Source organism: Streptomyces sp. NPDC051684 (genome assembly GCF_044453445.1).
Lineage (GTDB): Bacteria > Actinomycetota > Actinomycetes > Streptomycetales > Streptomycetaceae > Streptomyces.
In genome coordinates this window covers 1-57,671 of the sequence record NZ_JBITCS010000007.1, presented here as the reverse complement: position 1 = coordinate 57,671, position 57,671 = coordinate 1, and the positions used below count along the sequence as shown (strand labels likewise).

46 protein-coding genes, 2 tRNA genes and 1 pseudogene (1 of these 49 running past the window's edge) are annotated in these 57,671 nt (G+C 71.2%); 41 read left to right on the top strand and 8 right to left on the bottom strand.

Annotation, left to right across the window (positions count from 1 at the left end):
* Window positions 1-90 carry the final stretch of an ATP-dependent Clp protease ATP-binding subunit ClpX gene (clpX, locus tag ACIA8D_RS10795; protein WP_399230750.1) on the top strand. 1,197 nt of this gene lie to the left of the window's left edge, so only the last 90 of its 1,287 coding nucleotides appear in the window; its start codon lies off the left edge, out of view; its stop codon occupies window positions 88-90.
* Window positions 91-191: 101 nt separating this feature from the next.
* Here the strand turns inward: clpX and ACIA8D_RS10790 are convergent, their stop codons facing one another.
* Window positions 192-1,235: a hypothetical protein gene (locus ACIA8D_RS10790; protein WP_399230749.1), complete on the bottom strand. Its 1,044-nt coding sequence runs from the start codon at window positions 1,233-1,235 to the stop codon at window positions 192-194.
* Window positions 1,236-1,350: 115 nt separating this feature from the next.
* On the opposite strand from ACIA8D_RS10790, the gene ACIA8D_RS10785 reads away from it, so the two are divergent.
* Complete coding sequence (locus tag ACIA8D_RS10785) at window positions 1,351-3,975, top strand: valine--tRNA ligase (protein ID WP_399230748.1); 2,625 nt, start codon at window positions 1,351-1,353, stop codon at window positions 3,973-3,975.
* A 123-nt stretch (window positions 3,976-4,098) separates the two neighbouring features.
* The gene (locus tag ACIA8D_RS10780; protein WP_399230746.1) at window positions 4,099-5,295 is read left to right on the top strand and encodes a sensor histidine kinase; all 1,197 of its coding nucleotides are present in this window, start codon (window positions 4,099-4,101) and stop codon (window positions 5,293-5,295) included.
* A gap of 87 nt (window positions 5,296-5,382) precedes the next feature.
* Here ACIA8D_RS10780 and ACIA8D_RS10775 read toward each other — a convergent pair whose 3' ends face one another.
* Window positions 5,383-6,426 carry a rod shape-determining protein gene (locus ACIA8D_RS10775; RefSeq protein ID WP_399230744.1) on the bottom strand — a complete coding sequence of 348 codons (1,044 nt, stop codon included), beginning with the start codon at window positions 6,424-6,426 and terminating at the stop codon, window positions 5,383-5,385.
* A 133-nt stretch (window positions 6,427-6,559) separates the two neighbouring features.
* Between ACIA8D_RS10775 and ACIA8D_RS10770 the strand changes: the two genes are divergently transcribed.
* The 10 genes from ACIA8D_RS10770 to ACIA8D_RS10725 all read left to right on the top strand — a co-directional run bounded on the left by ACIA8D_RS10770 (window position 6,560) and on the right by ACIA8D_RS10725 (window position 19,280).
* On the top strand, window positions 6,560-8,098 hold the full coding sequence (locus tag ACIA8D_RS10770) for a bifunctional folylpolyglutamate synthase/dihydrofolate synthase (protein WP_399230742.1): 1,539 nt from the start codon (window positions 6,560-6,562) through the stop codon (window positions 8,096-8,098).
* Window positions 8,099-8,103: 5 nt separating this feature from the next.
* Window positions 8,104-8,445 carry a DUF4233 domain-containing protein gene (locus tag ACIA8D_RS10765; RefSeq protein WP_399230740.1) on the top strand — a complete coding sequence of 114 codons (342 nt, stop codon included), beginning with the start codon at window positions 8,104-8,106 and terminating at the stop codon, window positions 8,443-8,445.
* A gap of 81 nt (window positions 8,446-8,526) precedes the next feature.
* A complete protein-coding gene (gene ndk / locus ACIA8D_RS10760; RefSeq protein WP_399230738.1) occupies window positions 8,527-8,940 on the top strand; it encodes a nucleoside-diphosphate kinase in 414 nt (137 codons plus the stop codon).
* 390 nt (window positions 8,941-9,330) lie between these two features.
* Complete coding sequence (locus ACIA8D_RS10755) at window positions 9,331-10,350, top strand: rod shape-determining protein (RefSeq protein ID WP_266719674.1); 1,020 nt, start codon at window positions 9,331-9,333, stop codon at window positions 10,348-10,350.
* A gap of 153 nt (window positions 10,351-10,503) precedes the next feature.
* Window positions 10,504-11,487 (top strand): rod shape-determining protein MreC, encoded by a 984-nt coding sequence (gene mreC / locus ACIA8D_RS10750; RefSeq protein ID WP_399230737.1) that lies wholly within the window; start codon window positions 10,504-10,506, stop codon window positions 11,485-11,487.
* 18 nt (window positions 11,488-11,505) lie between these two features.
* Window positions 11,506-12,186, top strand: a complete 681-nt coding sequence (gene mreD / locus ACIA8D_RS10745) for a rod shape-determining protein MreD (RefSeq protein WP_399230735.1) — start codon at window positions 11,506-11,508, stop codon at window positions 12,184-12,186.
* Between the two features lie 98 nt (window positions 12,187-12,284).
* Complete coding sequence (gene mrdA, locus ACIA8D_RS10740; RefSeq protein WP_399230734.1) at window positions 12,285-14,477, top strand: penicillin-binding protein 2; 2,193 nt, start codon at window positions 12,285-12,287, stop codon at window positions 14,475-14,477.
* Between the two features lie 3 nt (window positions 14,478-14,480).
* Window positions 14,481-15,677, top strand: coding sequence for a rod shape-determining protein RodA (gene rodA, locus ACIA8D_RS10735; RefSeq protein ID WP_399230732.1), 1,197 nt, complete (start codon window positions 14,481-14,483; stop codon window positions 15,675-15,677).
* 97 nt (window positions 15,678-15,774) lie between these two features.
* Window positions 15,775-17,295, top strand: coding sequence for a CHAD domain-containing protein (locus ACIA8D_RS10730; RefSeq protein ID WP_399230730.1), 1,521 nt, complete (start codon window positions 15,775-15,777; stop codon window positions 17,293-17,295).
* Window positions 17,296-17,336: 41 nt separating this feature from the next.
* Window positions 17,337-19,280, top strand: coding sequence for a TIGR03960 family B12-binding radical SAM protein (locus ACIA8D_RS10725; protein ID WP_399230727.1), 1,944 nt, complete (start codon window positions 17,337-17,339; stop codon window positions 19,278-19,280).
* Window positions 19,281-19,341: 61 nt separating this feature from the next.
* On the opposite strand, the gene ACIA8D_RS10720 is transcribed toward ACIA8D_RS10725, so the two are convergent.
* Window positions 19,342-19,926, bottom strand: coding sequence for a TerD family protein (locus tag ACIA8D_RS10720; RefSeq protein ID WP_399230724.1), 585 nt, complete (start codon window positions 19,924-19,926; stop codon window positions 19,342-19,344).
* 124 nt (window positions 19,927-20,050) lie between these two features.
* Between ACIA8D_RS10720 and ACIA8D_RS10715 the strand changes: the two genes are divergently transcribed.
* From ACIA8D_RS10715 to obgE, 8 genes and pseudogenes are all read left to right on the top strand, one after another.
* On the top strand, window positions 20,051-20,857 hold the full coding sequence (locus ACIA8D_RS10715; protein WP_399230723.1) for a hypothetical protein: 807 nt from the start codon (window positions 20,051-20,053) through the stop codon (window positions 20,855-20,857).
* Between the two features lie 46 nt (window positions 20,858-20,903).
* Entirely contained in the window at window positions 20,904-21,707 is an 804-nt protein-coding gene (locus tag ACIA8D_RS10710) for a TIGR03936 family radical SAM-associated protein (RefSeq protein ID WP_399230722.1), read from the top strand.
* Between the two features lie 248 nt (window positions 21,708-21,955).
* Window positions 21,956-25,954, top strand: a complete 3,999-nt coding sequence (locus tag ACIA8D_RS10705; RefSeq protein ID WP_399230721.1) for a ribonuclease E/G — start codon at window positions 21,956-21,958, stop codon at window positions 25,952-25,954.
* A 98-nt stretch (window positions 25,955-26,052) separates the two neighbouring features.
* Window positions 26,053-26,784 (top strand): annotated as a pseudogene (locus tag ACIA8D_RS10700) (phospholipase D-like domain-containing protein); the annotation flags it as partial.
* A 373-nt stretch (window positions 26,785-27,157) separates the two neighbouring features.
* The gene (locus ACIA8D_RS10695) at window positions 27,158-27,490 is read left to right on the top strand and encodes a phospholipase D-like domain-containing protein (protein ID WP_399231056.1); all 333 of its coding nucleotides are present in this window, start codon (window positions 27,158-27,160) and stop codon (window positions 27,488-27,490) included.
* Window positions 27,491-27,686: 196 nt separating this feature from the next.
* On the top strand, window positions 27,687-28,007 hold the full coding sequence (gene rplU / locus ACIA8D_RS10690) for a 50S ribosomal protein L21 (RefSeq protein ID WP_326024203.1): 321 nt from the start codon (window positions 27,687-27,689) through the stop codon (window positions 28,005-28,007).
* Between the two features lie 14 nt (window positions 28,008-28,021).
* On the top strand, window positions 28,022-28,276 hold the full coding sequence (gene rpmA, locus ACIA8D_RS10685) for a 50S ribosomal protein L27 (RefSeq protein ID WP_266719696.1): 255 nt from the start codon (window positions 28,022-28,024) through the stop codon (window positions 28,274-28,276).
* Window positions 28,277-28,403: 127 nt separating this feature from the next.
* Complete coding sequence (gene obgE, locus ACIA8D_RS10680) at window positions 28,404-29,852, top strand: GTPase ObgE (RefSeq protein WP_399230719.1); 1,449 nt, start codon at window positions 28,404-28,406, stop codon at window positions 29,850-29,852.
* Between the two features lie 1,229 nt (window positions 29,853-31,081).
* Here the strand turns inward: obgE and ACIA8D_RS10675 are convergent.
* Window positions 31,082-33,163: a hypothetical protein gene (locus ACIA8D_RS10675; RefSeq protein WP_399230717.1), complete on the bottom strand. Its 2,082-nt coding sequence runs from the start codon at window positions 33,161-33,163 to the stop codon at window positions 31,082-31,084.
* A 307-nt stretch (window positions 33,164-33,470) separates the two neighbouring features.
* On the opposite strand from ACIA8D_RS10675, the gene proB reads away from it, so the two are divergent.
* From proB to ACIA8D_RS10650, 5 genes are all read left to right on the top strand, one after another.
* The gene (gene proB, locus ACIA8D_RS10670; protein WP_399231054.1) at window positions 33,471-34,577 is read left to right on the top strand and encodes a glutamate 5-kinase; all 1,107 of its coding nucleotides are present in this window, start codon (window positions 33,471-33,473) and stop codon (window positions 34,575-34,577) included.
* A 167-nt stretch (window positions 34,578-34,744) separates the two neighbouring features.
* A complete protein-coding gene (locus ACIA8D_RS10665; RefSeq protein WP_399230715.1) occupies window positions 34,745-35,221 on the top strand; it encodes a hypothetical protein in 477 nt (158 codons plus the stop codon).
* A gap of 176 nt (window positions 35,222-35,397) precedes the next feature.
* The gene (locus tag ACIA8D_RS10660; RefSeq protein ID WP_399230713.1) at window positions 35,398-36,687 is read left to right on the top strand and encodes a glutamate-5-semialdehyde dehydrogenase; all 1,290 of its coding nucleotides are present in this window, start codon (window positions 35,398-35,400) and stop codon (window positions 36,685-36,687) included.
* 49 nt (window positions 36,688-36,736) lie between these two features.
* Window positions 36,737-37,318, top strand: a complete 582-nt coding sequence (locus ACIA8D_RS10655; RefSeq protein ID WP_399230711.1) for a hypothetical protein — start codon at window positions 36,737-36,739, stop codon at window positions 37,316-37,318.
* 90 nt (window positions 37,319-37,408) lie between these two features.
* The gene (locus tag ACIA8D_RS10650) at window positions 37,409-38,518 is read left to right on the top strand and encodes a hypothetical protein (protein WP_399230710.1); all 1,110 of its coding nucleotides are present in this window, start codon (window positions 37,409-37,411) and stop codon (window positions 38,516-38,518) included.
* Between the two features lie 4 nt (window positions 38,519-38,522).
* Here the strand turns inward: ACIA8D_RS10650 and ACIA8D_RS10645 are convergent, their stop codons facing one another.
* On the bottom strand, window positions 38,523-39,620 hold the full coding sequence (locus ACIA8D_RS10645) for a M48 family metallopeptidase (RefSeq protein ID WP_399230709.1): 1,098 nt from the start codon (window positions 39,618-39,620) through the stop codon (window positions 38,523-38,525).
* A gap of 122 nt (window positions 39,621-39,742) precedes the next feature.
* On the opposite strand from ACIA8D_RS10645, the gene ACIA8D_RS10640 reads away from it, so the two are divergent.
* From ACIA8D_RS10640 to ACIA8D_RS10600, 9 genes are all read left to right on the top strand, one after another.
* On the top strand, window positions 39,743-39,883 hold the full coding sequence (locus tag ACIA8D_RS10640) for a hypothetical protein (RefSeq protein WP_385770659.1): 141 nt from the start codon (window positions 39,743-39,745) through the stop codon (window positions 39,881-39,883).
* A gap of 65 nt (window positions 39,884-39,948) precedes the next feature.
* A complete protein-coding gene (locus ACIA8D_RS10635) occupies window positions 39,949-40,110 on the top strand; it encodes a hypothetical protein (protein WP_399230707.1) in 162 nt (53 codons plus the stop codon).
* 44 nt (window positions 40,111-40,154) lie between these two features.
* Window positions 40,155-40,817, top strand: coding sequence for a nicotinate-nucleotide adenylyltransferase (gene nadD / locus ACIA8D_RS10630; protein ID WP_399230705.1), 663 nt, complete (start codon window positions 40,155-40,157; stop codon window positions 40,815-40,817).
* Window positions 40,818-40,843: 26 nt separating this feature from the next.
* Window positions 40,844-42,454 carry an LCP family protein gene (locus ACIA8D_RS10625; RefSeq protein WP_399230703.1) on the top strand — a complete coding sequence of 537 codons (1,611 nt, stop codon included), beginning with the start codon at window positions 40,844-40,846 and terminating at the stop codon, window positions 42,452-42,454.
* 141 nt (window positions 42,455-42,595) lie between these two features.
* Window positions 42,596-43,036 (top strand): ribosome silencing factor, encoded by a 441-nt coding sequence (gene rsfS / locus ACIA8D_RS10620; protein ID WP_385770651.1) that lies wholly within the window; start codon window positions 42,596-42,598, stop codon window positions 43,034-43,036.
* Window positions 43,033-43,680, top strand: a complete 648-nt coding sequence (locus tag ACIA8D_RS10615; protein WP_399230702.1) for a histidine phosphatase family protein — start codon at window positions 43,033-43,035, stop codon at window positions 43,678-43,680. The genes rsfS and ACIA8D_RS10615 overlap by 4 nt, the downstream gene beginning before the upstream one ends.
* A 110-nt stretch (window positions 43,681-43,790) precedes the next feature.
* Window positions 43,791-43,863 (top strand) — tRNA-Ala (locus tag ACIA8D_RS10610).
* A gap of 225 nt (window positions 43,864-44,088) precedes the next feature.
* The gene (locus ACIA8D_RS10605; protein ID WP_399230701.1) at window positions 44,089-44,283 is read left to right on the top strand and encodes a hypothetical protein; all 195 of its coding nucleotides are present in this window, start codon (window positions 44,089-44,091) and stop codon (window positions 44,281-44,283) included.
* A 9-nt stretch (window positions 44,284-44,292) separates the two neighbouring features.
* The gene (locus ACIA8D_RS10600; protein WP_266719727.1) at window positions 44,293-44,526 is read left to right on the top strand and encodes a hypothetical protein; all 234 of its coding nucleotides are present in this window, start codon (window positions 44,293-44,295) and stop codon (window positions 44,524-44,526) included.
* Here the strand turns inward: ACIA8D_RS10600 and ACIA8D_RS10595 are convergent.
* Entirely contained in the window at window positions 44,495-45,691 is a 1,197-nt protein-coding gene (locus ACIA8D_RS10595) for a glycosyltransferase 87 family protein (RefSeq protein WP_399230699.1), read from the bottom strand. The two genes, ACIA8D_RS10600 and ACIA8D_RS10595, sit on opposite strands and share 32 nt — an antisense overlap.
* A 148-nt stretch (window positions 45,692-45,839) precedes the next feature.
* Here ACIA8D_RS10595 and ACIA8D_RS10590 point away from each other — a divergent pair.
* A tRNA-Ala gene (locus ACIA8D_RS10590) sits at window positions 45,840-45,912 on the top strand.
* A 71-nt stretch (window positions 45,913-45,983) separates the two neighbouring features.
* Here the strand turns inward: ACIA8D_RS10590 and ACIA8D_RS10585 are convergent.
* Together ACIA8D_RS10585 and ACIA8D_RS10580 are read right to left on the bottom strand one after the other, a co-directional pair.
* Window positions 45,984-47,561: an NADH-ubiquinone oxidoreductase-F iron-sulfur binding region domain-containing protein gene (locus ACIA8D_RS10585; RefSeq protein ID WP_399230698.1), complete on the bottom strand. Its 1,578-nt coding sequence runs from the start codon at window positions 47,559-47,561 to the stop codon at window positions 45,984-45,986.
* The gene (locus tag ACIA8D_RS10580) at window positions 47,558-48,751 is read right to left on the bottom strand and encodes a cytochrome b/b6 domain-containing protein (protein WP_399230697.1); all 1,194 of its coding nucleotides are present in this window, start codon (window positions 48,749-48,751) and stop codon (window positions 47,558-47,560) included. Before ACIA8D_RS10580 ends, ACIA8D_RS10585 begins: the two co-directional genes overlap by 4 nt.
* A gap of 446 nt (window positions 48,752-49,197) precedes the next feature.
* On the opposite strand from ACIA8D_RS10580, the gene leuS reads away from it, so the two are divergent.
* From leuS to ACIA8D_RS10555, 5 genes are all read left to right on the top strand, one after another.
* A complete protein-coding gene (leuS, locus tag ACIA8D_RS10575; protein WP_399230696.1) occupies window positions 49,198-52,110 on the top strand; it encodes a leucine--tRNA ligase in 2,913 nt (970 codons plus the stop codon).
* 143 nt (window positions 52,111-52,253) lie between these two features.
* Window positions 52,254-52,922 carry a hypothetical protein gene (locus ACIA8D_RS10570; protein ID WP_399230694.1) on the top strand — a complete coding sequence of 223 codons (669 nt, stop codon included), beginning with the start codon at window positions 52,254-52,256 and terminating at the stop codon, window positions 52,920-52,922.
* A gap of 72 nt (window positions 52,923-52,994) precedes the next feature.
* Window positions 52,995-53,843, top strand: a complete 849-nt coding sequence (locus ACIA8D_RS10565) for a DegV family protein (protein WP_399230692.1) — start codon at window positions 52,995-52,997, stop codon at window positions 53,841-53,843.
* A 431-nt stretch (window positions 53,844-54,274) separates the two neighbouring features.
* Entirely contained in the window at window positions 54,275-54,994 is a 720-nt protein-coding gene (locus ACIA8D_RS10560) for a helix-hairpin-helix domain-containing protein (RefSeq protein ID WP_399230690.1), read from the top strand.
* Window positions 54,991-57,582 carry a ComEC/Rec2 family competence protein gene (locus tag ACIA8D_RS10555; RefSeq protein ID WP_399230688.1) on the top strand — a complete coding sequence of 864 codons (2,592 nt, stop codon included), beginning with the start codon at window positions 54,991-54,993 and terminating at the stop codon, window positions 57,580-57,582. Before ACIA8D_RS10560 ends, ACIA8D_RS10555 begins: the two co-directional genes overlap by 4 nt.
* The last annotated feature ends 89 nt before the right edge of the window (window positions 57,583-57,671 follow it).

Sequence of the window (57,671 nt, the reverse complement as noted above, 5' to 3'; positions counted from 1 at the left end):
ACCGCGGACGCCGTTCACTCGAACGTGAACCCGACGCTGATCCCGCGCGACGCCCGTGGCGGCGGCAGCGGAGAGCAGAAGTCGGCGTAGCCGAACGCCAGTCGGCGCGAGAGCGCGAGAAGGGCCCCGGTCGGATCTCCGGCCGGGGCCCTTCTCGTGCGGTGCGCGCGGTGCGCGGTGCGATGCGGGCGTCAGGACTTGACGCGGACCTCGTCGCGCAGCTTCGCCGTCGTGTCGGCCGCCTCGCTCAGCGGCTGCTCCTTCTTCGCGATGATGGCGCCGCTGTCGGAGTACACGATGTACGTGACCGTGCTGTGGTCACCCCAGATGCACATCGGCATCTTGAAGCTCGACGGCACGCCCGCCGTGGACGAACTGCCGCCGGGCATCGCGTACTTGGCGTTCTGGCACTTCATGACGCCGTTCTTGAAGCCGGCCGGCTCGAACTTCTGCGGCGAGCCCTCGAAGGAGACCTTGGCGCCGCTCGCGCCACCGGCCTCTTCCTTGGACTTCTTCTCCATCTCGGTGAACATCGAGTCGACGACCTTCTCCGGGTCCTCGATCTTGCCGTAGACGCCACCGAAGTTGATCGCCTTGACCGAGGTGCCGGAGCCCGCCTTGTAGCTGGCGTTCACGCTCTTGGGGTCGGTCACGCCCCACTTCTTGGCCTCGGCGAGGTCACTGTCGCTGAAGGTGCCGCTGCTGGAGGTGTTCGAGCTGCTCTTCTGGTACTCGCCCAGGACCGTGGCCGGCGTCGTCAGCTTGTGCGCGCCGTCGTCCGCCACGGACGAGCCGCTGCCGCCGCTGTCCCCGCCGCCGAAGATGAAGTAGCCACCCACCCCGAGCGCCGCCACCACGGCGACCGCGCCGATCACGATGCCCAGCACCTTCTTGTTGCCGCCCCCGCCGGCGGGCGGCTGCTGCGGGTACTGGCCGTACGGAGCCTGCTGCGGCTGCCCGTACGGACCCGGCTGCTGGGGCTGGCCGTAACCGCCGGGCGCCTGGGGCTGGCCGTACGGGGCGCCCGGGGGCTGCTGCGGGGGAACGCCCTGCGGCGCCTGCTGCGGCGGCTGCTGCGGGTAACCGTAGCCGGGCTGCGGAGCCTGCTGCGGCTGCCCGTACGGACCCGGCTGCTGCGGCTGGCCGTAGGGGCCCGGCTGCTGGGGCTGCTGACCGTACGGACCCGGCTGCTGCGGCGGCTGGTTCCCGTACGGGCCCGGCTGGTTGTGGCTCATTACTGGCATTCCCTCCCGTTGCTTATGTGCTGCCGACATCCTGACGTACGTGGGTGCGATCCGTTCCACCGGATTCGGTTTCAGTACGAGCTTGTAACCCCTCTAAACTGGCCCCGTGACCGAGAACTCTCAGCAGCAGACGCCAGTGCCCACCTCCGAACTGCCGACCCAGTACGCGCCGGCCGAAGTAGAGGCGCCGCTGTACGAGCGCTGGGTAGAGCGCGGTTACTTCGATGCCGATCCCAAGAGCGAGAAGCCGCCGTACACGATCGTCATCCCGCCGCCCAACGTCACGGGCTCGCTGCACCTCGGCCACGCCTTCGAGCACACGCTGATCGACGCCCTGACCCGCCGCAAGCGCATGCAGGGCTACGAGACGCTGTGGCAGCCCGGCATGGACCACGCGGGCATCGCCACGCAGAACGTCGTGGAGCGCGAGCTCGCCAAGGAGGGCAAGTCCCGGCACGACCTGGGTCGCGAGGCGTTCGTCGAGCGGGTCTGGCAGTGGAAGGCCGAGTCCGGCGGCCAGATCGCCGGCCAGATGCGCCGCCTGGGCAACGGTGTGGCGTGGAGCCGCGACCGCTTCACCATGGACGAGGGCCTGTCCCGCGCCGTCCAGACCGTCTTCAAGAAGATGTTCGACGACGGCCTGATCTACCGCGCCGAGCGCATCAGCAACTGGTGCCCGCGCTGCCTGACGGCCATCTCGGACATCGAGGTGGACTACCAGGACGACGACGGCGAGCTCGTCTCCATGAAGTACGGCGAGGGCGAGGACACCATCGTCGTCGCGACCACGCGCGCCGAGACGATGCTGGGCGACACCGCGGTCGCCGTCCACCCGGACGACGAGCGGTACGCGCACCTCGTCGGCAAGCGGATCAAGCTGCCGCTGACCGGCCGCAGCATCCCCGTCGTCGCGGACACGCACGTCGACCCGGAGTTCGGCACGGGTGCCGTGAAGGTCACCCCCGCCCACGACCCGAACGACTTCGCGATCGGCCAGCGCCACGACCTGGAGGCCCTTGAGGTCCTGGACGAGCGCGGCATCATCACGGTCCACGGTCCCTTCGAGGGGCTCGACCGCTTCGAGGCGCGCTCCGCGATCGTCGCCGCGCTGCGGGCCGAGGGCCGGATCGTCGCCGAGAAGCGCCCGTACACGCACTCGGTCGGGCACTGCTCGCGGTGCAAGACGACGTTGGAGCCGCGGCTCTCGCTGCAGTGGTGGGTGAAGGTCGAGCCGCTCGCCAAGGCGGCCGGCGACGCGGTCCGCGACGGCCGGACGAACATCCACCCCGCCGATCTGACGCAGCGCTACTTCGACTGGGTCGACAACCTCAACGACTGGTGCATCTCTCGCCAGCTGTGGTGGGGCCACCGCATCCCTGTCTGGCACGGCCCGAACGGCGAGACCGTGGCCGTCGGCCCCGACGAGCAGCCGCCGAGCGGCGAGGGCTGGCACCAGGACACCGACGTCCTCGACACCTGGTTCTCCTCCGGTCTGTGGCCCTTCTCCACGCTGGGCTGGCCGGAGCAGACCGAGGACCTGGCCAAGTTCTATCCGAACTCGGCGCTGGTCACCGGGTACGACCTGATGTTCTTCTGGGTCGCCCGGATGATGATGTTCGGCCTGTACGCGATGGACGGCGAGGTCCCCTTCAAGACCATCGCCTTCCACGGCATGGTCCGCGACGAGCACGGCAAGAAGATGTCGAAGTCGTTCGGCAACGCGGTCAACCCGCTGGACTGGATGGACACCTACGGCTCCGACGCGCTGCGCTTCACGCTCGCCCGCGGTGCCAACCCCGGCATCGACGTCCCGATCGGCGAGGACTGGGTCCAGGCGTCCCGCAACTTCGCCAACAAGATCTGGAACGCGACGCGCTTCGCGCTCATGAACGGCGCGACCGTCGAGGGCCCGCTGCCGTCGCAGGACGAGATGACGGCGACGGACCGCTGGATCCTCTCCCGTCTCAACAAGACGGTCGCCGAGGTCGACGCGTTCTACGACGACTACCAGTTCGCGAAGCTCTCCGACTCGCTCTACCACTTCGCGTGGGACGAGGTCTTCGACTGGTACGTCGAGCTGTCGAAGACGACGTTCATGGCGGGCGGCGAGCCGGCCAAGGTCTCGGGCCGGGTCCTCGGTGAGGTCCTGGACGTCATGCTGCGCCTGCTCCACCCGGTCGTCCCGTTCGTCACGGAGACGCTGTGGACGACGCTCACGGGCGGCGAGTCCATCGTGATCACCGACTGGCCGGCCGACAGCGGCTTCCGCGACGAGGCCGCCGAGCAGGAGATCGCGACGCTCCAGCAGGTCGTCACCGAGGTCCGCCGCTTCAAGGGCGACCAGGGCCTCAAGGCGGGCCAGCGCGTCCCGGCCCGCCTCACCCTGGAGGGCACGGCGCTCGCCGCGCACGAGCCGGCCATCCGCCAGCTGCTCAAGCTCCAGCCGGAGGGCGAGGGCTTCGCGGCCACCGCCACGCTGCCGGTCGCGGGCGCCGAGGTGGCGCTCGACCTGTCCGGCGCGATCGACGTGGCGGCCGAGCGCAAGCGCCTGGCCAAGGACCTCGCCACCGCCGAGAAGGACAAGGCGCAGTCCGAGGGCAAGCTGGGCAACGAGGCGTTCCTCGCCAAGGCCCCGGACCACGTGGTCGACAAGATCAAGGGCCGGCTCGCCAAGGCGGACGAGGACATCGCCCGCATCCAGGCGCAGTTGGACCGGCTGCCGCAGGGCTGACCGACGCATGGCGAAGGCCCCGGAACCCGCTCGCGGGTCCGGGGCCTTCGTGCTGCCCGGCGCGCCGGATCAAGGTAAGAAAGGGGACGTACCGGGTACAGGCGCGCGGGGATAAGGGGCTCCATGCACGACGAGGCCGACGGGGCGGCGACGAACGGGGTGGCGGAGACCGTCGCGGGCCGTCGGCTCGGTCGCCTCTGGTCGGGCCTGGAGCGCTGGCGCGGCACCCCGCACGCCGTCGACCTCGTCACGGCCGTCGGCTGCTTCGCCCTGATGGGCCTGGACATCCCCGGCCTCGCCCGGGCCGACAACGCGCTGAGCGGGGCGTCCGCCACGCTCGTGCTCGCCCTCGGCGCCGCGACACTGCTGCTGCGCCGGCGCGATCCATGGGGGCCCTGGTTGTCGTTCGCCGTCGGGATGGTCCTCCTCGGCTGGCTGCACGACGTGACCCTGATCCAGTTCGCCCTGTACTCCGTGGCCCGCTACCGGGGCCGCAACTCCGGCGTCCTCGCCTGCTGCCTCTACCTCGTCTGGGCCTGCGCCGCGTACGCGCTCTTCGAATGGCCCGCGCACCGGGGCGGCGAGAGCGTCAGCCAGTTCCTCGCCCTCGCCGTGCCCATCGGTGTGCTCGCCACCGGCGTCGGCATCGCCGCGCGCCGCATCGACCTCGTCCGCGCCCTGGAGGCCAAGGGGGCCGAGACCGCGCTGCTCCAAGCCGTGCAGCAGGAGCGCTCCGACGTCGCGGGCGACGTGCACGACTTCGTGGGCCGCGAGCTGACGATGCTTTCGGTACGGGCGGAGGTGCTGTCGCGGCGGGCCCGCGGCGAGACCTGGGAGAGCGAATTCGACGAGCTGTCCGAGACGGCGCGGCGGGCGCACCTGCTGCTCAACGAGATCGTCGTGCGCCGCGGCAGCGGGGGCGGCACGCCCACCCCCGGCCTCGACGCGCTGCCCCGGCTCGCCGAGGAGAGCGCGGCGGCCGGCAACGAGGTCTCCGTCGACGTGGACGCCGCCGCCCGCGCCCAGTCCCCGCTGCGCCAGGCCGCGGTCTACCGCGTCGTCCAGGAGTGCCTCACGAACGCCGCGAAGCACGCCCCGGGCCGGCCGGTGACCGTCACGGTGACGGTCGCGGCCAACCGCCTCCACGTCACGGTCGCCAACCCCCTGCCGACGGCCACCCCGACGACCGTCCCGGTCTCGGCGGGCACCGGCACGGCCGGCATGGCGGAACGGGTCCTGTCGTTGGGCGGCACGTTCGAGGCGGGCCCGACGAAGCAGGCAACGTACGAGGTGCGAGCAGCCTTCCCGGCAAGAACGTAGGGGCTGCTTTTCAGGGGCGCGGGGAACTGCGCGAAAAGGGACCACAGCGGCACCGCACCCGCGAACCCGACTCGGCCCCCACGAAACTCACGCCGCGAGCATCCGCTGCAACCCGTCGAAGTCGTCCACACACTTCCCGCACCCCAGCGCCACGCTGTCCAGCGGGTCGTCCGCGACGAACACCGGGATCCCCGTGCCGGAGGCGATCCGCAGATCGAGCCCCGGCAGCAGCGCGCCCCCGCCCGTCAGCACGATCCCGTGCTCCATCACGTCCCCCGACAGCTCCGGAGGACACTCCTCCAGCGTCGCCTTCACCGCGGCGATGACCGCCTCCACGGGCTCGTCGAGTGCGGCCCGCACCTCGCGCACCGTCAGCTCGACCGTCTTCGGAAGCCCCGCCACCTTCTCGCGCCCCCGCACGGTGAACGACCGCGTCTCGAAGGCGTCCTCGCCGGGCACCGGCCACGCGGAGCCGATCGCGACCTTGATGTCCTCGGCCGTGCGCTCGCCGATCAGCAGCCCGTGCTCCTTGCGCACGTAGTCCGTGATCGCCTCGTCGAACCGGTCGCCGCCGACCCGCAGCGACTGCGAAGTGACCACGCCGCCAAGGGAGATGACGGCCACCTCGCTCGTGCCGCCGCCGATGTCGACGACCATCGAACCGCGCGGATCCGCGACCGGGAGCCCCGCCCCGATCGCCGCCGCCATCGGCTCCTCGATCAGGTGCACGGCCTTCGCCCCGGCCCGCTGCGCCGCGTGCTCGATGGCCCGCCGCTCCACCGGCGTGACCCCGCTCGGCACGCACACCACCATGCGGATCCGGGGCCGGCGCCCGGGGACCGCCTTGCGGACGAAGTGCCGGATCATCGCCTCGGCCGCCTCGTAGTCGCTGATCACGCCGTCCCGCAGCGGCCGGATCGCGGTGATCGACCCCGGCGTGCGCCCGATCGTCTCCTTCGCCTCGGTGCCCACCGCGAGGACGTCACCGTGCCCGCCCGACTTGCCGCTCGGCTTGCCACCGGGCTTCCCGGCCGCCTTCACGGCGACGACCGACGGTTCGTTCAGCACGATGCCCTGACCGCGCACGTACAGAAGGGTGTTGGCGGTGCCGAGATCGATGCCTATGTCCATGATCCGCAAGTTTGCCGGGCCGGAACGCGCAGCGGAGGGACCAAGGTCCCGAAACGGACAGGTCGAAAGTCCCGAACCGGGACGTCGGGTGGCGTCGGGCGCGCTGTCGGTGGACCTCCGTAGACTGGCGTGTGTGAGTGACCTCCCCCCGCGCGACAGCAGCGACCCCGGCTTCCCCGACAACCCCGACGACGCCGACCAGTTCGAAGAGATCGTCGGCGAAGAGACCACCCGCGACCCCGACCTCGCGGTGATCGAGGCGGGCAGCCGCACCCTGCGCACCCAGTCGGCCCCGCCGCAGGGCGACGGCATCCCGGCCCGCCCGCAGGACCCCGAGGTGGAGAAGGCGCTGCGGGTGGTGGAGGCGGAGCTCGCCACCCGCTGGGGCGAGACGAAGCTGGAGCCGTCCGTGTCGCGCATCGCGGCGCTGATGGACGTGCTGGGCGAGCCGCAGAAGGCGTACCCCTCGATCCACATCACGGGCACGAACGGCAAGACGTCCACGGCCCGCATGATCGAGGCCCTGCTCACGGCCTTCGACCTGCGCACCGGCCGGTACACCTCGCCGCACGTCCAGTCGATCACCGAGCGGATCAGCCTGGACGGCGCCCCGATCGACCACGAGCGCTTCATCGAGACGTACGACGACATCAAGCCGTACGTCGAGATGGTCGACGCCCAGCAGGAGTACCGCCTCTCCTTCTTCGAGGTGCTGACCGGCATGGCCTACGCGGCCTTCGCCGACGCCCCGGTGGACGTGGCGGTCGTCGAGGTCGGCATGGGCGGCAGTTGGGACGCGACGAACGTGATCGACGGTTCGGTCGCGGTCATCACGCCCATCGACCTGGACCACACCGACCGGCTCGGTGAGACGCCCGGCGAGATCGCCGGCGAGAAGTCCGGGATCATCAAGCAGGACGCCTCCGTGATCATGGCGCAGCAGCCGGTGGACGCGGCGCAGGTGATCCTCAAGAAGGCCGTGGAGGCGGACGCGACGGTGGCCCGCGAGGGCCTGGAGTTCGGCGTCGTCCGCCGCGAGGTCGCCGTCGGCGGCCAGTTGGTGACGCTGCGCGGGCTCGGCGGCGAGTACGAGGACATCTTCCTTCCGCTGCACGGCGCGCACCAGGCGCACAACGCGGCGGTGGCGCTCTCCGCCGTCGAGGCGTTCTTCGGCATCGGCTCGGAGCACGCGCGTCCGCTCGACATCGACACGATCCGCACGGCGTTCGCCTCGGCCACCTCGCCGGGCCGCCTGGAGGTCGTGCGCCGCTCGCCGACGGTCGTCCTCGACGCCGCGCACAACCCGGCGGGCGCCCGTGTCACCGCCGAGGCGATCGGCGAGGTCTTCGACTTCAGCCGCCTCATCGGTGTCGTCGGAGCCAGTGGCGACAAGAACGTACGGGGGCTCCTGGAGGCATTCGAGCCGATCTTCGCGGAGGTCGTCGTCACGCAGAATTCCAGCCACCGCGCCATGGACGCCGACGAACTGGCGGGCATCGCGGTGGAGGTCTTCGGCGACGAGCGCGTCCAGGTCGAGCCCCGCCTCGACGACGCCCTGGAGGCCGCGATCACGCTCGCCGAGGAAGAGGGCGAGTACGCGGGCGGGGGAGTGCTCGTCACCGGTTCCGTCATCACGGTCGGCGAGGCCCGGCTGCTCCTGGGGAAGGGCTGACCGCCGTGCGTATTCTCTGTTCCTCGACGCTGCTCGCCGAGTTCTTCGTCATCGGCTTCGCCGGGCTCGTCGCCATGAAGGACCCCGACCTGTCGGCCACGCTCGTGTGGACGGTGAGCGGCATCGCGATGCTGCTCAGCGTGCTGCTGTGCGGCATGGTCACGCGGCCCGGCGGCGTCCAGCTCGGCTGGGCGCTGCAGATCGCCCTGATCATCAGCGGCTTCTTCGTCCCGGTCATGTTCTTCCTCGGCGCCTGCTTCGCGGCCCTGTGGTGGGCCTCGGTCCACTTCGGCCGCAAGGTCGACGAGGCGAAGGCCCGCTGGGCGGCCCAGGCCGAGCAGGCCTGAGCCGCCCGCCTGCCGTGGCGGTGGTCACGCCCTGTAACCTCGGGCGTCACCGCACATTTAGGCCTACAAGGAGTCCCGCGAATGACCCAGCGCACGCTCGTCCTGCTCAAGCCCGACACCGTTCGCCGCGGCCTGATCGGCGAGGTCATCGGCCGCATCGAGCGCAAGGCCGGCTGGACGATCAGCGCGCTCGAACTGCGCAGCCTGAGCCAGGAGACGCTGGAGGCGCACTACGGCGAGCACAAGGGCAAGCCGTTCTACGAGCCGCTGGTCGACTTCATGTCCTCCGGGCCGATCGTCGCCCTGGTCGTCGAGGGCGAGCGGGTGATCGAGGGCGTACGCCAGCTGGCGGGTCCGACGGACCCGATCGCCGCCGCCCCGGGTTCGATCCGCGGCGACTTCGGCACCATTGTTCGCGAGAACCTCATCCACGCCTCCGACTCCGAGGAGTCCGCGGAGCGCGAGCTGAAGCTTTTCTTCCCCGATTTCTCGTAACGGGATGAACGAGCCGACTGTCCGGGTGTTCTCGTATTCCGGACTTCGACCCACTTCCGTGAGACAACCGGTGTCCGCTCCATGAGACCGGCGAGTTCGTTTTCTGATGCAGCGTCAGTCACGGAGCGCCACTGACCAGGAGCGGCCCGAGAATTCGGGCCGCTCTTTTGCATATGCGGCCCGTTTGGGGGAACGCACTCCTCCGTCGGGACGTCCCCATTAGCGGGGCGGGGACTCCCATGCTGACAATGGCGAAGACCCTCGCGCCGTGATCGTGCAGGCGAGACTACGATGGAGCCTCCACGCCACACCGCGTCCACCTCTCGCCTACCTGACAAGCCATCAAACGCTCCACTTGGGAAGGCCAGACGAATCCTGATGGGGAACTCAATGTCGTTCATCGGCCGTGACATGGCTGTCGACCTCGGGACCGCCAACACGCTGGTGTACGTCAGGGGTCGAGGGATCGTGCTCAATGAGCCGTCCGTGGTCGCCATCAACACCAACACCGGCGGCATCCTCGCGGTCGGCGCCGAAGCCAAGAAGATGATCGGGCGCACGCCGGGCAACATCGTGGCGGTCCGTCCGCTGAAGGACGGTGTGATCGCCGATTTCGAGATCACCGAGCGCATGCTCCGCTACTTCATCCTGAAGGTGCACAAGCGGCGCTACCTCGCCCGGCCCCGTGTCGTCGTCTGCGTGCCGTCCGGCATCACCGGTGTCGAGCGCCGCGCGGTCATCGAGGCCTCCTCGCAGGCCGGTGCCCGCCAGGTGCACATCATCGAGGAGCCCATGGCCGCGGCCATCGGTTCCGGGCTCCCGGTCCACGAGGCCACGGGCAACATGGTGGTCGACATCGGCGGCGGCACCACCGAGGTCGCGGTGATCTCGCTCGGCGGAATCGTCACGGCGCAGTCCATCCGCGTCGCGGGCGACGAGCTGGACAACGCGATCATCCAGCACATCAAGAAGGAGTACTCGCTCCTCCTCGGTGAGCGCACCGCCGAACAGATCAAGATCACGATCGGCTCCGCGTACGACCTCGACTCCGACGAACACACCGAGATCCGCGGCCGCGACCTCGTGTCCGGCCTGCCGAAGACCGTCGTCATCTCGGCGGCAGAAGTCCGCAAGGCGATCGAGGAACCGGTCAACGCGATCGTCGACGCCGTGAAGACCACCCTCGACAAGTGCCCGCCCGAGCTGTCCGGTGACGTAATGGACCGCGGCATCGTTCTCACCGGTGGCGGCGCCCTGCTGCGCGGCCTCGACGAGCGGCTGCGCCGGGAGACCGGCATGCCGATCCACATCGCCGAGGACCCGCTCGACAGTGTGGCGCTCGGTTCCGGCAAGTGCGTCGAGGAGTTCGAGGCGCTTCAGCAGGTTCTGGACGCCTCGCCGCGCAGATGATGTGAAGCGAAAACGTCCGCCGTACGGGTGCCTGCCACTTCGTACGGCGGATCGTTGATATATAGGCAAGGCATAACAAATCCTCCCCAATGACGCCCGGCACGGCCGGGCGCCGCTCGACGCAATCGACAGAGGAAGGCACGGCCGCCGCACGTGAGGGACACACGAGAGAGCCGGCTGCTCCTGGTGCTGCTGATCGCCATCGCGTTCGCACTGATCACGGTGGACATCCGCGGCGGCGAGGACTCGCCTGTCGACGGTGCCCGGCACGCCGCCGCGACGGTCTTCGGCCCCGTGGAGAACGGGGTCTCGGGCGCGGTCGACCCGATCGGCAACGCCATAAGCGCGGTCCGCGACTCCGACAAGCGGCACAGCCGCATCGGCGAACTGGAGCACGAGAACGCCGCGTTGAAGGCCAAGCTCGGCAGCGGCGACCGCAACCGCAGCAAGGTCCGCCAGCTCGACGCCATGCTGAAGACGGCGGGCGCGGGCCAGTACGGCATCAAGGGCGCCCAGGTCATCGCCATCGGCTCGGCCCAGGGCTTCTCCTGGACCGTGACCATCGACGCCGGCGCCAACGACGGCCTCAAGCGCGACATGACGGTGCTCAACGGCGACGGACTCGTCGGCCGGGTGACGACCGTCGGCCCGAACACCGCGACGGTGCTGCTGGCCAACGACCCGGACTTCACCGTCGGCACCCGCATGGAGAAGTCCGACGAGCTCGGCTTCGCGTCCGGGCAGGGAGACCGCCCGCTGCGCGTCCAGCTCCTCAACGGCAAGGCCAAGGTGAAGACGGGCGAGCGGCTCGTCACCTTCGGCTCCCAGGCCGACAAGCCGTTCGTGCCCGGTGTCCCCGTCGGCCGCGTCGTCCGCGTCGACCCCTCGGGCGGCGACCTGACCCGCACCGTCTACGTGAAACCGTACGTCGGCTTCACCAAGCTCGACATCGTCGGGGTCGTCGTCCAGGCGCCGCGCACCGACCCCCGGGACACGGTGCTGCCGAAGAAACCCGCCAAGCCCAAGCCGACGCCCACCGTCACCGTGACGGCCACGCCGGGCGCCGACGGCAACGGCGAGGCCAACGGCAACGGCGACGGCGCCGCAGGCAACAACAACGCAGACCAGCAGCAGTAGCAGGAGGAGCAAGGAATCATGCGCTTCAACCGGATGCTGCTCTCCACGGTCCTTGTCGTCGTGGCCCTCGTCCTCCAGGTCTGCATCCTGGCCCGGCTGCAACTGCCCGGCGCCGTCCCCGACCTGATGCTCCTGACCGTCCTCGGCCTCGCCCTCGTGTACGGACACGTGGGCGGCGCCTTCGTCGGCTTCGGCGCGGGACTGCTCGCCGACCTCGCCCCGCCCGCCGACCACGCCGCCGGGCGCTACGCCCTCGTGCTCTGCGTCATCGGCTATCTGGCCGGTCTCGCCAAGCCCGAGAGCGGGCAGCTGCGTTCGGCGGCCGGACCCATGCTCGTGGTCGTCGGCGCCGCCGTCGGCACGACCCTGCTGTACGCGGGCGTGGGCGCGCTCGTCGGCGACACCGCCGCCCGCGACGTCGGCCTCGGCAGCCTCATCTTCACCGCGGCGCTCTACGACCTGCTGCTCGCGCCCTTCGTCGTGCCGGGCGTGATGTGGCTCGCCAGACGCGCCGAGAACGATCCGCTCGGCGAGCCCTCCGGCGGCTCCGCCAAGGCCGCGGACGTCTCCTCCGGCTGGCTCTCCGGCGGCGGCACGGGCCTGAGCATCGGCGGCAAGGGCGGCGGCGGCCTGCGGATGCGATCGGTCAAGGCGCGCGCCTCCCGGGCGGGACGCATCAAGGGGGTCAAGCGCCTGTGAGCGCACGGCAGTTGATCGACGGCACCGCAGGCACGCACAGCTTCGGCGTGTACACCTACTCGTACACGTCCTCGTACTGAGAGGGGGAGCACGCCACCGTGACCAACATTCCTGAGACGGGCCGGACCCCTCGCGTCCAGATTCGCCTCATCATCCTCCAGATCCTCGTCCTCTCCCTCCTGCTCACCCTCGGCGGCCGTCTCTGGTACCTCCAGATCCGCAACGGCGACGAGTACGCCAAGGAGGCCTCGGGAAACCACGTCCAGCAGGTCGTCACGCCCGCCACCCGCGGCTCGATCCTCGACGCGCGCGGCATCCCGCTTGCCGACAACGAGACGCGGCTCGTCGTCTCCGCCTCCCGCACCGACCTGATGAAGATGGACGACGAGGGCAAGGCCGTCCTCGCCAAGCTCGCCAAGGTCCTCGGGATGCAGCCCAAGACCATCCAGGAGAAGGTCCGGCTGTGCGACGCGAAGACGCCGCAGCCCTGCTGGAACGGCTCGCCGTACCAGCCCATCCCGATCACCGACGAGGCCACGCCCAAGCAGGCCCTGCAGATCCGCGAGCGCAGCGAGGACTTCCCCGGCATCACCGCGGAGCCCACCGCCGTGCGCCGCTACGCGGGCCCCGGTGGCTCCAACACCGCGCAGGTCCTCGGCTACCTCTCGCCGGTCACCGACGCGGAGATCGAGAAGGCCAAGAACTCCGACTCGCCGTACCTGCGCTCCGACCAGGTCGGCCGCAGCGGCCTTGAGCGCACGTACGACAAGGACCTGCGCGGCAAGGCCGGCGTCACCCGCTACGAGGTCGACAACCTCGGCCGCGTCATCGGCCGCGCCAAGAGTGACAAGGCCGAGCCGGGCGCGAATGTCGTGACGTCGATAGACGCCCGCGTGCAGTCCGTCGCCGAGAAGGAGCTGGACGCGGCGATGAAGGCCGCCCGGCACGAGTTCGACAAGAACACGGGCGAGAACTACAAGGCCGACGCCGGCTCCGTCGTCGTGATGGAGGCCAAGACCGGCCGCGTCGTCGCCATGGCCTCCAACCCGACGTACGACCCGAACGCCTGGGTCGGCGGCATCTCCGGCAAGGACTACTCCAAGCTCACCGGCAAGCAGTCCAACTACCCGCTGCTGAACCGGGCGATCCAGGGCCAGTCCGCGCCCGGCTCGATCTTCAAGGTGATCTCGTCGACCGCCGCGGTCAACGCCGGGTACCCGTTCAACGGCCGCTACCCGTGCACCAGCTCGTACTCGATCGGCAGCCAGGTCTTCAAGAACTTCGAGTCGGAGAACTTCGGCCCGATCAGCCTCGGCCGCGCCCTCGAGGTCTCCTGCGACACCGTCTTCTACGGCCTCGCCCACAAGGAGTGGCAGAAGCTCGGCGGCATCCACCCCAAGGGCGGCGTCAACGCGGACGACTCCTTCTACAAGACGGCCCACCAGTTCGGTCTCGGCAAGGAGACCGGTATCGACCTGCCCAATGAGGTCAACGGCCGGGTTCCCGACCGGAAGTGGAAGAAGCAGTACTGGGAGGCCAACAAGGACGCCTGGTGCAAGGGCGGCAAGAAGGACGGCTCCTACGTCGAGCGCCTCAACTGGGAGAACTGCCGCCAGGGCAACGTGATGCGCGCCGGTGACGAGGTCAACTACTCCATCGGCCAGGGCGACACACTCGTCACCCCGATCCAGATGGCCCGGATCTACGGCGCCATCTCCAACGGCGGCACGCTGTACCAGCCCTCGGTCGGCAAGGCCGTGATCAGCCCCGACGGCAAGCAGGTCAGCGAGATCGCGCCCAAGTCGCAGGGCAAGCTGCCCATGACGAAGCAGACGCAGAGCCACATCGACCAGGCCCTCGCGGGCGTGGCGACGCGGGGCACCGCCGCCTGGCGCTTCGGCGGCTGGCCGCAGGACAAGATCCCGATGCACGCCAAGACCGGTACCGCCGAGGTCTACGGCAAGCAGACGACGTCGTGGTTCGCGACGTACACGAAGGACTACTCGATCGTCATGACGATCGCCCAGGGCGGTACGGGTTCCGGAGCCTCGGGACCCGCCGTCCGCAAGATCTACGACGCGCTCTACGGCGTCGACAACAAGGGCGGCATCAACAAGAAGAAGGCCCTGCTGCCCGAGCCGGAGAAGAGCCTGCCGAAGATCCAGAAGGACGGTTCGATCGACGCCCCGGAGATCAAGCCGTTCCAGCCGGGCAGGGACACCACGCCCGACCAGCAGGAGTTGGCGGCGACGCTGCCCACCTCCTCCTACGGCAACAGCAGGAGGGACTGACCGGTGACCGGCAACGGCTTCTCCGTCTCCGGCTACGGGCCGCAGCGTTCCACCATGACGCGACTCATGGCCCGCGACTCGGTGGTGCGCAGGCTCGACTGGCCGATACTGCTCTCGGCGATCGCGCTGTCGTTCATCGGCGCCGCGCTCGTCTACTCGGCAACCCGCAACAGGACCGAGCTCAACCAGGGCGACCCGTACTACTTCCTGTTCCGGCACCTGCTGAACACCGGCATCGGCGTCGCGCTGATGGCGGGCACGGTCTGGCTCGGCCACCGGACGCTGCGCACGGCCGTGCCGATCCTCTACGGCATCTCCGTCTTCCTGGTCCTCCTCGTGCTCACCCCGCTCGGCGCGACCGTGAACGGGGCGCATGCCTGGATCGTGGTCGGCGGCGGATTCTCGCTCCAGCCCTCCGAGTTCGTGAAGATCACGATCATCCTGGGCATGGCGATGATCCTGGCGACCCGCGTCGACGCGGGGGACCGGGAGCACCCCGATCACCGCACGGTGCTTCAGGCCCTCGGGCTCGCCGCCGTCCCGATGCTGATCGTCATGCTGATGCCGGACCTCGGGTCCGTCATGGTGATGGTGATGATCGTGCTCGGCGTGCTGCTCGCGTCGGGCGCCTCGAACCGGTGGGTGCTCGGGCTGATCGGTGTCGGCGCGGCGGGCGCGGTGGCGGTCTGGAAGCTGGGCGTCCTGGACGACTACCAGATCGCCCGGTTCGCGGCCTTCGCCAACCCGGCGCTCGACCCGGCGGGCGTCGGCTACAACACCAACCAGGCGCGCATCGCGATCGGCTCGGGCGGCCTCTCCGGCGCGGGCCTCTTCCACGGCTCGCAGACCACCGGCCAGTTCGTGCCGGAGCAGCAGACCGACTTCGTGTTCACGGTGGCCGGCGAGGAGCTCGGCTTCCTGGGCGCGGGCCTGATCCTGCTGCTGCTCGGCGTCGTGCTGTGGCGGGCCTGCAAGATCGCGCGCGGTACGACCGAGCTGTACGGCACGATCGTCGCGGCGGGCATCATCGCCTGGTTCGCCTTCCAGGCCTTCGAGAACGTCGGCATGACCCTCGGCATCATGCCGGTGGCGGGCCTCCCCCTCCCGTTCGTCTCGTACGGCGGTTCGTCGATGTTCGCGGTGTGGGTGGCGGTCGGGCTACTGCAATCGATCAAGGTGCAACGACCGATGTCGGCGTGAGTCGGGCAAATCAAGCCCCGCCGGCGATTGAGGCGCGGGGTCCGGGGCGGAGCCCCGAGACCTTGGCCCCATCGCCGCAGACGCCTAAATTCAGGTTATGGCGGAGACAAAGCGCGAGATCGAGCGAAAGTACGACGCCCCGACCGACCACTTCCGGCTGCCCGACCTGCTCAAGGTCCCCGGCGTATCGGCCGTCATCGACAAGGGCGTCGTCGAACTCGACGCCGTCTACTACGACACCGAGGACCAGCGCCTCGCCACGGACCGGATCACCCTGCGCCGCCGCAGCGGCGGCGACGACGCGGGCTGGCACCTGAAACTGCCGGTCGCGCTGAGCGAGGGCGTCCGCGACGAGGTGCAGGCACCGCCCTCCGCCAATCTGCCGCGCGCCCTCGCGGGCCTCGTCCGCTCCCGGGTCCGCGGCGACGAGCTCGTCCCCGTCGTCCGGCTCCGCTCGTCGCGGGACGTGTCCCATCTGACCGGCGCCGACGGCACGCTCCTCGCCGAGGTGTGCGTCGACGCCGTCCGCGCCGAGCGGGCCGACGGGGAGCGCACCACCGCCTGGACCGAGATCGAGGTCGAACTGGCGGACGGTGCCGACCCGGACTTCCTCGGCAAGGTCGAGAAGCGCCTGCGCAAGGCCGGCGTCGAACGCTCCGGCTCCGCCTCCAAGCTGGCCCGCGCCCTGGAGGAGACCGGGGCCGCACGGCGTACGGAACACACGGCGTCCGACACGGGCGACACCGCGGGCGACCACGTCCTCGCCCATCTGCGCGCCCAGCGCGACGCCCTCGTCGAGCTCGACCCCGCCGTACGCCGCGACCTGCCGGACTCCGTGCACCAGATGCGGGTGGCCACCCGCCGGATGCGCAGCGCGTTCAAGACGTACAAGAAGGTGCTCGACCCGGCCGTCACCGAACCCGTCGGCGAGGAGCTGAAGTGGCTCGCCGGGGAGCTGGGCATCGACCGGGACCGCGAGGTGCTCACCGAACGGCTCACCGGCCGGCTGGACGCCGTGCCCCGCACCCTGCTGCTCGGCCCCGTCCGCGGCCGGCTGCGCATCTGGGCCGTCGCCCGCCGCCACGGCTCGCGCCGGCACACGGTCGCCGTGCTCGACGGCAAGCGCTACCTGGAGCTCCTGAAGGCCCTCGACGCGCTGCTCGCCGATCCGCCGCTGCGGGAGAAGGCGGCCGGGCGCCCCGCGGTCAAGGTCCTCGCCAAGGCCGCCCTCAAGGACCACGCCCGCCTCGCGACGCGCATCGAGCACGCCCTGTCGCTGCCCCCGGGCCACGACCGCGACGTCGCGATGCACGACGCCCGCAAGGCCGCCAAGCGCGCCCGGTACGCGGGCGAGGCCGCGACCCCCGTCCTCGGCAAGCAGGCCAAGCGGTTCGCCAAGCGGATGAAGGCGGTCCAGTCCGTGCTCGGCGACCACCAGGACAGCGTGGTCGCCCGCGAGGCCCTGCGCGACCTGGCGATCCAGGCGAACGCGGCGGGGGAGACCGCCTTCACCTGGGGCCTGCTGTACGGCCAGGAACAGGCGGCCGCGGCGGACCGGGAGCGGGAGCTGCCGGAGGTCTGGGGGCGGGCGGCGGAGGCGGACCTTTCGGCGGGTTAGGCTTGATGGTCACCCCTGTCAGCTCACGAAGGTCAACGGTTATGTCTGCCGAACCCGCCGCCTCGCCGGTGGAGTCTGTCTTTCCGCAGCTCGAAGCCTTGCTGCCGCATGTGCAGAAGCCGATCCAGTACGTCGGCGGTGAGCTGAACTCCACGGTCAAGCCGTGGGAGGAGTGCGACGTCCGCTGGGCGCTCATGTACCCGGACGCGTACGAGGTCGGTCTGCCCAACCAGGGCGTCATGATCCTCTACGAGGTGCTCAACGAGCGCCAGGGCGTCCTCGCGGAGCGCACCTACAGCGTCTGGCCGGACCTCGAGGAACTCATGCGCAAGCACGAGGTCCCGCAGTTCACGGTCGACAGCCACCGCCCGGTGAAGGCCTTCGACGTCTTCGGACTCAGCTTCTCCACCGAGCTCGGCTACACGAACATGCTGACCGCGCTCGACCTGGCCGGCATCCCGCTGGAGTCCAAGGACCGCACGGTGGAGGACCCGATCGTCCTCGCGGGCGGCCACGCGGCCTTCAACCCCGAGCCGATCGCCGACTTCATCGACGCGGCGATCATCGGCGACGGCGAGCAGGCCGTGCTCGACATGACCGAGATCATCCGCCAGTGGAAGGCCGAGGGCCGTCCCGGCGGACGCGAGGAGGTCCTGCTCCGCCTCGCGAAGACCGGCAGCGTCTACATTCCGGGCTTCTACGACGTCGAGTACCTGCCGGACGGCCGCATCGGCCGCGTCGTTCCCAACCGGAGCGGTGTGCCGTGGCGGGTGTCCAAGCACACCGTCATGGACCTCGACGAGTGGCCGTACCCGAAGCAGCCCCTCGTGCCGCTCGCGGAGACCGTCCACGAGCGGATGTCCGTGGAGATCTTCCGCGGCTGCACCCGCGGCTGCCGCTTCTGCCAGGCCGGCATGATCACGCGCCCCGTGCGGGAGCGAAGCATCACCGGCATCGGCGAGATGGTCGACAAGGGCCTCAAGGCGACCGGCTTCGAGGAGGTCGGCCTCCTCTCGCTGTCGAGCGCCGACCACTCCGAGATCGGCGAAGTGGCCAAGGGCCTGGCGGACCGGTACGAGGAGGACAAGATCGGTCTGTCCCTCCCGTCGACCCGCGTGGACGCCTTCAACATCGACCTCGCCAACGAGCTGACGCGCAACGGCCGCCGCTCGGGCCTCACCTTCGCCCCCGAGGGCGGCAGTGAGCGCATGCGCAAGGTCATCAACAAGATGGTCTCCGAAGAGGACCTGATCCGTACGGTCGCGACCGCGTACGGCAACGGCTGGCGCCAGGTGAAGCTGTACTTCATGCTCGGCCTGCCCACCGAGACCGATGAGGACGTCCTGCAGATCGCGGACATGGCGGCGAACGTGATCGCCAAGGGCCGCGAGGTCGCGGGCAACGACATCCGCTGCACGGTGTCGATCGGCGGATTCGTCCCGAAGCCGCACACCCCGTTCCAGTGGGCGCCGCAGCTCAGCTCCACGGAGACGGACGAGCGCCTGGCCAAGCTCCGCGACAAGATCCGCGGCGACAAGAAGTACGGCCGCTCCATCGGCTTCCGCTACCACGACGGCAAGCCCGGCATCGTCGAGGGCCTGCTCTCCCGCGGCGACCGCCGCATCGGCTCCGTCATCCGCGCCGTCTACGAGGACGGCGGCCGCTTCGACGGCTGGCGCGAGTACTTCAGCTACGACCGCTGGATGGCCTGCGCCGCCAAGACGCTGCCCGAGTACGGCGTGGACGTCGACTGGTACACGACGCGCGAGCGCACGTACGAGGAGGTCCTGCCCTGGGACCACCTGGACTCCGGTCTCGACAAGGACTGGCTCTGGGAGGACTGGCAGGACGCGCTCGACGAGACCGAGGTCGACGACTGCCGCTGGACCCCGTGCTTCGACTGCGGCGTCTGTCCGGCGATGGACACGAACATCCAGATCGGCCCGACGGGCAAGCAGCTGCTGCCGCTGACGGTCGTCAAGTAGGACGCGAGCACGAAGGGGCGGCCGGTTCTCCAACCGGCCGCCCCTTCATGCCACTTGGGCCCTACTTGCTGGCCGCGAAACGCATCAGTGCGTGCTCGTCGCCCTGCTTGATCTTGCCGGGCGTGTTGATCACTTCCAGCTTCCAGGAGCTGCCCACGCGCATGGCCTTGGCGACCGCGCAGCCGTTGTCATTGGTCATCAGGCTCGGCCAGATGTCGGCGACCTGCTGGGAGCTGCCGCCCGTCGCGTCGTAGACCTTGAAGCTGATGTTGCGGGCCTTCTGGAACGAGCTGCCCTTCTTGTACGCGGCCGCCACGAACACGATCGACGTGATCTGCTGCGGCAGCCGGGAGAACTCGACGGTGACCGTCTCGTCGTCGCCGTCGCCCTTGCCGGTCTGGTTGTCGCCGCTGTGGACGAGCGAGCCGTTGCCCATCGGGTCCAGCGAGTCGAGGCCCGCGAGGCGCACCGGATCAGCGCCCTGCATCGCGATGGCGATCAGGTCGAGGTCCGTGCCCTGCTTGCGGCGCAGCGCGCCGAGGACGCCCCCGCTGCTGCCGGCGGTGGGGTCCCAGGACACTCCGATGGACAGGTGGGTCACCCCGTCCAGGTCGGCGGGGCCGTCTTCCTTGGTGAGTGTGATCATGCGTGATTCCTCCCCCTAAAGGCACAACCGCGATATTGCGGACTGCCCCGAACATACGACGTACGAGCCCGAATCGGCCATGCAGGGGTGCATCCGAGACGGCACCCCGCGCGTCTGGAGAGACATGGACATGGAAAAGCGCCCCGACCCCGCCGCCGAGGGCTGCCTCGTGACCGCGATCCGGCTGCCGCTGCGGATCGTGATGGTCGTCGTCGTGGTGCCCCTGCGGCTCGTGTGGGACGCGCTCGTGGCGGTCGGCCGCTTCGTCGGCCGGTGGCTGCTGCTGCCGCTCGCGCGGGCGATCGGCTGGGTGCTGTACGGGCTGCTTGTGTGGCCGTGCCTGATGCTGTGGCGCTACGTGCTCGCACCCGTCGGGCGCGGACTCGCCTGGCTCGGCCGGGTGTTGCTGGTGGTCCCCGCGGTGTGGCTGTACGTCCATGTTCTCGCGCCCGTCGGAAGGGCGCTGCGGGACCACGTGTTGGTCCCGCTCGGCCATGGACTGGCCTGGCTGGTACGGGTGTTGGTCGGCGTGCCGCTGGTCGCCCTGTGGACGTACGTGCTCGCCCCGATCGGCCGCGCGCTCGGCGTGGTGCTGCGCGAGATCTGGGACGCGCTGTGCGTCGCGTGGCGGATCGCCGGGTACGTCTCCCGTGCCGTCGGCCGGGCGCTGCGGTGGCTGATCGTGGATCCGCTGCGCTGGGTGTACCGCACCGTGCTCACCCCGGTCGGGCACGTCGTGCGCGACTACGTGCTGCGACCCGTCGGGCGGGTGGCCGCGAGCGTGCGCGCCGCGGCGCGGCAGGCGCGGGCCGACGTGCGACGGCTGCTCTTCGGCCCGGCACCGGAACCGCGGGTCGCCGACCGGCGGGAACCGGGCGGCCCACAGGGACGTAGTCTTGGGAGCAGTACGACCGCACTCACGAAGGATTAGGACACTGGGCAAGCGACAGCCCGTAGGCCCGCCGCCCGCACCCGCGGTGCAGCGCATCCGACTGCGCTACACCAAGCGCGGCCGCCTCCGGTTCACCAGCCACCGTGACTTTCAGCGCGCCTTCGAGCGTGCGTTGCGCCGCGCCGAGGTACCCATGGCGTACTCGGCGGGGTTCACGCCGCACCCGAAGGTGTCCTACGCCAATGCCGCACCCACCGGCACGGGCAGTGAGGCCGAGTACCTGGAGATCGCGCTCACCGCGCCGCGCGATCCCGAGAAGCTCCGGCAGCTCCTCGACGAGTCGATGCCCACGGGCCTCGACATCGTGGACGCCGTCGAGGCCCGCACCTCGGGCCTCGCCGACCGGCTCACCGCCTCCGTGTGGGAGCTGCGGCTGGACGGCGTGAGCGTCGAGGAGGCCGAGCGCGCCGCGGAGGCGTTCCGCGCCGCGGAGACCGTCGAGGTACAGAGGAAGACAAAGAGCGGGATCCGGACGTTCGACGCCCGCGAGGCCGTCGTCAGCCTGGACGCGATCGAGGTCTCCGACGTTTCGGCTGGTCCGGCTGATAGGCCCAGCGACGCGCCCTGTGCGATACTGCGGCTGGTTGTTCGGCACGTGACGCCTGCCGTACGACCCGACGACGTCCTGTCCGGTCTCCGCGCCGTGGCCGACCTGGCGCCGCCGGTCCCCGCAGCGGTGACCAGGCTGGCGCAGGGGCTTTTCGACGAAGAGACAGGCACGGTGACCGACCCGCTCGCGCTCGACCGCGAGGCAGACCGGGCCGCCCCACAAAAGGCGGCCGCAGGCACTGCCACCGCGACGGCGCCTGCCGTGGAAGGTCCCGCGTAAGGCGGTCGTCGTAGCGCCGCCCTCGTACTCGGGAGCCATCTGGGTCGGGCAGCGCACCCACCCAAGGACTTTCGCCAGGCCGTACGTACATCGCGTACCGGAACCGGCGAGAACAGACAGAGAGCCTCCGTGCGGCGCCCGCGCCCCGGACCGGCGGCACCGCGCTCGACTCGATGCGCGTGAGCCGCAGACGTCACCGGTCACGGATCAGGCGCGGCGCCCGGAGGCCCGACGGGAGATCCACCCGCATGCCCGAGACCGAACCCACCAACCCTGAGCTGGACAGCCCCAGCGACACCCTGCCCCCGCGCCGTCGGCGCCGGGCCGCGTCGCGCCCCGCGGGCCCGCCGGTCGGAGCGACCGCCGCCGCCACCGAGGACGCCGCTGTGGCCATACCGGCCACCGCCACCCCGACTCCGGCCGCCGACGAGGCGCCCGTCGAGACCCCCGAGACTTCCCCGGCCGCCGAGGCCCCGGCGCCCGCCGCCCGCCCGCGCCGCCGCGCGACCCGACGCGCCTCCGCGCCCGCCGGTGCACCCGCCGAGCAGGCCGGGACGACGACCGTGACGGCGGAGCCCGCCGAGCCCGCCGCCGCGCCGGAGCCGGCCGCCGCCGAGGAGCCCGCGGCCCCGCGCCGCGGCCGTCGCCGCGCCACCCGCACCGTGTCGACCCCGGACACCCCGGCCGCCGAGGCCGCCCCCGCCGAGGAGCCGCACGCCGAGGCCGCGGCACCCGCCGCCGAGCCGGAGCCGGTCGCCGACGAGGGCTCGGCGCCGCGCCGCAACCGCCGCCGTGCCACCCGTGGCGCCGCCGCGCCGAGCGCGCCCGCCGGTCCCCCCGAGGTCTCCGACGCCATCGCCGCGGAGTCGACCGAGGCCGAGACCACGCCGAGCGCCGACAACGCCGAGAGCACCGAGGACGAGTCGCCGCGCCGCAGGCGCCGCGCCACCCGCAAGGCCGCCGGCGGCTTCGCCGAGCCGAAGGCCACCAAGGCCACGAAGTCCGCCAGGTCCGGATCGAAGCCGGCGCGGGCCGGCCGGGACGCGCAGGACGACGAGACGCGCCCGAAGCGCGCCTCCGTCGCCACGTTCCAGGCACCCGTCTTCACCGAGCCGATGTTCCAGACGCCGGAGCGGGCCGCCGCCGCTGCCGCGGCCGAGGCCGCTGTCGAGCAGCAGCCCGAGCCCGAGCCGACCCCCGCGGTCGTCGAGGAGGAGCTGGGGCCGCGCCGCAACCGCCGCCGCCGTCGCGCCTCCGACGAGCAGCCCGCCGCTGCCGAGGCGCCCAAGGAGGCCGAGGCCCCCGAGGCCGCCGCCGAGACCGAGGCCCAGGACCAGCGGGCCGAGGAGAATGGCGAGAACGACGAGCAGGACGAGCACGGGGACCGCCCGGCCCGCCGCCGTCGTCGTGGTGGCCGCCGCCGCCGTCGCGGCGAGCCCGGCGACGTCGACAACGACACCGAGAACGACACCGAGAACGAGAACGAGCACGAGTCCGGCGCCTCCGACGAGGACGCCGAGCCGGCCGCCGCGGAGGCGGACGACGACCGTGCCGACTCCGACGAGCAGCGCGACGAGGCCGGCGGTTCCGGCGGCTCCAGCAGCAGCCGTCGCCGTCGTCGTCGGCGCCGCCGCGCCGGGGACAGCTCCTCCGACGGCGAGCAGCCGACGGACGACCCGGAGCGCACGGTCGTCAAGGTCCGCGAGCCGCGCAAGAAGGAAGAGAAGGCCGAGCGCTCGACGTCCTCGGACGAGGTGCAGTCCATCAAGGGCTCCACGCGTCTGGAGGCCAAGAAGCAGCGCCGCCGCGAGGGCCGTGAGCAGGGTCGCCGCCGCGTCCCGATCATCACCGAGGCCGAGTTCCTGGCGCGCCGCGAGGCCGTCGAGCGTGTGATGGTGGTCCGCCAGCACGGCGAGCGCACCCAGATCGGCGTGCTCGAGGACGACATCCTCGTCGAGCACTACGTCAACAAGGAGCAGTCGACCTCGTACGTCGGCAACGTCTACCTGGGCAAGGTCCAGAACGTGCTGCCGTCGATGGAGGCCGCTTTCATCGACATCGGCAAGGGCCGCAACGCGGTCCTGTACGCCGGTGAGGTCAACTTCGAGGCGCTCGGCATGGCCAACGGGCCGCGCCGCATCGAGACCGCTCTCAAGTCCGGCCAGTCCGTGCTCGTGCAGGTCACCAAGGACCCGATCGGCCACAAGGGCGCCCGCCTGACCAGCCAGGTCTCGCTGCCCGGCCGCTACCTGGTCTACGTGCCCGAGGGCTCGATGACCGGCATCAGCCGCAAGCTGCCCGACACCGAGCGCGCGCGCCTGAAGACCATCCTCAAGAAGATCGTCCCCGAGGACGCGGGCGTCATCGTGCGCACCGCCGCCGAGGGCGCGAGCGAGGACGAGCTGCGCCGCGACGTCGAGCGTCTGCAGGCCCAGTGGGAGGACATCCAGAAGAAGTCCAAGCAGATCTCGACCTCGTCGCCGAGCCTGCTGTACGGCGAGCCGGACATGACCGTCCGCGTCGTGCGCGACATCTTCAACGAGGACTTCTCCAAGGTCATCGTCAGCGGTGACGAGGCGTGGGACACCATCCACGGCTACGTCAACCACGTGGCGCCCGACCTCTCCGACCGGCTGTCCAAGTGGACGTCCGAGGTCGACGTCTTCGCGACGTACCGGATCGACGAGCAGCTCGCCAAGGCGCTCGACCGCAAGGTGTGGCTGCCCTCGGGCGGCTCCCTGGTGATCGACAAGACCGAGGCCATGATCGTGGTCGACGTCAACACCGGTAAGTTCACCGGCCAGGGCGGCAACCTCGAAGAGACCGTGACCAGGAACAACCTGGAGGCGGCCGAGGAGATCGTGCGCCAGCTGCGGCTGCGCGACCTGGGCGGCATCGTCGTCATCGACTTCATCGACATGGTCCTGGAGTCCAACCGGGACCTGGTCCTGCGGCGCCTGCTCGAATGCCTGGGCAGGGACCGTACGAAGCACCAGGTCGCCGAGGTCACCTCGCTGGGCCTGGTCCAGATGACCCGCAAGCGCGTCGGCCAGGGCCTCCTGGAGTCCTTCTCCGAGACCTGCGTGCACTGCAACGGTCGTGGCGTCATCGTCCACATGGAGCAGCCCGCCTCCGGCGGTGGCGGCGGCAAGCGCAAGAAGCGCGGCCGCGGCGGCAACGGCGAGCACCAGCACGAGACGCACGAGACCCCGGCCGTGGAGCAGACCGCGACCGAGCCCGAGACGGAGACCGAGGCCGAGGTCGCCGCGGAGGCCGCGGCCCCCGCGGCGCTGCCCGAGCCGGAGTTCGTCCCGGACGAGGAGCTGTACTCCAGCGCCGCCGAAGCGGAGGCCGCTGCGGGCAGCCGCGGCCGCTCGCGCCGCCGTGCCACGCGCCGTGTGTCGGCCCCGGCCGGCGCCCCGGAGGCCGAGAAGCCGGCGCGGTCCGGCCGGAAGTCGAAGGCCGAGCGGGCCGCGGAGCGCAGGGCCGCCGAGGCCGAGGCTCCGGCGCCCGAGCCGGTCGTCGAGGAGCCGAAGGCCGTGGAGCCGGTCGAGGCCGTCGCGCCCGAGCCGGTGCAGGACGAGGCCCCCGCGCCGCGCCCGCGCCGCCGTGCCACGCGCAAGGCGACCGCTCCCGCCGGTTCCCCGAAGGCGTCGTCCGACGAGGCCGCCGCGGTGACCGTCACGGAGCCGGTCAAGGCCGAGCCCGTCCAGGAGCCGAAGGCCGCCGAGCCGGAGGAGCCGAAGGCGGAGGCGACCGAGGCCGCGGCCCCGGCCCGCCCGCGCCGTCGCGCCGTCCGCAAGGCGACCGCCCCGACCACCGCCGGTGACCCGACCGTCGTGGTCGTCCCGTCGGCCGCGGACGAGGCACCCGCCCAGGACGCCGCTCCGGAGCAGGCCGAGGAGGCGCCCGCCGCCAAGAAGGCCGCCCGCAAGACGGCCAAGAAGGCGACGGCGAAGAAGGCCGCCACCAAGAAGACGGCCGCCAAGAAGACCGCGACCGAGTCGGCTGCGACCGAGCCGGCCGCGGACGAGACGGCCGCGGACGAGGCGCCCGCCAAGAAGACGGCGGCCAAGAAGACCGCCGCCAAGAAGGCGACGGCCAAGAAGGCGACGGCGGCGAAGAAGACCGCCGCCAAGAAGACCGCCGCCAAGAAGACGACGGCCAAGAAGACGACCGCGAAGAAGACCGCGGCGGCCGAGCAGCAGTCGCTGCCGTCCGTCTCGGCCGCGGCCGACGAGGCCTGAGGCTCCGCCCGTACAGGGCAGCGACGCCCCCGCACAGCAGCGCTGTGCGGGGGCGTCGTCGTTCGCGGTGCACACGGGAGGCCGCGAACGACCACGTGATGTGCACCCCGTTTCTTGGATCACGGCCAACCGCCTGTAAAACTCATGCAGTCATACAAGTGAAGGACATGGGTGGGCGTTGGGGAGGCGCGTACTCGTGTCAGGGGAGGGAATGCGATGCGCACGTGCGTCTCAGAGGCACGGGCAGACACCGTGCCGAGAAGCCGGCCAAGGGCGGACGGCAGATGGTGGCCCTGGCCACTGTGCTGTCCGCGGCCGGGGTCCAGGCGGTGGCGGCCGGGGGAACCGCGCAGGCGGACGGGGCACGGACCTGGACCGAGGGGCCGATCTTCAACGATCCGCTGGGCACGCCCGAGCAGCAGTACGCCATCCGTACCCGGCTCGTCGAGCTGACCGACGCGGCGCTGCCCGGCTCGACCATCAAGGTCGCCGTCTTCCACGTGTGGGAGCAGACGATCGTCGACGCGTTGAAGCGGGCCAGGGACCGCGGCGTGCGCGTGCAGATCCTGCTCGACTCGACCAGCAAGACCGACCGGCCGGACAACACGGTCTACTCGCAGCTGGTCGCGCTCTTCGGCACCAGCCGCGCCAACCCGTCGTTCGTGCAGCTGTGCCCCACGAACAAGTCCTGCCTCGGCGACCCGAAGTTCGGGAAGTCGATCATGCACAACAAGTTCTGGCTGTTCTCGGCCGTCGAGGGCGCCACGAACGTCGTCGTGCAGACCACGGCGAACTCCACGCCGTCCGCGAGCACGAAGTTCTTCAACGACGCGCTCCAGCTGCCCAACAACAAGGTCCTGTACGGCGCCTACGCGGACTATTTCGACGACATGGCCGCCAAGGACTGGGCGAACTGGGACTACCGCACGGTCAGCAACGGCCGCTACAAGGCGTACTTCTTCCCGCGGGCCGGCACCACCAACTCCACGGACACCCTGCACTCGGTGCTCAACAACGTCTCGTGTACCTACAAGGACGCGGCGACCGGCGCCACGAAGCGGACGGTCGTGCGCGCCGCGATCTTCCAGATCACCCGGCAGGCCATCGCCGACAAGCTGGTCTCGCTGAAGAAGGCGGGCTGCACGGTCCAGATCGAGTACGCGACGTCCGACAGCGGCACCTGGAAGTCGATGCACACCACCGGTGCCCCGCCGGTGCGCCGCTACAACGACCCGCGGACCTCGCCGACGACGCCGTACATCATTCACACCAAGTACGTGGCGATCGACGGCGTGTACGACGGCGCGCAACAAGATCACGTTCACCGGCTCGCAGAACGCCTCGAACCCGGCGCTGCGCGAGAACGACGAGGCGTACGTCAAGATCGACGACGACTCCGTGCACGACACGTACCGCACGCACTTCGACAGGCTGTGGGGCGTCGCGTACCCGGGGACCTCGGACAACACGAACCTGTGCAAGGGCGTCAAGACGCTGCCGCAGGGCGGTGAGGTCAAGACCGTCAAGACCACGTGAGTCGGCCGGTCAGGGGGCCGGTTTGCCCTTACGTGGGGCGACCCGTAACCTTGACCGTCGGCGTGTCCATCGATGCGCCTCACTCCCGTAAACCTTTTTCCTCCCGGTTTTCGCCAGGCTTCCTCGTGAAATCCAGGAGAGGCCGCCTCGTGCGGCTGGACTGCGGGTGTTCCGTTCCGAGCGAAAAGAGAGATCCGTGTACGCCATCGTGCGCAGCGGTGGTCGTCAGCACAAGGTTGCTGTCGACGACATCGTTGAGGTTGACAAGCTTCCCACCGCCAAGGTTGGCGACACCGTAGAGCTCTCTACGCTGCTCGTTGTCGACGGCGACGCCGTGACCAGCGACCCGTGGGTGCTGGCCGGCATCAAGGTCCAGGCCGAGGTCGTGGACCACCACAAGGGCGCGAAGATCGACATCCTTCGCTACAAGAACAAGACCGGCTACCGCCGTCGCCAGGGTCACCGTCAGCAGTACACGGCGATCAAGGTCACCGGTATCCCCACGGCTGCGAAGTAAGGGACTGAGACAAGATGGCACACAAGAAGGGCGCATCGTCCACTCGGAACGGGCGCGATTCCAATGCTCAGCGGCTCGGCGTGAAGCGCTTCGGCGGTCAGGCCGTCAACGCCGGTGAGATCCTGGTCCGCCAGCGCGGCACCCACTTCCACCCGGGCAACGGCGTCGGCCGCGGCAAGGACGACACGCTGTTCGCCCTTGACGCCGGCGCGGTGGAGTTCGGTACCCACCGTGGCCGTAAGGTCGTGAACATCGTCCCGGTCGTCTGAAACGCCTGAGGGCTTTCTGACCAGGATTTTTTCGCGAGGCGGACCTCACTTCCCTTCTGGGGAAGCGGGTCCGCCTTTCGCGTGTTGAGCTGTAGACATTCCCGTACGTTTCTGGAGGCACTGACCAATGACCACCTTCGTGGACCGCGTCGAACTTCATGTCGCCGCGGGTAGCGGGGGCCACGGCTGTGCCTCCGTCCACCGGGAGAAGTTCAAGCCGCTCGGAGGCCCGGACGGCGGCAACGGCGGCCGTGGCGGGGACGTGATCCTGGTCGTCGACCAGGACGTCACGACGCTGCTCGACTACCACCACTCGCCGCACCGCAAGGCGACGAACGGCGCGCCCGGCGCGGGCGACAACCGCTCGGGCAAGGACGGCCAGGACCTCGTCCTGCCGGTGCCCGACGGCACGGTCGTCCTCGACAAGCAGGGGAATGTGCTCGCCGACCTCGTCGGCCAGGGCACCACGTACATCGCCGCGCAGGGCGGTCGCGGCGGCCTCGGCAACGCGGCTCTCGCCTCGGCCCGCCGCAAGGCGCCCGGCTTCGCGCTGCTCGGTGTGCCGGGCGACGAGGGCGACGTCCTCCTGGAGCTGAAGACCGTCGCGGACGTGGCGCTCGTCGGCTACCCGAGCGCAGGCAAGTCCTCGCTGATCTCGGTGCTCAGCGCCGCCAAGCCGAAGATCGCGGACTACCCGTTCACGACGCTGGTCCCGAACCTGGGCGTGGTGACGGCGGGAGCGACCGTCTACACGATCGCGGACGTGCCGGGGCTGATCCCCGGCGCCAGCCAGGGCAAGGGCCTCGGTCTGGAGTTCCTGCGGCACGTGGAGCGCTGCAGCGTCCTCGTGCACGTGCTCGACACGGCGACGCTGGAGTCCGACCGCGACCCGGTGTCCGACCTGGACGTCATCGAGGCGGAGCTCAAGGAGTACGGCGCGGGCCTCGAGAACCGGCCGCGCCTCGTGGTGTTGAACAAGATCGACGTGCCCGACGGCCAGGACCTCGCGGACATGGTGCGGCCCGACCTGGAGGAGCGCGGTTACCGCGTCTTCGAGGTCTCCGCCGTCGCCCACAAGGGCCTCAAGGAGCTGTCGTACGCGCTCGCCGAGCTGGTCGCCGAGGGGCGTGCCGCCAAGCCCAAGGACGAGGCGACCCGGATCGTCATCCGGCCCAAGGCCGTGGACGACGCGGGCTTCACCGTCAAGCGCGAGGACTCCGACGGTGAGCCGCTGTACCGCGTGCGCGGTGAGAAGCCGGAGCGCTGGGTGCGCCAGACCGACTTCAACAACGACGAGGCCGTCGGTTACCTCGCGGACCGGCTCAGCCGTCTCGGTGTCGAGGACGAGCTGATGAAGGCGGGCGCCAGGCACGGTGACGGTGTCGCGATCGGGCCCGAGGACAACGCGGTTGTCTTCGACTGGGAGCCGACGATGATGGCCGGGGCCGAGATGCTCGGTCGTCGTGGTGAGGACCACCGGATGGAGGCGCCGCGGCCGGCTGCGCAGCGTCGGCGCGATCGGCAGGCGGAGCGGGACGAGTCGCAGCAGGAGTTCGACGACTTCGAGCCCTTCTAGCCTTCCAGCCTCCGGCGACCGGGCGACCGGGTGAGCGGGTGACCGGGCCCTCCGGGTGAGTGGGTCGGCCGGGTGATCGGTTCGGCCGAGTGACCGGGCGGTCCGGGCGGGCCGCACCTTCGGGTGCGGCCCGCTTTGTCGTTGGGGCGGTGGGGGTGCGGGGTTGTGGGGGAGGCCGGGGCGTGGCGAGGGGATGGCCTGCTGGGCCGGGGGCGGGTGACGGGGGCGGCGGCCTGCCGGGGCGGGTGAGGACGGGGGCGCGATGGTCTGGTCGGCCGGGCCGGGGTGTGGCAGGCACGATGGCCTGCCTGGCCCGGGTGTGGCAGGCGTAACGGCTTGCCGGTTATCGCCGCCGCTTGTCTCCCACCCGCCCGCCCCCTCCGGGGGCTCCGGTCGTCCGGGCCCCGGCCACTCTCCCGGGGTCGGCGCCTGCCGTCCCTGTTGCGCGGCACCGGGGGCCGCCTTGCCCACCCTGCCGCCCCAGGCGGCGGATTGCCCAAGGTGGTGGCGGGTCGTCGTGGCGGGTGGGGAGTCGTCCCCAGGGCAGATTGCCCGAGGCGGGTGCGGTCGGCTGTCACCGGTGGGGAGCCGTGACGGCGGCAGGTTGTCCACGGTGCGGTGGGCCTTCGCGGGTGGGGAGCCGTGCTCACGGCAGGTTGGCCAACGTGGGTTCGGACCGCTGTCCGGGGAGGGGGCCTGGATGGTGGTCCGAGGCGGTGGCGGCTCGTCGCGGCCGGTTGGGAGCCGTGTCGGGGGCTGACTTCAGGGGGCGGAGCCGGGGCAGGCCCCGGGCGGGCCCAGGTGGTTGCGGTCGACCGTGACGTGGCGCTCAACCCCACGGGGCCTACGCCCCTGGAGGGGGCGGGTGGGTGGGAGATGGGCGGGGGAAAAGGCCATTGCCCCGGGGCCATTGCCTTGCGGCCCGAGGTTGCGCGGCTTCGCGGCCTCGCGGCCTCGCGGGGCGGCAAGCCGAGCCCCCCCCGTGACCTGGAGGGCACCTCAAGTCCCGCGGGCGGGTGGGCAATTCGAGCCCCTGCGGCGATTGAGCAGCGGGGGCCGGGGCGGAGCCCCGAGGCCGTAGCGCCGGTAGGCCGGGAGACCGGGAGGCCGCGGGGCCCCGAAGGCGTAACGCCGGTTCGGCGAGATCAGGCCGTCCGCGTACCCGTGGCCGGGACGCAGAAGGGCCCGGGAGGTGTGCTCCCGGGCCCCACGCACGTACGGGTCAGGCGTCACGCAGTGACCGTGTCCTCCGGCTCCGCCTCCGACACCTCCGCCACCTGCTCCTCGACGGAGTCCTCACGCGCGGCCGGCACCTCGTCCTCGCCCCGCGCCGCCATCCGCTCCCGCCGCTCGTCCGCCTTCGCGCACAGCGCCCGCACGGCCGCGTTGAAGCGGTCGATGGAGGGCGGGTCCGAGGGGCCGAGGAGGTGTTCCTTCAGGGCCACCCGCGCCTCGGCGTGCGTGTCCTCCGCCTCGCCGCGGACGACCGCGAGCAGTTCGGGGACCTCGGTCGCCTCGGGCGCGAGCACCGTCGCGGCACGCACGGTCGGGAAGCCGGTGCGGAACTCGTCCTCCGTGAGGCCGGACGTGTTGGCCACCGCGTACGGCTTCTCGCTGCTCAGCCAGTCGGAGACGACCGAGGAGACGTCGGAGATCAGGACGTCGGCCGCGTTGAAGCAGGTGAAGATCGCGGGCCGGGCCTGGGTGATGATCAGGTGCTCCCACTCGGGGAACGAGGCCCAGTACGCCTCCTCCCACGCCGCCGTCGCCTCGGCGACCGCGGCCGCCCGGTCCCCGTCGGGCTTGCCCTGGAGCAGCATCCGCTCCTGCTCGTCGGTGCCCTTGGGGAACTTGGTGGAGGTCAGCTCGTTCAGGGCCTCGAAGCGGCGCTCCAGCTCGACGGCGGCCTCGGGGCCCGGACGCGCGCCGGAGCGGCGCGTGTTGGCCTCCTGGATCATCGCCATGATGCGCATGTTGGCCTCACCGGCGGCGGGGACCTGCGAACCGGTCATCGGGTGCGGCTTGTACACGAGCCGGACCTTGGGGTCGTCGAGCAGCTGCCGGACGATGTTCTCGCCGGCGAGGATGACCGAGGTGTTGCCCGGGTTGCCGTCCCAGCCCTCCCAGGTGGGGGCGTACAGGACCGTCGTGTATTCGCCCGTGGCCGGGCCGGACGCCAGCTGGATGGGCGCCAGCTGCGGCCGCCCGACCTCCACGACGTCCTTGTCGTCGACGCCGACGTCGGCGAGCTGGTAGCGGTCGCGCGCCGCGGGACCGGCCACCCACACCTCGTCGTACGCCTTCGCGTACGGGTTGCAGGACGACAGCTTGTCGGACTCGCCGTGGTTGATGAAGGCGTGCTTGATCGTGGGGATGCGCAGGACCTGCGAGGTCTTCGCGGCGTTCGCCGGGTGCAGCAGCATCTTCAGCGTCGAGTTCTCCAGGGAGAACATCGTGGCCACCTTCGGGAAGCAGATGATCGGCACGTCGGTGGCGTCGATCTTGTTCACCATGAAGCGCTCGCGCAGCACGAGCAGCGGCTTGCCGTCGACGTCGGCGAGCGTGGAGAGCCACATGTTCGCCTGGTACGCGGACGTGGTGCCGCCGGAGAAGTACATGCCGACGGTCGGCTGGTAATCGGCCAGCCACGCGTCGAGCCACTCCATGACCTTGGCGTCGCTCACGGGACGCTTCTTCGGCAGCAGCCATGTGCCGAGGAAGACCGTGCCGACGAGGGAGAGGGCGATCGAGACGCCGATGCCGATGACGCCCCACACCGCGTTGGTCGTCGTGGCCGTGATCACCAGGCCGAGCGTGGAGGGGATCGCGAAGGTCAGCAGGCGGTGGGCCGCGCGCCGGGCGAGGAGGCGCGGCGGCGACTTGCACAGGTTCAGCGCGGACGCGTCGATGTTGCGCGTGACGATCGGCAGCGTGCGGGAGCGGCGCACCAGGACCGCGGCCGCCTGGCAGGCGAAGTGCAGCAGGTACATCGCCAGCACCATGACCAGCAGCGGAGCCTGCTCGTCGAGCGGGTTGATGCCGCTGATGCGCAGCAGGCCGACGAAGATCAGCATGTCGCGCAGCAGTTGCCGCACCGTCACGTCGAAGCGGATCTTGCCGAGCAGCGAGAGCAGCCCCGGCTGCTTGTACTGCAGGTAGGTGTCGAGGGCGAGTCCGGCCGCGCTCGCGGCGACGAAGACGGGTACGTACGGAACGAGCGCGCTGACGAGCTGGGCCACATAGAGCGCGAACATCGTGAACAGCGCGGAAAGCTGCACGAGGCGGCGCGAGGCACGTCCGGCGGAGGGCACGGGCTGGGCTCCTGGCAGGGGGTCTCGGAGGGCGGGGGGACCGTGGGGGAGGTCCACGTCGCGGAAATGCTGACCACTGACCGTATGACTTTCTGTGGCCCCCTAGCAATCCTCCAGGGCCGTAAGCAGCAGAAACACGGGCAAATGGCGTGAATGTGCGGGGACCAACTTCCCTTCTTGATTACCGGGCGTCCACGGCCCTGTCCGTACCTCGAAACCCAAGAGCGGCCGAAGGGGCAGGTCACGTACATTGCCAGGCATGTCAGGGGCAACAACTGGGGCAGCGTCGGGGACGTCACGGCAGGGCGTGGCGGACGCCCGCCGGATCGTCGTCAAGGTCGGATCGTCGTCACTCACCACGGCGGCGGGGGGCCTGGACGCGGACCGCGTCGACGCGCTCGTCGACGTGCTGGCCAAGCACCGCAGCGGCGGGGAGAAGGAGATCGTCCTCGTCTCCTCGGGCGCCATCGCCGCGGGACTCGCCCCGCTGGGCCTGACCCGCCGCCCCAAGGACCTCGCCCGCCAGCAGGCCGCGGCGAGCGTCGGCCAGGGCCTCCTGGTCGCCCGCTACACCGCCTCCTTCGCGCGCTACGGGGTCCGCGTCGGCCAGGTCCTGCTGACCAGCGACGACATGGCCCGCCGCGCCCACCACCGCAACGCCTCGCGCACCCTCGACCAGCTCCTGGCGATGGGCTCCTTCCCGATCGTCAACGAGAACGACACGGTGGCCACGGACGAGATCCGCTTCGGCGACAACGACCGGCTCGCGGCCCTCGTCGCCCATCTCGTCCACGCGGACCTCCTCGTCCTCCTCTCCGACGTCGACGGCCTGTACGACGGCGACCCCAGCAAGCCCGGCAGCTCCCGGATCGCCGAGGTGCGGGGCCCCGCCGACATAGCGCACGTCAAGATCGGCTCCGCCGGGAAGGCGGGCGTCGGCACCGGCGGCATGGTCACCAAGGTCGAGGCCGCCTCGATCGCCGCGGCCGCCGGCATCCCCGTGGTGCTGACCAGCGCCACCCACGCCTCCGACGCCCTCGCCGCCCGCGACACCGGCACGTACTTCCACCGCACCGGCCGCCGCAGCGCCGACCGCCTGCTGTGGCTCCAGCACGCGTCGACGCCGCAGGGCGCGATCACCCTCGACGACGGCGCCGTCCGGGCCGTGGTCGAGCGGCGCACATCGCTGCTGCCCGCCGGGATCGCGGCCGTGGAGGGCGAGTTCGGCGCGGGCGACCCGGTCGAGCTGCGCGACGAGCAGGGGCGCGCGGTTGCCCGCGGGCTCGTCAACTTCGACGCCAAGGAGATCCCGCAGCTGATCGGCCGCTCCACGCGCGAGCTGGCCCGCGAACTCGGTCCCGCCTACGAGCGGGAAGTCGTACACAGGGACGACCTGGTCATCCTCCAGGCTTGAAACGCCCCGCGCGCCTTCGAAATCCCCTGTGTGAAAGGCCGAAAGCCTGCCACCCGTGGGGGACCTTCCCCAAAACCGCCCCAAGAAGCTCCGTGTCCTGCTCAACTCTTGAGGCAGGGAGTTCATCCGGGGAAGGTCCGCACGACCATTGCGCAAAGGAGGCCGTCGTGAGACGAGCGCGCCCGGGGGCCGCGTCCAAGGGGCCCCGAGGGTCGGCGGAGCGGGCGCTGACGAGCGTGGCCGCGGGAGACGCGTACGACGAGGAGGTCGCGGGGGAGGCCACTGAGGGAAGCGCCGAGGAGGGCCCGCGTCTGTGGCACGTCACGCTCAGCGTCTCCGGCGCCGAGGCCCCGCTCGCGGAGGTGCGCCGCGGCCTCGAACAGCTCGCGCACGACCACCCCTTCCTGCTGACGAGCCGCTACGCGGTGGACCACGCCGAGATCCGCTACTGGGAAGAGGCCCGCGACCTGCACGACGCCGCCGCCGTGGCGCTGCGCCTGTGGGGCGAACACCGCCGCACGTCCCAGCTCCCGCCCTGGGAGATCGTCGGCCTGGAGGTCATCGACCGCCAGACCTACCACCACCGCATCGCAGAGGGCTACGGCCCTCTCCCAGCCACTCCAGTAGGCGTCCACCCCTTCTGAGCAAAGAGGCACGGGGCTGTGTCGATGTGCGGCTCCGCCGCGTGGGCGCGCAGCAGCACATGTGACCCTCCCGAGGCGGAAACCTCACCCCCTGTGGCCAAGGCCGCATTTCAGCCATGTCTCACCTCCCGAAACAACGGGTGGACCGCCCCCACACCCCCGATACCCTGCGGAGCATGACGTCGCTGCCGCTCAATCCGTACGACTCGATGACCCCGGTCACCCAGACCGCGTACCGCGCCCGGTCCGCGGCCCACGACCTCGCCGCCCTGCCGCGCGCCGAGAAGGACGACGCCCTCGGTGCCATGGCCGACGCGCTCGAAGTGCGTACGGCGGAGATCATCGAGGCCAACGCCAAGGACATCGCGCGGGCCCGCGAGGCGGGCACGTCCGAGGCCATCATCGACCGCCTCACGCTCACCGCGGAGCGGGTCCGCGCCATCGCCTCCGACGTGCGTGACGTCATCGCCCTGCCCGACCCCGTCGGCACGGTCGTGCGCGGCAACACCCTCCCGAACGGCATCGACCTGCGCCAGGTCCGCGTCCCCCTCGGCGTCGTCGGCATCATCTACGAGGCCCGCCCGAACGTCACGGTCGACGCCGCCGCCCTCTGCCTCAAGTCCGGCAACGCCGTGCTGCTGCGCGGCAGTTCCTCCGCGTACGAGTCGAACACCGCGCTCGTGCGCGTGCTGCGCGACGCCGTCGGTGGCGCGGGCCTGCCCGCCGACGCGATCCAGCTCGTCCCCGGCGAGTCCCGCGACTCGGTGACCGAGCTGATGCGCGCCCGCGGCCTGGTCGACGTGCTGATCCCGCGCGGCGGTGCCTCGCTCATCAAGAACGTCGTCGAGAACTCGACCGTCCCCGTCATCGAGACCGGCACCGGCAACTGCCACGTCTACGTGGACGCCGATGCCGACCTCGACATGGCGGTCGACATCCTCGTCAACTCCAAGGCGCACCGCGTCTCCGTGTGCAACGCGGCGGAGACCTTCCTCGTCCACAAGGACATCGCCGACGCGTTCGTGCCGCGCGCCCTGGACGCGCTCGCCGACGCGGGCGTCACCGTCCACGGCGACCAGCGGATCCTCGCGTACGCCCCACAGTCGAAGGCGGAGGTCGTCGAGGCGCACCACGACGACTGGGAGACCGAGTACCTCAGCCACGACATCGCGGCCTCGGTCGTCGACGACATGGACCGGGCGATCGAGCACATCCGCCTGTGGTCCTCCGGTCACACCGAGGCCATCGTCACCACCTCGCAGCAGGCGGCCCGCCGCTTCACGCAGCTCGTCGACTCCACGACCGTCGCCGTCAACGCTTCGACGCGGTTCACCGACGGCGGTCAGTTCGGCTTCGGCGCCGAGATCGGCATCTCCACGCAGAAGCTGCACGCCCGCGGCCCCATGGGCCTGCCCGAGCTGACGAGCACGAAGTACATCGTCACGGGCGACGGCCACACGCGATGAATTCCCCTACCGTCTGCCCAAATTGACCCCTTCGGTCTACGCTGGACGGGTGCCGGAGGACGTGGGGGGCTCGCCGTTCCCGGACGGCTGGGAGCCCGACGACGACCACGACCGCGGGGGCTGGGACGAAGAGTTCGCCTCCGTGGTCTTCGACGAGGACTTCATCAAGGCTGCCGAAGTCCATGAGCCCACCGCGGTCGAGCGGCTGCTCGCCGCCGCGCAGGCGCGCGCCGAGGCCCAGGAGGCCGAGACCCGCAGGGCCCGCATCCGGCCGGCGCCCGACGACGAGTTCTACGACGAGGCGGACGGCTACGGCCGCGCCGACGACGGCGAATTCGGCTGTTACGGGGACGAGTCGGACGAACTGTACGAGGGGGAGCTCGACCGCGAGAGCCGGCCCGCCGGTGGCATCCGCTGGCGCAGGCCCGTCGCCTGGGCGCTCGCCCTGCTGATGGGCATCGGCATGGTCGCCCTCGCCTTCACGGCCGTCTACCGGGGCGCGTCGTCCGGCAGCCAGGACGAGGTCCCGCCACCCGCGACGACCGAGCTCGAGAAGAACGTTCCGGGCTCCCCCTCCGCCTCCGCGGACTACTCCCAGCCTGCGGTCTCGGCGGTCCCGCGGACCCCGTGAAGGGGTGCGAAGGGCGCCCGCGCGGGGGCCCGGGAAGGTTGACGTGCACCGGGGCGTTTACCTGGCGACCCGGAGACCTACCCTGAAGGTATGAGCGGGCCAGGAGACCCACCGGAGGGGACGCCGGACAGCGGTCCCGGTGGTGGTGGCAGCGAGGAAGAGTACCGATCCGTCGTGTTCGACGAATCGTTCGTCAAGGCTGCCCGGCTTCAGGAGTTCTCCGCGCAGGAGCGCATCGCGGACCACTCGCCGGCCGTGCGCCGCCTGCCCGTGCTGCGCCGGGGCCTCACCCGGCAGGCCGTCATCCTCGTCGTCCTGATCGTGATCGCCTTCGGCACCGCGGTCTACATGGGCGTACGCAGCCCATACCGGACGACGCCGATGGCCCGGAACACCGAACCGCTGCGCATGACCGTCATACCCCTCGCCCCGACGGGCCGCGTCCCCGGCGCCGAGTCCGTGAACGAGCTGTACGAGCACAGCCCCGCCGCCCGCTTCGAGCGCGCCGCCCGCGCCATCGACCTCCCCCAGGACCCCAAAGCCACCGCGCACTTCTCCGACAGCCAGGTCGTCACCGCGCTGACCACGGCCAAGGACTACCTCGTCGACTCCTCGCTCGACCCCGACGTACTGACGCGCGGCGCCGTGCGCCCGGTGCGGATGCTGATCGACCCGCAGCAGCTCCCGCAGTTCGACCAGAGCGTCAACAGGCCGGTCACCGACGGGCGGCACGCTGCCACCGGCTGGCTCGTCCGCTTCGACCCCTCGCAGGCCGCCCTCGCCGATTCCCGCATCCGGGTGCGCGGCGCGCTGCACGTCGCCGAGACCGACGCGAACACCCTCGAAGTGACCTCGGACCACACCTTCGTCTACGCGCTGCGCCCCGCCGACAAGGCGGACGAGAAGGCGAAGGCGGCCGACGGCCACAAGAAGCCCAAGGCGTCCCTGTTCACCGTCCGCCGCTCGATGCACTTCCGCTTCGACCGCCAGGACCTGCGCAACCACCAGACCGAGCTGCTGGTCTCGTACGTCCAGGCGGGCCCGCTCGCCTGCTCGTCCGACTCCGCCGGGTATCTGCATCCGCTGCTCGCGGGCCAGAGCGCGAAGAAGGGCGGACCGGCCGGTACCGACCCGTACGCGACGGACAGTGCGACCGCGCTGTGCGGCGCGCTCGCGCCGGGCGCCCAGCCGAAGGTGTAGCCGGTCAGTTCTCGCGGCCCTCGTCGTCGGGGGTGCCGTGGTTCCCGGTGTTGCCTCCGCCGCCCGTCCCGCCGAAGTTCCCGAAGCCGCGGCGCACCCGGCCGCCCAGGTCCCCCGCGCCGCCCGCGATGTCGCTGACCAGCTTCATCAGTGGGTCCTTCGAGGTCTTCACGGAATCCGTGTAGTGCGAGGCGGACTCGCGCCACGAGTCCGTCACCGAGGTGTCCTTGTCCTCGCTGCGGCGCGGGTAGTGACCGTCCATCAGGCGCTGGTAGTCGCGGCTCGCCGCCCACCTCTTCAGCTCGGCGGCGCGCACCGTGGTGAACGGGTGCGAGCGCGGCAGCACGTTGAGGATCTTCAGCACGGAGTCGCGCAGATCGCCCCCGGCCTCGTACTCCTCGGCCTGCTTGAGGAACGCGTCCACGTTCATCTCGTGGAGGTGGTTGCCGCCCGCGATCTTCATCAGGCCGCGCATGGACGCCTGGAGGTCCTGGCCGACCAGCAACCCGGCCCGGTCCGCGGAGAGTTCGGACTTGCGGAACCACTCGCGCAGCGCCGTCACGATCGCCATGATCGCGAGGTTGCCGAGCGGGATCCACGCGACGCGCAGCGCCAGGCTGGTCAGGAACAGCAGGATCGTCCGGTACACCGAGTGCCCGGACAGCGCGTGGCCCACCTCGTGGCCGACGACGGCCCGCATCTCCTCCTCGTCGAGGAGTTCCACGAGCCCCGTGGTGACGACGATGATCGGCTCGTCGAGGCCGATGCACATCGCGTTCGGCTGCGGGTCCTGATTGACGTACATCGGCGGGACCTTCTCCAGGTCCAGGATGTAACAGGCGTCCCGCAGCATCGTGTTGAGGTGCGCGAACTGCTCGTCGGACACCCGCACCGAGTCCGACAGGAACAGCAGGCGCAGACTGCGCTCGGGCAGCAGCCCGCTCAGCGCCTTGAAGACCGTGTCGAACCCGCTGAGCTTGCGCAGCGCGACCAGCGCCGAGCGGTCCGCGGGATGCTCGTACGCCCGCGAGGAGATCCCCGGGAAGCGCCGGCGCTGCCTGCTCGGTACGTTCTCGTGCTGCTCGTTCGGTTCGTCGGGCATCCGACTTCCCCCATGTCCGTGTATTCGACGTGTCCCGCCGTGTTCCGGGCGTGCCCCCAAGGTGGAGTCCACACTAGGCGGATATACCGTGACGGGGCAGCACACCGAAGGAGCGAACCGTCATGGAGCACATCGATCACGTCATCGGCGCAGCAGCGGAACAGGGTGCGGGAAACCTGTTGCGCGGGGTGCTGATTGTGGGCGTGCTGGGCGCGGTCTTCCTGGCCTGGTTCCTGTTGCGGGGCTACAAGAGCGACGACTGACCCCACCGCTTACGATGGGTCAGAAGTCTTTATCCCGATCCCACACCGGATAGGTCCTGCTGAAGATGAGCCTCCACAGCACTGCCGCCCAGCTCGCCACTCTCGCTGCCGAGGGCAAGAACGGCGGCAACCACGAAAGCCTCAGCCCCCTCGTGACGGGCGGTGCGGCCTTCATCATCCTGATCCTGCTGCTGTGGATCACCACCCGCTTCAACCGCGACCGCTGAGCCCGGACGGGACCATCGAGAACGGGCCAGTAGGCTCTGCCCCCATGGGAGCGCAGGACATGCCTACCGGCCCGGTCAACAACCCGGCCGGCGGCCCGGATCACGAGTGGGTCTCACCCGCCAAGCGACGCCTCGGCGTCATGGGCGGGACATTCGACCCGATCCACCACGGACACCTGGTGGCGGCCAGTGAGGTCGCCGCGCAGTTCGACCTCGACGAGGTGGTGTTCGTGCCGACCGGGCAGCCCTGGCAGAAGAGCGAGAAGAACGTCTCTCCTGCCGAGGACCGCTATCTGATGACGGTCATCGCGACCGCCGAGAACCCGCAGTTCTCGGTGAGCCGCATCGACATCGACCGCGGTGGCCCGACGTACACGACGGACACCCTGCGCGATCTGCGTCAGCTCAACCCCGAGGCCGACCTCTTCTTCATCACGGGTGCCGACGCTCTCGGCCAGATCCTCACCTGGCGTTACACCGACGAGCTGTTCTCCCTGGCACACTTCATCGGAGTCACGCGGCCGGGCCACACGCTCGCCGACCCGGGCCTGCCCGAGGGCGGCGTCTCGTTCGTCGAGGTTCCCGCCCTCGCCATCTCGTCCACGGACTGCCGCGACAGGGTCGCCAAGGGCGACCCCATCTGGTACATGGTGCCGGACGGTGTGGTGCGCTATATCGACAAGCGCCAGCTGTACCGAGGCGACTGAACCCTGCACCGCCGAGAGGGGCATCGGTGAACGACCGATACGACGGTTACGACCAGCAGAATTACGAGCTGGTCGGTTATGACGAGTCCGGCCGACCGGTCTACCGGCCGGTCCAGCAGGCGCCGTCGTACGAGCAGAACTCCCCGTACGGGTACGGCTACGACCCGTATGCGGGCGGGCAGCAGCAGCCGACCGGACAGCACCCCCACCAGCACCAGCACCAGCAGCAGGCCCCCTCGTACGACCCCTACTGCGGAGCACCGCACCAGGCCCAGCAGCCCCAGCAGGCCCAGCAGGCGACCGCGTACATCCCGCAGCAGGCCCCGCCGCCCGCGCCGCCGCAGGCCCCGCAGTCCCCACAGCCTCAGCAGCCCGAGCGCGACTACCGCACCGAGCAGTTCGAGTTCGTCGAGGAGCCGGACGAGGACTCCGAAGACGTCATCGACTGGCTGAAGTTCACCGAGTCGCGCACCGAGCGGCGCGAGGAGGCACGGCGCCGCGGCCGCAACCGGGGCATCGCCCTCGTCGTTGTCCTCGCCCTGTGCCTGGCCGGCGGCGCCGGCTACCTCTGGTACCAGGGCAAGCTGCCGTTCCTGTCGAAGGACGCGGCGAAGACCGGCGCGGCCGCCGCGACCGGTCCGCAGAACCGTGACGTCATCGTCCTCCACCTGCACAACACCAAGGGCGGCGGCACGTCCACGGCGCTGCTCGTGAACAACACCACCACGAAGCGCGCCTACACCGTCCTGCTGCCGAACTCCCTCGCCCTGGCGAACGAGGACGGCACCAGCACCACGCTCGCCAAGTCCGTCGACGAGGACGGCTCCTCCGGCACGAGCGACGGTCTCGACACCCTGCTCGGCACCGACATCCAGGGCACCTGGCGGCTCGACACCCCGTACCTCAACAACCTCGTCGAGCTCGTCGGAAACATCGACGTCACCACGAACGCGACCGTCCCCGACCCCGCCAAGAAGGGCACCGTCCTCGTCCACAAGGGCGCGGACCAGACCCTCAGCGGCCCGGCGGCCGTGGCGTACGCGACGTACCGGGCCAAGGGCGAGCCGCAGACGGCGCAGCTGGAGCGGTTCGGGCAGGTCATGCAGGGCGTGCTGCGCAAGCTGTCGTCCGACCCGCAGGCCGCGACGACGACGGTGCAGACGCTCGCCCAGATCCTCGACCCGTCGCTGAACGAGAAGGACCTCGGCGCCTTCCTCGCCAAGCTCGCCGACCGCGCCAAGGAGGGCGACTACAAGAGCGAGGTGCTGCCGGTGCGGGGCGGGGCCATCTCCCGCTCCACCGCCGACTCCGTGGTCGAGAACGTGCTCGGCGGCACCGTGAAGTCCCCGTCCAGCGGTGACTCGCCGCGCGTCGGCATCGAGAACGCCACCGGCGACAAGGCCCGCACCGAGAAGGCCCGCGTCGCGCTGGTCAACGGCGGCTACACGTTCGTGTCGGGTGGAACCGGAACGGCGGTCGCGAGCTCCCGGGTCACCTACGCGGACGCCGCGCACAAGAAGGACGCCGTGGAGGTCGCCAAGACCCTGGGCCTGCCGACGTCCGCCGTGACGAAGGGCAAGGCGGCGCGGAACGCGGACGTGTCCGTGGTGCTCGGCCAGGACTACACCGGCCGGTGACCGCCCACCGGCGGTCCGGCGGCCCCGCGCGCGCGGGGCCGCCGGTAATGCCGTGAGGCGTGTCGGTGGGCCGTGAGACCCTTGGGGTACTGCCCTGAGGGATCGCTCGGGGGATTCAGACCGCCGACGGAAAGCCTTGTAGTGACCGCCACTGACCGTTCCATCGAGCTCATCAACGTCGCCGCGCAGGCGGCAGCGGACAAGCTCGCGCACGACATCATCGCCTACGACGTCAGCGATGTGCTGTCCATCACGGACGCCTTCCTGCTCGCTTCGGCGCCCAACGACCGCCAGGTCAAGTCGATCGTCGACGAGATCGAGGAGAAGCTCAACAAGGAGCTCGGCGCCAAGCCGGTGCGCCGTGAGGGCGACCGCGACGCCCGCTGGATCCTGCTCGACTACGTCGACATCGTCGTCCACGTCCAGCACAGCGAGGAGCGCGTCTTCTACGCCCTCGAGCGCCTGTGGAAGGACTGCCCCGAGATCGACCTGCCCGAGGACGCCAAGGCCACCCGCGGCAAGGGCGAGGAGCACGCCAAGGAGCGGGAGGCCGCGGACGCCGAGGCGGAGGAGGTGCTGTGACCAGCACCTCCCGTGGGCGGCGCGTCATCCTGTGGCGGCACGGCCAGACCGCCTGGAACCTGGAGCGCCGCTTCCAGGGCACCACCGACATCGGCCTGACCGAGACCGGTGTCGCCCAGGCCCGCCGTGCCGCCCGGCTGCTCGCCTCCCTGCGGCCGGACGCGATCGTCGCGTCCGACCTCCAGCGCGCCTCGGCCACCGCCGCCGAACTGACGGCGCTCACCGGCCTCGACGCCACGTACGACGAGAGCCTGCGGGAGACGTACGCGGGCGAGTGGCAGGGCCTCACGCACGAGGAGATCATCGCCCGCTTCGGCGAGCAGTACGCGGCGTGGAAGCGCGGCGAGCCCGTGCGACGCGGCGGCGGCGAGCTGGAGACCGAGGTCGCCGACCGGGCCGCGCCCGTCGTGCTGCGGCACGCGGACAAGCTGCCCGACGACGGTCTGCTCGTCGTGGTCAGCCACGGCGGCACCATCCGCACCACCATCGGCCGGCTGCTCGGCCTGGAGTCCCGCCACTGGGAGGGGCTCGGCGGCCTGTCGAACTGCTGCTGGTCCGTCCTCGGCGAGGGCGCCCGCGGCTGGCGCCTGCTGGAGCACAACGCGGGCACGCTGCCGGAACCGGTCCTCGGCGACGACGACTGAGCCCGGTCCCCGAGCTCCTCGGGGACCGGATTTCACTTTCCGGCAGGTCGCAGGCTAAAGTTCTTCTTGTTCGGCCCGCCGGGGGAAAGCCCGGAGGGGAAAGAACGCGAGGGGCTATAGCTCAGTTGGTAGAGCGCCTGCATGGCATGCAGGAGGTCAGGAGTTCGATTCTCCTTAGCTCCACAGGAATCAAAGATCCCGTCCCGTCAGGGGCGGGATTTTTCGTTGCCGATTTCGCGGCGGGTTTGAGGCGCCGGGGGCACCCGGGGCGTATACCTCTGCGAACGTCGTGTCCGGACTGGTACGCGGGCGTCGCTGACCGGGCCGCTTCCGCCGTGGCAGAATCGGACGGCCGGAACGGGGCTGTGTCCGACCGACGAAGGCGGCCCGCTGGGGAGGGAGTGCGCGATGCCCTTGAGCATCAACGAGGAAGCCGATCGCTTCCTCGGCATGAGAGTGATATCCGCCGAGCCCCCGGCCGGTTCGAAAGAAGCCCCGTCCCTCAACTGTCCGTCCTGCGGCTCCTTCCACGTCGCCCAGATGCTCGGCGACAACGGCGGGATCTCGTACGTGTGCACGGCCTGCGGCCACAGCTGGAGCTGAGCGGAACACATGGGTGCACACAGGAGGAAGTGCGACTGGTGCGGCAGCGGTACGCCCATCGTGCGCGACATGGAGCCGCTGAACCCCGACTACCAGTACTGGTGCGAGGAATGCGCGCGGGCGCTGATCATAAAAGGCGACCCGATCGAGACGTATCGGGAGTTGGAGGGCGAGCCGATCTACGGCCGGCTCCTGGACGAGCACTGCACGCTCAAGCGCTTCTACTCGTTCGCCAGAGCCTGACCTCCGCGTACGCCGCGTAGGCCAGGAAGGCGCAGGCCACCGCTACGTAGAGCGCTGAAAGCATCGATTCCCCCGCGTTCTGGTGGAGTTCGGGCATCCCGTCGGCGTGCGGCACCCACCACAGCGCGTACGAGCAGAACGCCAAGGCCAGGGCGAGCGCGGTCTTCTGACGGCGCGACTCCCACACGAGCAGCGCCAGAGGCACGCACCAGACCCAGTGGTGGGACCACGAGACCGGGCTGATCAGGAGGGCCGTCGTCGCGCACGCCATCGCCGCCTGGGCCCGCCGCCCGCGCAGCGCCGCCGCGACCGCGACCGTGAGCCCGACGAGGGCCGTGAGGGCGGCGGCGACGGCCCACCAGGCCCCGGGGTCCCCGGTGTGCAGCAGTCGGGCCAGTACGCCGCGCAGCGACTGGTTGCCGGTCTCCTCGGCGTGGCCGGGGCGGTCCGACTCGAAGACCATCCGTGTCCAGAAGTGCCGGGAGTCGCGCGGCAGGACGACGGCCGTGAGCACGGTCACGCAGACGAACGAGCCCACCGCCACGCACGCCCCGCGCACCCACGGCCGCCAGGCCCCGCCCCGTGCCAACTGCGCGAGCCCGGTGCACAACAGGAAGACGGTGAACAGCGCGGGCGTCAGCTTGATCGCCGCCGCGACGCCGATCCCCACGCCCGCCCAGTGGTGCCCTGGCCGGCGCGTCAGGTCCCACAGGACGAGCACGGCGAGCAGCAGATTGACCTGCCCGTAGCGCAGCGTCGTCCACACCGGCTCGCACCACACGGCGACGGCCGCCGCCCACAGGGCGTGCTCCACGCGCGCGTGGCGTCGCACCAGGCGCAGGGAGAGGTGGACCAGACCGAAGAGGAGGGCGAGGTTCAGGGCGGTCGCGGCGACCTTCATTGTCTCCACGTCCAGGAGCGTCAGCGGCAGGAACAGCAGTGCGGCGAACGGCGGGTAGGTGGTCGGCAGATCGGCGTAGGTCGCGCGCAGTGCGTAGAGATCGCCGCCCGTGCGGACCGTCCAGCCCTCCGCCCGGTAGACCATCAGATCGATCATCGAGACGTCGGCCGCGCGCTGGGCGATCACGAAGGCCGCGAACGAGAGCAGGCAGGCTCCCAGCGCTGTCGGTGCGTGGCGGGTGCGGGGCAGGGCGAGCACAGTCACGCGAGGGAACTCTAGTAGTCGTCAATGGCGACTTTTCCATACAGAAGGGGACGGAAGGGAAACGATTTGGTGATGCACCCCGGTGACCGTGTAATGTTGGCGACGCCGCCGGGGAGACCGACAAGGACGCCCCGGAGGACCAAAGCACGGGGCTATAGCTCAGTTGGTAGAGCGCCTGCATGGCATGCAGGAGGTCAGGAGTTCGATTCTCCTTAGCTCCACAGAAACGTGAAGGCGGGCCATCCGAATCGGATGGCCCGCCTTTGTGTGTGCCCCCGGGGCAGAGGGTTCGCTACCTGCGGGCCCGGCTGCGGCCGGGTGGGAGCGCGGGGCGCGCGGGGCGCCGGTCCAGTGGGGCCGCCGACGCGTCCTCTTCGATGCGCAGCGCCAGCGCGGGGCAACGGCGCACGGCCCGTACCGCGTTCGCCTCCGAGTAGGCGGGCACCGCCGCCTCGGCGACCGTCGGGAAGCCGTCCGGGCCCAACTGCAGGAGCTCCGGCACGATGTCCGCGCACAGGCCGTGCCCCCGGCACAGCGTCCAGTCGACGGCGAGCCGCTTCCCGCTGGGCGTCGAGCTCGCCGGTGCCTGCGCGTGCAGCGGCAGCACACCGAGCACCGGGCGGCCGCAGCCCGCTCCCAGGACGTGTGCGGCCAGGTCGTCCGTGAACGCCGAGATCGTCGACTCGATGAACGCCGCCGAACCGTCCGGGTGCTTGCACGCCCCGCGCCGCTTCACCGCGCGCGTGACCTCGCGCAGCGCCTCCAGGGCGGCAGGACCACCCCCGTTCAGCACGTCCTCGAGGCCGCGCGCCGCCGCGGGCAGCCCCAGGTAGCAGGGGCCGCACTGGCCCGCGCTCTCCGAGGCCAGCCACTGCGCCACCTTCAGGGCCTCGCCGAGCGGGCAGGTGTCCGGTCCGATCGGCAGGATCGCCCCGGCGCCGAGCGCGCCGCCCGAGGCCTCCAGGGAGGCGCGGGAGACGATGGCGTCCTGCGCGCCCATCCCGTCGAGCCACTTGCCGTGATAGCCGCCCGTGAGGACGCCCTGGGGAAGCGGGGGAGCGCCCGCGAGCTGGAGGACGTAGCGCAGCGGGACGCCCGACGGCACTTCCAGGACCATCGGGCGGGCGACCGCCCCGGAGAGCGTCAGCAGGACCGTGCCGGGCTCGTCGTGCAGGCCCGTGCGGCAGTAGCGCTCGGCTCCCGTGCGGGCGGCGATGGCGAGTTGGGCGAAGGTCTCCGCGTTCGACAGGAGGGTGGGGGCGCCGCCGACACCGGAGTCGGAGGCGCGGACCTTGCGGCCCGGCGGCATCGGCGGGCCGCCGTCCGCCGAGCGGATCAGGGCCGAGGACTCGCCGGTGACCATGCGCACCGGATTGCGCTGCACGCGCGCGCGGAGCGGGGAGCCCCGGCGGTTCGACAAGCCGCGCTCGGCGAGGGCCGCCTGCATCGACGCCTCAGTGCTGTCGCGGGTCACACCGATGACGAGCGTGCGCGCGCCGATCGCCTCCGCGACGAGCAGGGCACCGTCCAGGATCAGGTGCGGGGCCCGGTTGATCAGCACGGTGTCCTTGCGGCAGGCGGGCTCGTCCTCGCTGCCGTTGACGACGACGACCGGGCGCACCCCGCGCCGGATCGCCGACTCCGCGACCGCGCGGAGCTTCTTGGCGAAGGGGAAGCCCGCTCCGCCCCGGCCGCGCAGGGATATCGCCTGGGCCAGCTGCGCGAGCTGTTCGCCCGCCATGGGTTCCAGCGGTCCGTGCACCTTCAGGTGCATGTCGAGATCGAGCCGCTCCACGAGGTCGAACCCCGAAGTGAGCTGGGGAAGACCGACGACCCGGACCTCCGGGACGTCGGGCAGTGCGGTGTTCACTGCGTGCCTCCGTAGGGCGTGGTCCAGGGCTCGCCGGAAGCGGGGGCTTGGTAGGGGCCGGGGAGCGGTTCGGTGGGATCGGGCGCTTCCTTGTAGAGGTCTTCGTGGGCGCCGTGGTTCGTGCTGTCTCCGTAGGAGGCGGGGTAGCCGGGGACGCCTCCGTAGGGGGTGTCGTACGTCGGGTCGTAGAGGGAGGGCGGGGCCTCGGCCGGTGGTGGCGGGGAGGGGGCGGGCCAGCGCTCGGTGGGCGCGGAGGCCATGGGTTCCGCGTACTGCTCCACGTACGGGACCGAGTGCTGCTCCAGGTGCGGGACCGAGTGCTGTTCCACGTACGGGACCGACTGGGTGGGCAGCTCCGAGCGGGGGAGGGCCGACACCGCGCGGTAGGCGGCAGCGAAGCCGATGTCGGTCTGCGTGGGTGTTGGTGTCGGTATCGGGGGAGCGGACTCGAAGGCGGGCTGCGGTGCGGGCTGGGGGAGGGGGGAGCCGGCCCGCCTGGTGCCGCCCGCGCGCGGGCCCGCGTCCAGGAATTCGAGGATGCGCACCGCCACCTTGCGCCGCACGGCCTGCGGCGACGCCCGCAGGGCGATCGCGCCGGCGACCGCGACCAGGGCCAGGCAGTACAGGACGGTCACGTACGCCTTCGCGGGCCGGCCCGCGTACAGGCCGTGCATGAGGGCGAAGCACCAGGCCGGGTAGGCGAGCATGTGGGTCGCGCGCCAGCGGGCGGCGAGCCGGGCGGGGGAGGCCATGGAGCTGCGCAGCGCGCCCGTGACACCCGTGGTGATCATGAGGAGTCCGGCGGTCACGCCCAGGCCGATCAGGCCCGCGCTGCCGCTGAAGCCCCCGGAGAACGGGATCAGCGCGCCGAGCAGCGTGACGTGCGACAGCGCGAGCTTCACGCTGATGTGCAGCAGCAGGAAGACCAGCGAGGCGACCGCGGTGATCCGGTGCACGGCCTGCGCGAGCAGCCGCTGCCGGGAGGTGAGGAAGACCCGGTCGGAGGCGACCAGGCCCCAGACGACGGACGAGGTCAGGGAGACCAGCGAGAGCACGCCCGCGCCGAAGTCGAGCGTCGCCCGCACGGCGTCGCTGCCGGTGGACACCAGTACGGGCAACAGGAGGACGGCTCCCGCGATGAGCAGCCCTGTTCTCCTGCGACGGCCGGCGCCGGGCAAGCGTGAACTCATCGGCGTACGAAGTGAGTTCAGGGAGTGAGGGGTTCGAGGGTTCATGGGGGTGACTCCGAACGGTTCGGCACGGTGGTCCCACGGCCCGCACTCTAGGTCGATGCATACCGGGCAGTACGAGGTTTGAGTTATCTCGCTGTTATCTAGTGGATGTTTGGTCGTTGTGTTGTCCCGATAGTGGGCGGTACGCCGAGTAACCCTTGAGCCGGGCGGGGTGCCGTGGAAGCCCGTCGCGGGCCGAGCGAGGGCTGCGGTACCCTGACGCCATGCGTGCCGTACGCCTTCTGCTTAGCGAGCCGCGCTGATCAGTCCCGACCCGCCCCCAGGGCGAGTGGTCGGAATCGGCGCGGCGTCCCCTCCTGTGCGAGGGGCTTTTTCATTTCCTAAGCACGGGACTTCCTGAGCACTGGCCGCTGGCAGAGACGATCGATGGAGCTTTGAGGATCATGAGCGAGACGAACACCGCCGCCGCTTCCGAGGCGGCGGTCGCGCCGCACCGCTATACGGCGGCCATGGCCGCCGACATCGAGGCACGCTGGCAGGACTTCTGGGACGCCGACGGCACCTACGAGGCGCCCAACCCGAGCGGTGACCTGGCGGGCGACCCGCAGGTCGCGTCGCGGCCCAAGAAGTTCATCATGGACATGTTCCCGTACCCCTCCGGTGCGGGCCTGCACGTCGGCCACCCGCTGGGCTACATCGCCACGGACGTCTTCGCGCGCTTCCAGCGCATGACCGGCCACAACGTGCTGCACACCCTGGGCTTCGACGCCTTCGGCCTGCCCGCCGAGCAGTACGCCGTGCAGACGGGCACCCACCCGCGCGCGTCGACCGAGGCCAACATGGTCAACATGAAGGCGCAGCTGCGCCGTCTGGGCCTGGGCCACGACAAGCGCCGGTCGTTCGCCACGATCGACCCGGAGTACTACAAGTGGACGCAGTGGATCTTCCTGCAGATCTTCAACTCCTGGTACGACGACGACCTGAAGAAGGCCCGTCCGATCGCCGACCTGGTCGAGCAGTTCGAGACCGGTGAGCGCGCCGTTCCCGGCGGCGGCTCCTGGAGCGGGCTGAGCGAGGCCGAGCGCGCCGACATCCTGGGCGAGTACCGCCTGGCGTACGCCTCTGACGCGCCCGTGAACTGGGCGCCGGGCCTGGGCACCGTCCTGGCCAACGAGGAGGTCACCGCCGACGGCCGCTCCGAGCGCGGCAATTTCCCCGTCTTCAAGTCGAAGCTGCGCCAGTGGAACATGCGCATCACGGCCTACGCGGACCGCCTGATCGACGACCTGGACGGCCTGGACTGGCCCGAGGCGATCAAGCTGCAGCAGCGCAACTGGATCGGTCGCTCCGAGGGCGCGCGGATCGACTTCGCCGTACCGGACGCCGACGGCTCCGGCGAAGAGAAGATCACCGTCTTCTCCACCCGTCAGGACACCCTGTTCGGCGCCACCTACATGGTGCTGGCCCCCGAGCACGAGCTGGTCGAGAAGATCACCCCGGCCGCCTGGCCGGAGGGCACCCACGACGTGTGGACGGGCGGTCACGCGACGCCCGCCGAGGCCGTCGCCGCCTACCGCAAGCAGGCCGCCTCGAAGTCCGACGTCGAGCGCCAGGCCGAGGCCAAGGACAAGACCGGCGTCTTCACCGGCGCGTTCGCGACCAACCCGGTCAGCGGCGAGCAGGTCCCGGTCTTCATCGCCGACTACGTGCTGATGGGCTACGGCACCGGCGCGATCATGGCCGTCCCGGCGCACGACAGCCGCGACTTCGCCTTCGCGCGCGCTTTCGAGCTGCCTATGCGGTGTGTCGTCGAGCCGTCGGACGACCGCGGCACCGACCCGGCGACGTGGGACGACGCGTTCGTCGCGGGCGACGCCAAGCTGGTCAACTCCGCCGGCGAGGACATCTCCCTGGACGGCCTGGGCGTCGCCGACGCCAAGGCCCGCACGACCGAGTGGCTGGAGCGCAAGGGCATCGGCGCCGGCACGGTCAACTTCCGGCTGCGCGACTGGCTGTTCAGCCGCCAGCGCTACTGGGGCGAGCCCTTCCCGATCGCCTACGACGAGGACGGCATCGCCCACGCGCTGCCCGAGTCGATGCTGCCGCTGGAGCTGCCCGAGGTCGAGGACTACAGCCCGCGCACCTTCGACCCGGACGACGCCGACACCCGGCCCGAGACGCCGCTGTCGCGCAACGAGGACTGGGTCAACGTCACGCTGGACCTGGGCGACGGCAAGGGCCCGCGCAAGTTCCGCCGCGAGACCAACACCATGCCCAACTGGGCCGGCTCCTGCTGGTACGAGCTGCGCTACCTGGACCCGCACAACGACGAGCAGCTGGTGGCCCCCGAGATCGAGCAGTACTGGATGGGCCCCCGCGAGGGCATGCCCACCGGCGGGGTCGACCTGTACGTGGGCGGCGCCGAGCACGCCGTACTGCACCTGCTGTACGCGCGCTTCTGGTCGAAGGTGCTGTTCGACCTGGGCCACATCTCGTCGGCCGAGCCGTTCCACAAGCTGTACAACCAGGGCATGATCCAGGCGTACGTCTACCGGGACGCGCGCGGGATCGCCGTGCCGGCCGCCGAGGTGGAGGAGCGCGACGGCGCGTACTACTACCAGGGCGAGAAGGTCTCCCGGCTGCTGGGCAAGATGGGCAAGTCCCTGAAGAACGCCGTCACGCCGGACGAGATCTGCGCCGAGTACGGTGCGGACACGCTGCGCCTGTACGAGATGGCGATGGGCCCGCTGGACGTCTCCCGGCCGTGGGACACGCGCGCGGTCGTCGGCCAGTTCCGGCTGTTGCAGCGCCTGTGGCGCAACGTCGTCGACGAGGAGACCGGTGAGGTCACCGTCGTCGACGTGCCCGAGGCGGACATCGACGTGGCCACGCTGCGCGCGCTGCACAAGGCGATCGACGGCGTGCGCGGCGACCTGGAGGGCATGCGGTTCAACACCGCGATCGCCAAGGTCACCGAGCTGAACAACCACCTGGTGAAGTCCTACGCGGGCGGCTCGCTGCCGCGCTCCGTGGCCGAGCGCCTGGTGCTGTTGGTCGCGTCGCTGGCCCCGCACGTCGCCGAGGAGCTGTGGCGCAAGCTGGGCCACAGCGACTCCGTCGTCCACCAGGACTTCCCGGTCGCCGACCCCGAGTATGCGGTCGACGAGGCCGTGACCTGCGTCGTCCAGATCAAGGGCAAGGTCAGGGCCCGCCTGGAGGTCTCCCCGGCGATCTCCGAGGAGGAGCTGGAGAAGATCGCCCTGGCAGACGAGAAGGTCGTCGCCGCGCTGGACGGCGCCGGTATCCGCAAGGTCATCGTGCGGGCGCCGAAGCTGGTGAACATCGTTCCCGCGTGACCGTCCTCGCGTGATCGTCTGCGCGTAACGGCCTCGGGGTTGTTCCCTACGGGCAGGTTGGGGGTTCCGCTGGAACCCTCGGCCTGCCCGTTCCGTTTACCGTGGAGAGAGCCGGTGGGCGGGGCGAGCTGGAGGAGAGCGCCATGGATGTCGTGCTTGTGATCATCGCGCTGATCTTCGTCGTGCTCCTGGCCTTCGGCGGGTACGTGACGGTGAAGGCGGTCGGCGCCGCCAAGCGCGGGGTGGACCGCAAGGTCGAGCAGGCGCGGCGGGCGGTCGAGGACACCGCGCTGCGCGCCAAGAGCTACGCACAGCCCGGTGCGGCGGCCGAGGTGGCACATCTGCGACTGAAGCTGCGCACCTCCATGCGCGCCACGCAGGACGCGCTGCACGCGCGTGTGAGCGAGGACCCCTCGCTCAAGGAGTCCCTCGGCCTCTTCGAGCGGCTGAGCGCGCACGGGCACGAGGTGGACGCCGAGCTCAAGCGCCTGGAGAGCGAGCCCGACAAGGGGCAGGTGGCGCGAGTGCTGCCGGAGCTCAGGACGCGTACGGAGCAGATCACGCGGTCCGCCGACGCGCTGCGGCACGCGGCCCGCGACCGGGCCGGCCGGTTCGCGAGCGACGACCTGGACGCGCTGAGCTCGCAGATCGACCTGGAGGCCGGGGCGCTGCGGCACTGGACGACCGAGGCCACGCACGAGCCGGCCGGGTCGGGCCCCGCGCAGGAGCGGGACAGGCCCTCGATCACACCGCCGGGTGTGCGGCCGGTCTACCCGTGGGAGAAGAAACCCCGCCCGGAGAGCACGACTTGAGGGACTCGAGTCGGCGCCGGAGGGTAGGGGCCGGGCTGCCGAGCGGTGGCCGCGGCAGGTAATCTCCGGTGCATGTCCCGCCATGTCGCGATCGTCACCGATTCAACGGCCTACCTGCCGCAGCGGACGATGGAGCGCCACGGCATCACGGCGGTGCCGTTGACCGTGGTCCTGGGTGACCGGGCGCTCGAGGAGGGTACGGAGATCTCCGCCCGCTCGGTCGCGGAGGCGCTGAACAAGCGCCGGTCGGTGACGACGTCGAGACCGAGCCCCGAGCTGTTCGCCGAGACCTACCGCAAGGTGGCCGAGTCCGGCGCCACCGCCATCGTCTCGCTGCATCTGTCCGCCGAGATCTCCGGGACGTACGACGCCGCGGTGCTGGCCGCGCGCGAGGCCCCGGTCCCGGTGCGCGTCGTGGACACCGGGATGGTGGCCATGGCCCTCGGCTTCTGCGCGCTCGCGGCGGCGGAGACGGCCGACGCGGGAGGCACCGTCGACGAGGCGGTGAACGCGGCGGAGAAGCGGGCCGCGGGCACCTCGGCGTACTTCTACGTGGACACGCTGGACTATCTGCGCCGGGGCGGCCGGATCGGCGCCGCGCAGGCGCTGTTCGGGTCCGCGCTCGCGGTCAAGCCGCTGCTCCAGCTCGACGGCGGCCGTATCGAACTCCTGGAGAAGGTCCGTACCTCGTCGAAGGCGATCGCGCGGTTGCAGGAGATCGTGGCCGAGCGGGCGGGCAGCGCGCAGGTGGACGTGGCCGTGCACCATTTGGCCGCGCCGGAGCGGGCGGAGACGCTGGCGGACTGGCTGCGTGAGCGGCTGCCGGGTCTGGCCGAGCTGCATGTGAGCGAAGTGGGCGCGGTGATCGGGGCGCACACGGGGCCGGGGTTGCTGGGGGCCGTGGTCTCGCCTCGGACGTAGGGCGGCGCGAGCCCCGGCGTCGGTCGTGTGGGTGACGGGGTTTTCCACAACTGCCGGGTTGTCCCCGGGAATTGAGCAAGATCCACTCGTGGGTGGCGTGCTGCCTACCGTCTCGTGTCATGGAACTTCGATCACGGACACGGACGACGTACGCATCCAGCGGGCCGGGGCGCGGCCGCACCTCCGACAGTCGGGCTCGGCAGCGGCACATGGTGTGGCGGCGCGCGCGGCGCAGGCGCGTCGAGGCGGAGCGGACGCGGGTGCGGGCGGAGGCGTTGTTCGCGCCACCGCCGGTACCGGTACCGGCGGAGTCGGTGGCGTCGGCGGAGCGGGACGCGCGGGGGTCCGTCGCGGCCGGTTCCGTGTCGTCTCCGTCGTCTCCGTCGTGGGCGCGTGAGCCTGGGCCTGGGCCTGAGCCGCCCGTCGAGGCCTTGTCGGATCCGGCGCCCCCGCGGCGGCAGCGTGCCGTGCTCGCCGTGCGGGACCGGTTGCCGCTGTGGGTGCAGACGCGGTGCGGGGTCGAGCGTCGCGGGGCCGTGGCGCTGGCCGTCCTGGTCGCCGTGGTGGGGATCTTCGCCGTGCAGCACTTCTGGGCGGGGCGTACGCAGCCGGTACGGGCGCCCGAGACGGTGCGGGCGGCGGCGCCGCGAGCCGTGGAGCCACCGGGAAGCGGCGCCTCCCCGGCCGCTTCGGGGGCGGGGCCCGTGGCGACCGGTGCCGCCGGGGTCGTCGTGGACGTCGGCGGAAAGGTGCGAAGGCCGGGGCTGCGTCGGCTGCCCGCCGGGGCCCGGGTCGCGGACGCGTTGCGGGCGGCCGGCGGGGTGCGTCCCGGTGCGGACATGGAGGGGCTCAACAGGGCGCGGCTCCTCGTGGACGGTGAGCAGATCCTGGTGGGTGAGCCGGCGACGGCGGCCGCCGCCGCGCCGCCGGGCGGAGCCGCGGGAGCGTCGGCGCCGGCGGGCCCGGTCGGCCTCAACACGGCCACCCTGGAACAGCTCGACACGCTGCCGGGTGTCGGCCCCGTGCTGGCGCAGCACATCGTCGACTACCGCACGGAGCACGGCGGTTTCCGCTCCGTCGACGAACTGCGGGAGGTCAACGGCATCGGCGACCGCCGCTTCGAGGATCTGCAGAACCTCGTGCGGCCATGAACGACGACCGGGGGGTGCCGTCCGCGAGGGGGCGGCTTGGGGCGGGTCGGATCGGGGCGGGTCGGCTCGGCGACGCGCATCCGCGGCAAGAGGGGCCGCTGGACCTGCGGTTGGTGCCGCCCGCGCTCGCGGCGTGGGGAACCGCGGCACTGACCGTGACCGGTTCGCCGTGGTGGGCGGGGGTGGTGGCGGTGGTGTGTGCGGTCGGTGGGGCGGCGTTGTTGGTGGCGGGGCGTCGTGGCGCGGGGCGCGGCGGGGCTGGGCATGCGGTGCGGTCCTGGCGTGGTCCGTCGGTGGCGGCGCTGCTCCTGTGCACCGCCGCGGCGGCGGCCTCCGCGGGTCTGCACGGGGCGGATCTGCGACGCGGCCCCGTGCCCGAGCTTGGGTCCCGATTCGCCCGAGTGGAGGCCGAGTTGGAGGTGACCTCCGACCCGCGGCTCACCCGGCCGAGGGTCAGCGGGGACCACGCGACGCCGACGTCGGTGCTGGTGGAGGCGGACGTGGTGCGGGTAACGGGCCCGGACGGGGGCGTGGTGCGGACGCGGGCGCCTGTGCTGGTCGTGGTGAGCGGAGGGGGCCGGGGCACCGATTCCCCACGCCGACCGCGCTCGCCGCGCTCGCCGCTCGCACCCGTCAAGTCGGCGCAGGTACAAGGCAGTTCATGGCTTTCGGTGCTGCCGAGTACCCGGTTGCGAGTCCGGGGGAGTCTCGCGCCGCCGATGGTGGCGGGGGACCGGGTCGCGGCGGTGCTGCGGGTCGGGAGCGGGGAGCGTGCGTGGGTCGTGGGGGCGCCGAGCCGGTCGCAGCGGGTGGCCGGGGCGCTGCGGGAGGGGCTGCGCGAGGCCACGGGCGGGCTCGACGCGGACGCGCGCGCACTCCTGCCGGGGCTCGTCGTCGGCGACACGGCGCGCGTGACACCGGAGCTGCATGCCGCCTTCGCGGAGACGGACCTGTTGCACCTCATGGCCGTCAGCGGGGCCAACTTCACGATTCTGCTCGCCCTGTTGATCGGCCCGCCCGGCACCGCCCAGCTCGTGGAGCGGCGCGGGCTCGCGCCCCGGATCGGGTTGCCGTTGCGGACGACCGCAGTGCTCGGCGGGGTGCTCACGCTCGGGTTCGTGGCGGTGTGCCGGCCCGAGCCGAGCGTGCTGCGCGCGGCGTCGTGCGGGCTGATCGCGCTGCTCGCCTTGGCGACCGGGCGCCGCAGATCCCTGCTGCCCGCGCTGGCCACGGCGGTGCTGCTGCTCGTCCTGTACGACCCGTGGCTGGCGCGGAGTTACGGGTTCCTGCTGTCGGTGCTCGCCACGGGCGCGCTCCTGACCCTGGCCCCGCGGTGGAGCGCGGCGCTGCGCGGGCGCGGGGTGCCGGGGCGGCTCGCCGAGGCGCTGGGGGCGGCCGCTGCCGCGCAGGCGGTGTGCGCTCCGGTGGTCGCGGTGCTGGCGGCGCGGGTGAGCCTGGTGGCGGTGCCGTGCAATCTGCTCGCGGAGTTCGCGGTGGCGCCCGCGACCGTGCTCGGGTTCGCGGCGCTGGCGGCGGCGCCGTTCGCGATGCCGGTGGCGAAGTCCCTGGCCTGGTGCGCCGGTTGGCCCACGGGGTGGATCGCGGACCTCGCCAGGACCGGGGCCGCCCTGCCCGGCAGCGGGATGGACTGGCCCGGCGGCTGGCGCGGTGGGGCGCTGCTCGCGCTCGGCACGGCGGTCCTCGTGCTCGCGGGGCGCAGAGTGCTCGCGTCGCCCTGGATCTGCGGGGTCTGCGCGCTGCTGCTCGTCCTGGTGATCACGCGGCCCGCGCCGCTCGTGCGGGGCGTCACCGGCTGGCCGCCGGCCGGCTGGCGCCTGGTCGCGTGCGACGTGGGGCAGGGCGACGCGCTGGTGCTCGCGGCGGGGGCGGGGAGCGGGGTGGTGGTGGACGCGGGGCCCGACCCGTTGCTGGTCGACCGGTGTCTGCGTTCGCTGGGCGTCACCCGGGTCCCGGCCGTGGTGCTCACGCACTTCCACGCGGACCATGTGGCCGGGCTCGCGGGGGTGTTGCGGGGAAGGGCCGTCGGGCAGATCGAGACGACCGGGTTCGCGGAGCCGCGGGACCAGGTGGCCTTCGTGCGGAGGGAGGCCGCGAGCCGTGGGGTCCCGGTGGTGCGCGCGGCGGCGGGGGAGCGGCGCAGGGCGGGCCCGCTCGACTGGCAGGTGCTGTGGCCCCCGCCGGCCCCGGTCCCGACGCCGGACGGGCCGAACGACGCGAGCGTGACCCTGCTCGTCCGCGTCGCGGGCATGACCCTGCTGCTCCTCGGTGATCTCGAACCACCCGCGCAGCGGGCCCTGTTGAGAACGCCCGCCGGGGCCCGGCTGCCCCCGGTCGACGTGCTCAAGGTCGCCCATCACGGCTCGGCGTACCAGGATCCGGAACTGCTGCGCAGGGCCGCGCCCCGGGTCGCGCTGATCTCGGTGGGCCGCGACAACCCGTACGGCCACCCGGCGCCCGGCACACTGGCGGCGCTGCGGGCGCGCGGCGCGGCCGTGCTCAGGACGGACCGGGACGGGGCGGTCGCCGTCGTGGGAGGAGGTGGGGACGCGCTTCGAGTGGTCCCTTAGGGCTTGTCGTTTGGATCAGGCCGGGCTCGCGGGGCCTGGCACGCACGCTCGCGGCGTTGTCGTCGGTCGACGACGCTCCGCGTCGCCTC

Excerpts from the sequence above, each read along its gene's own strand:
- leuS (WP_399230696.1), top strand. The coding sequence starts at position 49,198 with ATGAGCGAGACGAACACCGCCGCCGCTTCCGAGGCGGCGGTCGCGCCG.
- ACIA8D_RS10570 (WP_399230694.1), top strand. The coding sequence starts at position 52,254 with ATGGATGTCGTGCTTGTGATCATCGCGCTGATCTTCGTCGTGCTCCTG.
- mreD (WP_399230735.1), top strand. The coding sequence starts at position 11,506 with ATGCGCTTCAACCGGATGCTGCTCTCCACGGTCCTTGTCGTCGTGGCC.
- ACIA8D_RS10645 (WP_399230709.1), bottom strand. The coding sequence starts at position 39,620 with ATGCCCGACGAACCGAACGAGCAGCACGAGAACGTACCGAGCAGGCAG.
- ACIA8D_RS10780 (WP_399230746.1), top strand. The coding sequence starts at position 4,099 with ATGCACGACGAGGCCGACGGGGCGGCGACGAACGGGGTGGCGGAGACC.
- ACIA8D_RS10600 (WP_266719727.1), top strand. The coding sequence starts at position 44,293 with ATGGGTGCACACAGGAGGAAGTGCGACTGGTGCGGCAGCGGTACGCCC.
- ACIA8D_RS10755 (WP_266719674.1), top strand. The coding sequence starts at position 9,331 with ATGTCGTTCATCGGCCGTGACATGGCTGTCGACCTCGGGACCGCCAAC.
- ACIA8D_RS10555 (WP_399230688.1), top strand. The coding sequence starts at position 54,991 with ATGAACGACGACCGGGGGGTGCCGTCCGCGAGGGGGCGGCTTGGGGCG.
- nadD (WP_399230705.1), top strand. The coding sequence starts at position 40,155 with ATGGGAGCGCAGGACATGCCTACCGGCCCGGTCAACAACCCGGCCGGC.
- ACIA8D_RS10640 (WP_385770659.1), top strand. The coding sequence starts at position 39,743 with ATGGAGCACATCGATCACGTCATCGGCGCAGCAGCGGAACAGGGTGCG.
- ACIA8D_RS10790 (WP_399230749.1), bottom strand. The coding sequence starts at position 1,235 with ATGAGCCACAACCAGCCGGGCCCGTACGGGAACCAGCCGCCGCAGCAG.
- rpmA (WP_266719696.1), top strand. The coding sequence starts at position 28,022 with ATGGCACACAAGAAGGGCGCATCGTCCACTCGGAACGGGCGCGATTCC.
- ACIA8D_RS10705 (WP_399230721.1), top strand. The coding sequence starts at position 21,956 with ATGCCCGAGACCGAACCCACCAACCCTGAGCTGGACAGCCCCAGCGAC.
- ACIA8D_RS10635 (WP_399230707.1), top strand. The coding sequence starts at position 39,949 with ATGAGCCTCCACAGCACTGCCGCCCAGCTCGCCACTCTCGCTGCCGAG.
- ACIA8D_RS10720 (WP_399230724.1), bottom strand. The coding sequence starts at position 19,926 with ATGATCACACTCACCAAGGAAGACGGCCCCGCCGACCTGGACGGGGTG.
- ACIA8D_RS10715 (WP_399230723.1), top strand. The coding sequence starts at position 20,051 with ATGGACATGGAAAAGCGCCCCGACCCCGCCGCCGAGGGCTGCCTCGTG.
- ACIA8D_RS10565 (WP_399230692.1), top strand. The coding sequence starts at position 52,995 with ATGTCCCGCCATGTCGCGATCGTCACCGATTCAACGGCCTACCTGCCG.
- ACIA8D_RS10580 (WP_399230697.1), bottom strand. The coding sequence starts at position 48,751 with ATGAGTTCACGCTTGCCCGGCGCCGGCCGTCGCAGGAGAACAGGGCTG.
- ACIA8D_RS10730 (WP_399230730.1), top strand. The coding sequence starts at position 15,775 with ATGGCGGAGACAAAGCGCGAGATCGAGCGAAAGTACGACGCCCCGACC.
- ACIA8D_RS10605 (WP_399230701.1), top strand. The coding sequence starts at position 44,089 with ATGCCCTTGAGCATCAACGAGGAAGCCGATCGCTTCCTCGGCATGAGA.
- ACIA8D_RS10775 (WP_399230744.1), bottom strand. The coding sequence starts at position 6,426 with ATGGACATAGGCATCGATCTCGGCACCGCCAACACCCTTCTGTACGTG.
- ACIA8D_RS10660 (WP_399230713.1), top strand. The coding sequence starts at position 35,398 with ATGACGTCGCTGCCGCTCAATCCGTACGACTCGATGACCCCGGTCACC.
- ACIA8D_RS10650 (WP_399230710.1), top strand. The coding sequence starts at position 37,409 with ATGAGCGGGCCAGGAGACCCACCGGAGGGGACGCCGGACAGCGGTCCC.
- obgE (WP_399230719.1), top strand. The coding sequence starts at position 28,404 with ATGACCACCTTCGTGGACCGCGTCGAACTTCATGTCGCCGCGGGTAGC.
- ndk (WP_399230738.1), top strand. The coding sequence starts at position 8,527 with ATGACCCAGCGCACGCTCGTCCTGCTCAAGCCCGACACCGTTCGCCGC.
- ACIA8D_RS10725 (WP_399230727.1), top strand. The coding sequence starts at position 17,337 with ATGTCTGCCGAACCCGCCGCCTCGCCGGTGGAGTCTGTCTTTCCGCAG.